This window comes from Winogradskyella sp., assembly GCF_028282165.1.
Classification (GTDB): Bacteria; Bacteroidota; Bacteroidia; order Flavobacteriales; family Flavobacteriaceae; genus Winogradskyella.
In genome coordinates this window covers 1-57,671 of the sequence record NZ_JANQIM010000018.1, presented here as the reverse complement: position 1 = coordinate 57,671, position 57,671 = coordinate 1, and the positions used below count along the sequence as shown (strand labels likewise).

The 57,671-nt window shown below is 35.4% G+C and carries 49 protein-coding genes and 1 other RNA gene (1 of these 50 running past the window's edge); 23 read left to right on the top strand and 27 right to left on the bottom strand.

What is annotated here, in order from left to right:
• The 4 genes in view from Q0972_RS07860 to Q0972_RS07845 are tightly spaced (at most 37 nt apart) and all read left to right on the top strand, a layout consistent with a single transcriptional unit that may run on beyond the window.
• Positions 1-886: the 3' portion of a hypothetical protein gene (locus Q0972_RS07860; RefSeq protein ID WP_299364549.1), read on the top strand. It extends 632 nt beyond the left edge of the window; the window shows 886 of its 1,518 coding nt (coding positions 633-1,518); the start codon falls outside the window, past its left edge; its stop codon occupies positions 884-886.
• Positions 887-923: 37 nt separating this feature from the next.
• Positions 924-1,880, top strand: a complete 957-nt coding sequence (locus tag Q0972_RS07855) for a glycosyltransferase family 2 protein (protein ID WP_299364546.1) — start codon at positions 924-926, stop codon at positions 1,878-1,880.
• A gap of 15 nt (positions 1,881-1,895) precedes the next feature.
• Positions 1,896-3,203 (top strand): hypothetical protein, encoded by a 1,308-nt coding sequence (locus tag Q0972_RS07850; RefSeq protein WP_299364543.1) that lies wholly within the window; start codon positions 1,896-1,898, stop codon positions 3,201-3,203.
• Positions 3,187-4,338: a glycosyltransferase family 2 protein gene (locus Q0972_RS07845; protein ID WP_299364540.1), complete on the top strand. Its 1,152-nt coding sequence runs from the start codon at positions 3,187-3,189 to the stop codon at positions 4,336-4,338. The genes Q0972_RS07850 and Q0972_RS07845 overlap by 17 nt, the downstream gene beginning before the upstream one ends.
• Positions 4,339-4,341: 3 nt before the next feature.
• Here the strand turns inward: Q0972_RS07845 and Q0972_RS07840 are convergent, their stop codons facing one another.
• Positions 4,342-4,896, bottom strand: coding sequence for a methyltransferase domain-containing protein (locus Q0972_RS07840; protein WP_299364537.1), 555 nt, complete (start codon positions 4,894-4,896; stop codon positions 4,342-4,344).
• Positions 4,897-4,974: 78 nt separating this feature from the next.
• Positions 4,975-6,774, bottom strand: coding sequence for a translational GTPase TypA (gene typA, locus Q0972_RS07835; RefSeq protein WP_299364534.1), 1,800 nt, complete (start codon positions 6,772-6,774; stop codon positions 4,975-4,977).
• A 191-nt stretch (positions 6,775-6,965) separates the two neighbouring features.
• Between typA and Q0972_RS07830 the strand changes: the two genes are divergently transcribed.
• On the top strand, positions 6,966-7,325 hold the full coding sequence (locus tag Q0972_RS07830) for a hypothetical protein (RefSeq protein WP_299364531.1): 360 nt from the start codon (positions 6,966-6,968) through the stop codon (positions 7,323-7,325).
• 41 nt (positions 7,326-7,366) lie between these two features.
• Entirely contained in the window at positions 7,367-8,188 is an 822-nt protein-coding gene (gene kdsA / locus Q0972_RS07825) for a 3-deoxy-8-phosphooctulonate synthase (protein ID WP_299364529.1), read from the top strand.
• Between the two features lie 6 nt (positions 8,189-8,194).
• Here the strand turns inward: kdsA and Q0972_RS07820 are convergent, their stop codons facing one another.
• The 3 genes from Q0972_RS07820 to Q0972_RS07810 all read right to left on the bottom strand — a co-directional run bounded on the left by Q0972_RS07820 (position 8,195) and on the right by Q0972_RS07810 (position 9,282).
• Positions 8,195-8,449, bottom strand: a complete 255-nt coding sequence (locus Q0972_RS07820; protein WP_299364526.1) for a hypothetical protein — start codon at positions 8,447-8,449, stop codon at positions 8,195-8,197.
• 86 nt (positions 8,450-8,535) lie between these two features.
• Positions 8,536-8,925 (bottom strand): DUF1801 domain-containing protein, encoded by a 390-nt coding sequence (locus Q0972_RS07815; protein ID WP_299364524.1) that lies wholly within the window; start codon positions 8,923-8,925, stop codon positions 8,536-8,538.
• A gap of 3 nt (positions 8,926-8,928) precedes the next feature.
• Positions 8,929-9,282 carry a hypothetical protein gene (locus Q0972_RS07810; protein WP_299364522.1) on the bottom strand — a complete coding sequence of 118 codons (354 nt, stop codon included), beginning with the start codon at positions 9,280-9,282 and terminating at the stop codon, positions 8,929-8,931.
• Between the two features lie 110 nt (positions 9,283-9,392).
• On the opposite strand from Q0972_RS07810, the gene Q0972_RS07805 reads away from it, so the two are divergent.
• From Q0972_RS07805 to Q0972_RS07770, 8 genes are all read left to right on the top strand, one after another.
• Positions 9,393-10,004 (top strand): hypothetical protein, encoded by a 612-nt coding sequence (locus Q0972_RS07805; RefSeq protein WP_299364521.1) that lies wholly within the window; start codon positions 9,393-9,395, stop codon positions 10,002-10,004.
• Positions 10,005-10,033: 29 nt separating this feature from the next.
• Positions 10,034-10,327, top strand: a complete 294-nt coding sequence (locus Q0972_RS07800) for a transcriptional regulator (protein WP_111684357.1) — start codon at positions 10,034-10,036, stop codon at positions 10,325-10,327.
• Between the two features lie 4 nt (positions 10,328-10,331).
• Entirely contained in the window at positions 10,332-11,090 is a 759-nt protein-coding gene (locus tag Q0972_RS07795; RefSeq protein WP_299364517.1) for an oxygenase MpaB family protein, read from the top strand.
• 93 nt (positions 11,091-11,183) lie between these two features.
• Positions 11,184-11,702, top strand: a complete 519-nt coding sequence (locus Q0972_RS07790) for a Coq4 family protein (protein ID WP_299364514.1) — start codon at positions 11,184-11,186, stop codon at positions 11,700-11,702.
• Positions 11,699-12,313, top strand: coding sequence for an ElyC/SanA/YdcF family protein (locus Q0972_RS07785; protein WP_299364511.1), 615 nt, complete (start codon positions 11,699-11,701; stop codon positions 12,311-12,313). The genes Q0972_RS07790 and Q0972_RS07785 overlap by 4 nt, the downstream gene beginning before the upstream one ends.
• On the top strand, positions 12,310-12,708 hold the full coding sequence (locus tag Q0972_RS07780) for a DUF2809 domain-containing protein (RefSeq protein WP_299364509.1): 399 nt from the start codon (positions 12,310-12,312) through the stop codon (positions 12,706-12,708). The genes Q0972_RS07785 and Q0972_RS07780 overlap by 4 nt, the downstream gene beginning before the upstream one ends.
• A complete protein-coding gene (locus Q0972_RS07775) occupies positions 12,671-13,348 on the top strand; it encodes a DUF1361 domain-containing protein (RefSeq protein ID WP_299364507.1) in 678 nt (225 codons plus the stop codon). Before Q0972_RS07780 ends, Q0972_RS07775 begins: the two co-directional genes overlap by 38 nt.
• Entirely contained in the window at positions 13,338-13,973 is a 636-nt protein-coding gene (locus Q0972_RS07770; RefSeq protein WP_299364505.1) for a hypothetical protein, read from the top strand. The genes Q0972_RS07775 and Q0972_RS07770 overlap by 11 nt, the downstream gene beginning before the upstream one ends.
• A gap of 27 nt (positions 13,974-14,000) precedes the next feature.
• Here Q0972_RS07770 and Q0972_RS07765 read toward each other — a convergent pair whose 3' ends face one another.
• The gene (locus Q0972_RS07765; protein ID WP_299364651.1) at positions 14,001-15,212 is read right to left on the bottom strand and encodes an NAD(P)-dependent oxidoreductase; all 1,212 of its coding nucleotides are present in this window, start codon (positions 15,210-15,212) and stop codon (positions 14,001-14,003) included.
• A gap of 163 nt (positions 15,213-15,375) precedes the next feature.
• Between Q0972_RS07765 and ssrA the strand changes: the two genes are divergently transcribed.
• Together ssrA and Q0972_RS07755 are read left to right on the top strand one after the other, a co-directional pair.
• Positions 15,376-15,771: a transfer-messenger RNA gene (gene ssrA, locus Q0972_RS07760) on the top strand.
• 164 nt (positions 15,772-15,935) lie between these two features.
• On the top strand, positions 15,936-16,181 hold the full coding sequence (locus Q0972_RS07755) for a GIY-YIG nuclease family protein (RefSeq protein WP_299364502.1): 246 nt from the start codon (positions 15,936-15,938) through the stop codon (positions 16,179-16,181).
• Between the two features lie 117 nt (positions 16,182-16,298).
• Here the strand turns inward: Q0972_RS07755 and Q0972_RS07750 are convergent, their stop codons facing one another.
• The 5 genes from Q0972_RS07750 to Q0972_RS07730 form a co-directional block, all read right to left on the bottom strand.
• Positions 16,299-17,135, bottom strand: coding sequence for an NAD(P)H-binding protein (locus Q0972_RS07750; RefSeq protein ID WP_299364499.1), 837 nt, complete (start codon positions 17,133-17,135; stop codon positions 16,299-16,301).
• An 11-nt stretch (positions 17,136-17,146) separates the two neighbouring features.
• Positions 17,147-17,644: a DUF1772 domain-containing protein gene (locus Q0972_RS07745; RefSeq protein WP_299364496.1), complete on the bottom strand. Its 498-nt coding sequence runs from the start codon at positions 17,642-17,644 to the stop codon at positions 17,147-17,149.
• Between the two features lie 4 nt (positions 17,645-17,648).
• Entirely contained in the window at positions 17,649-18,050 is a 402-nt protein-coding gene (locus Q0972_RS07740) for a DUF5367 family protein (protein WP_299364493.1), read from the bottom strand.
• 91 nt (positions 18,051-18,141) lie between these two features.
• Positions 18,142-18,996: an AraC family transcriptional regulator gene (locus tag Q0972_RS07735; protein WP_299364490.1), complete on the bottom strand. Its 855-nt coding sequence runs from the start codon at positions 18,994-18,996 to the stop codon at positions 18,142-18,144.
• Between the two features lie 14 nt (positions 18,997-19,010).
• Positions 19,011-20,387: a sugar porter family MFS transporter gene (locus Q0972_RS07730; protein ID WP_299364487.1), complete on the bottom strand. Its 1,377-nt coding sequence runs from the start codon at positions 20,385-20,387 to the stop codon at positions 19,011-19,013.
• Positions 20,388-20,649: 262 nt separating this feature from the next.
• Between Q0972_RS07730 and msrB the strand changes: the two genes are divergently transcribed.
• The 4 genes from msrB to Q0972_RS07710 all read left to right on the top strand — a co-directional run bounded on the left by msrB (position 20,650) and on the right by Q0972_RS07710 (position 22,901).
• On the top strand, positions 20,650-21,102 hold the full coding sequence (msrB, locus tag Q0972_RS07725) for a peptide-methionine (R)-S-oxide reductase MsrB (protein ID WP_299364484.1): 453 nt from the start codon (positions 20,650-20,652) through the stop codon (positions 21,100-21,102).
• Positions 21,102-21,647, top strand: coding sequence for a peptide-methionine (S)-S-oxide reductase MsrA (gene msrA, locus Q0972_RS07720; RefSeq protein WP_299364481.1), 546 nt, complete (start codon positions 21,102-21,104; stop codon positions 21,645-21,647). Before msrB ends, msrA begins: the two co-directional genes overlap by 1 nt.
• A gap of 64 nt (positions 21,648-21,711) precedes the next feature.
• Positions 21,712-21,969: a glutaredoxin domain-containing protein gene (locus tag Q0972_RS07715; protein ID WP_299364478.1), complete on the top strand. Its 258-nt coding sequence runs from the start codon at positions 21,712-21,714 to the stop codon at positions 21,967-21,969.
• The gene (locus Q0972_RS07710; protein WP_299364475.1) at positions 21,942-22,901 is read left to right on the top strand and encodes an aldo/keto reductase; all 960 of its coding nucleotides are present in this window, start codon (positions 21,942-21,944) and stop codon (positions 22,899-22,901) included. The genes Q0972_RS07715 and Q0972_RS07710 overlap by 28 nt, the downstream gene beginning before the upstream one ends.
• Here Q0972_RS07710 and Q0972_RS07705 read toward each other — a convergent pair.
• The 15 genes from Q0972_RS07705 to Q0972_RS07635 form a co-directional block, all read right to left on the bottom strand.
• Positions 22,898-24,319, bottom strand: coding sequence for a TolC family protein (locus tag Q0972_RS07705; protein ID WP_299364473.1), 1,422 nt, complete (start codon positions 24,317-24,319; stop codon positions 22,898-22,900). The genes Q0972_RS07710 and Q0972_RS07705 overlap by 4 nt on opposite strands.
• A gap of 10 nt (positions 24,320-24,329) precedes the next feature.
• Positions 24,330-25,007, bottom strand: coding sequence for an ABC transporter ATP-binding protein (locus tag Q0972_RS07700; protein WP_299364470.1), 678 nt, complete (start codon positions 25,005-25,007; stop codon positions 24,330-24,332).
• A gap of 17 nt (positions 25,008-25,024) precedes the next feature.
• Entirely contained in the window at positions 25,025-25,768 is a 744-nt protein-coding gene (locus Q0972_RS07695) for a head GIN domain-containing protein (protein ID WP_299364467.1), read from the bottom strand.
• Between the two features lie 27 nt (positions 25,769-25,795).
• Positions 25,796-28,243, bottom strand: a complete 2,448-nt coding sequence (locus Q0972_RS07690) for an ABC transporter permease (protein WP_299364464.1) — start codon at positions 28,241-28,243, stop codon at positions 25,796-25,798.
• A 165-nt stretch (positions 28,244-28,408) separates the two neighbouring features.
• A complete protein-coding gene (locus Q0972_RS07685) occupies positions 28,409-30,826 on the bottom strand; it encodes an ABC transporter permease (protein ID WP_299364461.1) in 2,418 nt (805 codons plus the stop codon).
• Positions 30,827-30,851: 25 nt separating this feature from the next.
• Positions 30,852-33,296: an ABC transporter permease gene (locus Q0972_RS07680; RefSeq protein WP_299364458.1), complete on the bottom strand. Its 2,445-nt coding sequence runs from the start codon at positions 33,294-33,296 to the stop codon at positions 30,852-30,854.
• A 22-nt stretch (positions 33,297-33,318) separates the two neighbouring features.
• Positions 33,319-35,724, bottom strand: a complete 2,406-nt coding sequence (locus Q0972_RS07675; protein WP_299364455.1) for an ABC transporter permease — start codon at positions 35,722-35,724, stop codon at positions 33,319-33,321.
• A 27-nt stretch (positions 35,725-35,751) separates the two neighbouring features.
• A complete protein-coding gene (locus Q0972_RS07670) occupies positions 35,752-38,151 on the bottom strand; it encodes an ABC transporter permease (RefSeq protein ID WP_299364452.1) in 2,400 nt (799 codons plus the stop codon).
• A 26-nt stretch (positions 38,152-38,177) separates the two neighbouring features.
• Complete coding sequence (locus Q0972_RS07665; protein ID WP_299364650.1) at positions 38,178-40,571, bottom strand: ABC transporter permease; 2,394 nt, start codon at positions 40,569-40,571, stop codon at positions 38,178-38,180.
• A 26-nt stretch (positions 40,572-40,597) separates the two neighbouring features.
• On the bottom strand, positions 40,598-42,991 hold the full coding sequence (locus tag Q0972_RS07660; protein WP_299364446.1) for an ABC transporter permease: 2,394 nt from the start codon (positions 42,989-42,991) through the stop codon (positions 40,598-40,600).
• Between the two features lie 41 nt (positions 42,992-43,032).
• The gene (locus Q0972_RS07655; protein ID WP_299364444.1) at positions 43,033-45,429 is read right to left on the bottom strand and encodes an ABC transporter permease; all 2,397 of its coding nucleotides are present in this window, start codon (positions 45,427-45,429) and stop codon (positions 43,033-43,035) included.
• Between the two features lie 23 nt (positions 45,430-45,452).
• On the bottom strand, positions 45,453-47,864 hold the full coding sequence (locus Q0972_RS07650; RefSeq protein ID WP_299364442.1) for an ABC transporter permease: 2,412 nt from the start codon (positions 47,862-47,864) through the stop codon (positions 45,453-45,455).
• 74 nt (positions 47,865-47,938) lie between these two features.
• On the bottom strand, positions 47,939-50,374 hold the full coding sequence (locus tag Q0972_RS07645; RefSeq protein WP_299364440.1) for an ABC transporter permease: 2,436 nt from the start codon (positions 50,372-50,374) through the stop codon (positions 47,939-47,941).
• A gap of 219 nt (positions 50,375-50,593) precedes the next feature.
• Positions 50,594-51,271 carry an ABC transporter ATP-binding protein gene (locus Q0972_RS07640; protein ID WP_299364438.1) on the bottom strand — a complete coding sequence of 226 codons (678 nt, stop codon included), beginning with the start codon at positions 51,269-51,271 and terminating at the stop codon, positions 50,594-50,596.
• A 27-nt stretch (positions 51,272-51,298) separates the two neighbouring features.
• Positions 51,299-52,549, bottom strand: coding sequence for an efflux RND transporter periplasmic adaptor subunit (locus tag Q0972_RS07635; protein WP_299364436.1), 1,251 nt, complete (start codon positions 52,547-52,549; stop codon positions 51,299-51,301).
• A gap of 205 nt (positions 52,550-52,754) precedes the next feature.
• On the opposite strand from Q0972_RS07635, the gene Q0972_RS07630 reads away from it, so the two are divergent.
• The gene (locus Q0972_RS07630) at positions 52,755-54,107 is read left to right on the top strand and encodes a sigma-54 dependent transcriptional regulator (RefSeq protein WP_299364433.1); all 1,353 of its coding nucleotides are present in this window, start codon (positions 52,755-52,757) and stop codon (positions 54,105-54,107) included.
• Positions 54,097-55,440, top strand: a complete 1,344-nt coding sequence (locus Q0972_RS07625; protein WP_299364431.1) for a HAMP domain-containing sensor histidine kinase — start codon at positions 54,097-54,099, stop codon at positions 55,438-55,440. The genes Q0972_RS07630 and Q0972_RS07625 overlap by 11 nt, the downstream gene beginning before the upstream one ends.
• On the opposite strand, the gene Q0972_RS07620 is transcribed toward Q0972_RS07625, so the two are convergent.
• Positions 55,424-56,443, bottom strand: coding sequence for a hypothetical protein (locus Q0972_RS07620; protein ID WP_299364428.1), 1,020 nt, complete (start codon positions 56,441-56,443; stop codon positions 55,424-55,426). The genes Q0972_RS07625 and Q0972_RS07620 overlap by 17 nt on opposite strands.
• An 89-nt stretch (positions 56,444-56,532) precedes the next feature.
• On the opposite strand from Q0972_RS07620, the gene Q0972_RS07615 reads away from it, so the two are divergent.
• Positions 56,533-57,261, top strand: a complete 729-nt coding sequence (locus Q0972_RS07615) for a nitroreductase family protein (RefSeq protein WP_299364427.1) — start codon at positions 56,533-56,535, stop codon at positions 57,259-57,261.
• Positions 57,262-57,671: the final 410 nt, after the last annotated feature.

Here is a 57,671-nt window from a genome sequence, read left to right as displayed (position 1 = left end):
GTCGAGTTTAATAAATACTGGTATTAGGTCTTATTACTTGGCCATCAAATTTAACATCCTATATATAGTTCTCGCAGGTATAGCCTTATGGTTGATAAAAAAATTTACAAAGTCACAAATAGCATTACTGCTTACAAATGTTCTTATTGTTTTGGTATTTATCTGGTTGTATTACAAAAACCAAAGTTTGTATCAGTATGCAAAATATGGCATCATACATATTTTATGGTTATTTGGCATATTTTTCTCGATAATTAATAGCATAAAGGACAAAGAATATACTATCCTTATCTTATTGTTTTCATTGTCTTGGTGTGCTTCTATAAGTAATGGCTACAATACTCCCATAGATTTCTCAACGCCAATGTTTTTAGTGGTGATGTTAGTCTGTTTGGGCAAGAACTTTCAATTAAGAAAATGGATTGCAATTGTTATTGTAAGTCTTTATTTTGGGACTTTCTATTATGGATATCAAAATCCATATAGAGAAGAGAAGAGAAATGTATTAAATCATCATTTAGGAGACATCTTTCCTCGCTTACAGACCATCTATACCAACCAAACGACATATTACAAGTTTGAAGAGCTCAAAGAACTGTCATCTAAATACGATAACTTTACAATACTACCTTCTATGACTCTAGGGCATTATATTACAAATACCGTAAATCCAATAGGTGTAGATTGGGTTTTTAATCACCATTTGGCTGATAAGTTGGAAACCTACAAGCAAACTATAAGTGATAAAAAACTAACTATTTTCATAGAAAACTTTGAAAACCACTACGATAACTATGAAGAAACTTCTTTACTTACTATGTATGTGGTTAAACATTGGAAACTTATAGAAAGAAACGAACACTTTAGAGTATACCAACAACCGTAATTTAAAAAATAATAGTTTTGTAATACTAGGTCAAATTATGAATTTACGAAATACTTTCCTCTCTATCGTGGTCCCGCTTTATAACGAGGAAGGAAATATCCCACAATTAATAAAAAACATCAACGAAGCCTTAGAAGGACTAGATTATGAAATTATCTTAGTCGATGATTTTTCTACTGATAAAACCGTAAGTATAATCAAGAAACTTAAGAATTCGAAAGTTAAACTTATAGAGCTGAGGAAAAACTACGGTCAAAGCTCGGCATTGGCTGCTGGTTTAGATAGTGCATTGGGAGACTTCATCGTTACAATGGATGGCGACTTACAAAATGACCCAAAAGATATAATCCCAATGCTTCAAAAACTTCATGACGAAGGGTGGGATGTAGTTGTTGGCATTAGAAATAAAAGACAGGATAGTTTCTTAAAAAAACTACCTTCAAAGATTGCTAACTTCTTAATCAGGAAAGCCACAAAACTCAATATCAAAGACCATGGCTGTGCCTTAAAGGTTTTTAAAAAAGAGATTGCCAAAGAACTCAACCTTTATGGTGAAATGCATCGCTTTATAGGATTACTCGCCTATCTTAATGGTGCTAGAGTCGGTGAAACTAATGTAAGGCACCATCATAGAATTCATGGTAAATCTAAATATGGCATGGGGAGAGTTTTTAAAGTTGTAAATGATATTCTTCTTATTTTATTTCAACGAAATTACCTCCACAAACCGTTATATTTATTGGGAAATTTAGGAATTCTATTTTTTCTAATCGGTGCAATCATCAATATCTACTTACTTGTAGAAAAAATTATGGGCAACGATATAGGAGATAGACCTTTATTAATTCTTGGAGTGTTATTATTACTTGTAGGAGTTCAATTGTTCACAACCGGAATTGCTATAGACTTACAGATGCGGACTTATTACGAGACACAAAATACTCGACCCTATAAAATAAAAGAAATTACAAACTTTGATAAATTAAAGACTTAGTCTTGTAAAGCATAAATGCGATTTAAATACAAAAAAAATACGTCTGAAAACTATTTGCTTTTTCTGAGTCTTGGTTTAGTTTTCTTCTTTTGTATCCTAACAGAGCCATTATATTCTCCTGACACATACAGCTATCTGGGGGCTATGCCATTTCGGCAAATGGGCTATGTCGTTTTCTTAAGGATCTTTACGACCATCTTCGGTTCGTATTTCGACTTTGTTGTCGTAGGATTTCATGCGTTATTTAGCCTTTGTGCCGTTTATTATTTCTTTACTAAAATCTCAAGGTTATATAAGCTCAACCCTTTACTTAAAATCCCTTTGCTTGTCATCTTATTGATTCCTTTTTTTCCGCCATTGAGTATTGCCAACAATCTTTGCTCCGAAGGCTTGGGATACGGACTGTACCTCTTATTCGTGGCCATAGGTATGGATATCCTTTTCAACAATAAACATGAAAGGTTCAAATATTACCTAATTGTTTATTTGGCTTTAATTTCCATAAGAAGTCAATTTATCTTTTCGACATTGATATTTGCCGGCACTTACTTTTTAATGTACAGAAAGCATATTTTTCATAGAAAACATATTAAAAATATACTTATTTTTTGCAGTGTGATGCTCATAGCAAGTCTCGTAGAACGAACGTATCACAAAATGAAAGATGGTTTTTTTAAACCTACGCCTCTAGGATATACAAGTGCCTCTACAGCACCAATCTATCTTTCTGATCGAGATGATTTTAAGCTTATTGAAGACAAAGATTACAGGGCTATTTTTAGAATGAGTTACGATAGCTTGGTAAAAAAAGATTTGTTAGTTAAGCCAGAATACACAACAAAGGAGGCCTACAAATTTTTTCATGATAATTTACCGAAAATATGTAATCAAACCATAAGGCATGTAGGCGTAAACTACTATTTAAGCAAACCTGCTCCAAAAGACTGGAGCGAAAATCAGGTTGCTTCCTATTTATACTTTGAAACAGAAGCCGCTTGTAAAACATTTACAAAAGTTCTGATTATAGACAATTTTAAAGCGTGGGCACGTCTCTACTATACTAACATCACTTATGGCTTTAGGTCTCAATTATTGCTGTGGTTTGTAGTAGTGATGTTCTTTTTCAGTCTTGTTAAGAACTTACTGAATTACCAAAAGCGATATGCTATTATTTTTCTGTTGTCTTCACTAATTCTATCTAATGCTATGTTTATAGCTTTTGCTTCTCATTCCATACAGCGCTATTTGTTTTATAACTATAGTTTGATTTTTTTATTGTTTCTTAGCACCTACAACCTTCTAAAACGTGAACGAAAATACTGAAATTTCAATTGTAATGCCGTGTCTCAATGAAGCAGAGACCTTGAAGACTTGTATAAAGAAAGCGCAATCCTTTTTAGACAAAAATAAGATCAGTGGTGAGATTATTATTTCGGACAATGGAAGTACCGATGGCTCCATTGCTATTGCCAAATCTCTTAATGCTAAAGTTTTACACACCAAACAAAAAGGCTATGGCAGTGCCCTTAAAACTGGTATTGAAGCTGCTACAGGAACTTATGTCATTATGGGAGATGCAGATGATAGCTATGACTTTAGCAATCTTATGCCATATCTTAATAAACTTAGAGAGGGTTTTGACTTGGTAATGGGCAACCGTTTTAAAGGTGGTATTGAAAAAGATGCCATGCCGTTTTTACACAAATACCTGGGTAATCCTGTGCTTTCTTTTATAGGGCGTTTGTTCTTTAAAATAAGTATAGGTGATTTTCATTGTGGATTAAGAGGGTTTTCAAAATCAGCATATAACAAAATGAATTTAAAAACTTCAGGGATGGAATTTGCTTCAGAAATGGTCGTTAAATCAAAACTTAATGGTCTAACCATAACCGAAGTGCCTACTCGACTAAAAAAAGACGGCCGAAGTAGAAAACCACACCTCAAAACCTGGAGCGATGGTTGGCGGCACTTGCGATTTTTAATGCTTTATGCGCCTAATTGGTTATTCCTTTATCCAGGGATTTTATTGGCCTTTATTGGATTAGTGCTCGGTATTCTTCTTATCGTAAAACCATTAGAACTTGAAAGTATAACCCTCGATGTACATACCTTATTATATGCTTCTGCTTTTTTATTAGTAGGGTTTCAGTTTATTATTTTTTACGGACTAACAAAGATTTTTGCTGTCGAAAATGAGTTGTTGCCTAAGTCTAGAAGATATCATAAACTCTTTGAATTTATAAATCTCGAAAGAGGTTTAATTATTGGTTTCATTCTATTATGCTTAGGCGTATTCTTAAGCTTCAAAGGATTACTCTTATGGCGCGAAACCAATTATAGCTCACTAGATGCAACTACCACACTACGAATAATTATTCCTGCCATCACTTCATTACAATTGGGAGTTCAAACCATATTGTTTAGCTTATTTTTTAGTGTTTTAGGGTTAAAAAAATAAACTTTAATCTTTTTTTTCAAAAACAAAAAGATTATTCAATCCTAACTGAAATGTCTTGTGTTTTATAAGCCTGAATTGTTTTGAGTGAAATAAACTCGGTGTATCTTTAGCTTCAAACCCATAATGCTCTTCTAAAGACATCCCATCGATTAATCTCAATTTAGATAATACCCATAAAATACGATCAACAAATGGGGAGGGGACTGTGATGATAACACGACCTTTAGCTTCCAAGTATTTGTAAAATTCATCATTGAGTTTTAGCTGTTCCTCTTTAGGAATATGCTCTAAAACGGCTAGCATGGTAATACAGTTAAACGTTATCCCTTTTGGAAGATCATTTGAAAATTTACCTGGAACCAACTCATAATTTTCGCCATGAATAGTTTCTTCTAGCAATGGATCTATACCAAGACTCTTACCTATGGGTTTATTGGATAGTTTTAAAAACATGCTATCATCAAAACAACCAATATCCAGAATTTTATCGTTAGGTCTTACATATGGCTTTATGACCTTTATGCGCCAATCTCTTAAAAATCTATCTAAAAATGTCATTTTTTTGACTAATCTTCGATAACCTATAAAAAGAAAATACTTTTCAGTGATTTTCTTTTCAATTTGCCAACCGGATGATTATATGTCCTTATTACGCTTGCGATCTACTTCCTTCAACAAGATTTTACGCAATCTTAAGTAATTTGGGGTTACTTCTACATATTCATCCTTTTGAATATATTCTAGAGCTTCTTCTAACGAAAACTTTATTGCAGGTACAATTTTAGCCTTATCATCAGCACCTGCAGAACGTACATTACTCAATTTTTTGGTTTTGGTAACATTAACCACCATATCATCTCCTCGAGAGTTTTCCCCAATAACCTGACCTTCGTAAATGTCTTCACCTGGATTAATAAAAAACTTTCCCCGTTCTTGTAATTTATCGATCGAATAAGGAATTGCCGTCCCATTTTCCATAGAAACCAATGATCCGTTTTGGCGCTCTGGTATACCACCTTTTAACGGCTGGTATTCCTTAAAACGGTGTGCCATAATAGCCTCACCTGCTGTAGCAGTTAATAGCTGATTACGCAAACCTATAATACCGCGAGATGGTACAATAAACTCGCATACCATTCGGTCTCCTTTGGCTTCCATACTAAGCATCTCGCCTTTACGCATGGTTACCATTTCTATAGCTTTTCCAGAAACTTCTTCGGGCAAATCAATAGTCATTTCTTCAAAGGGCTCACACTTTACGCCATCAATCTCTTTTATGATAACTTGTGGTTGACCTATTTGAAGTTCGTAACCCTCTCTTCGCATGGTTTCGATTAAAACCGACAGATGTAGTACACCACGACCAAATACCATAAACTTATCAGCGCTATCAGTCTCTTCGACCCTAAGCGCCAAATTCTTCTCTAACTCCTTTAATAAACGTTCTTTGATATGGCGCGAAGTTACATACTTTCCATCTTTACCAAAGAAAGGTGAATCATTTATAGTAAATAACATACTCATGGTTGGCTCATCTATGGCTATGGTTTTTAATCCTTCTGGATGCTCTAAATCAGCTACAGTGTCTCCTATTTCAAAACCTTCTAAACCAACGATAGCGCAAATATCACCTGCTTGTACTTCATCAACTTTTTTACGTCCTAAGCCTTCAAACGTGTGTAATTCCTTAATTTTACTCTTTACTATTGATCCATCACGTTTTACCAACGAAATCTGTTGATTGGCTTTTAATAGTCCTCTAGTTAATCTACCGATGGCAATTCTTCCTGTGAAGGATGAGAAATCCAAAGACGTAATTAGCATTTGTGTCGTCCCTTCTTCTATTTTAGGTTCTGGGACATGCTCAATCACCATATCTAATAATGGCTCAATATTTTCCGTAGGGCTTTTCCAGTCTTCACTCATCCAGTTTTGTTTTGCAGACCCATAAACTGTCGGAAAATCTAATTGCCACTCTTCTGCACCAAGTTCAAACATAAGATCAAACACCTTTTCATGAACCTCATCTGGAGTACAGTTTTCCTTGTCAACTTTATTGACAACAACGCAAGGTTTTAAGCCCAAATTGATTGCTTTTTGAAGCACAAATCGTGTCTGTGGCATAGGCCCCTCAAAAGCATCGACAAGCAATAAAACACCATCAGCCATATTCAACACACGCTCTACTTCCCCTCCAAAATCAGCATGGCCAGGTGTATCGATAATATTAATTTTGGTGTCTTTATAAATTACTGACACATTCTTTGAGGTAATAGTGATACCACGTTCGCGTTCTAAATCGTTATTATCTAGAATTAAATCTCCAGTATTCTCATTGTCACGAAATAGTTGACAATGGTACATAATTTTATCTACTAAAGTGGTTTTCCCATGATCGACGTGAGCAATAATTGCTATATTTTTAATCTTGGTCATATATGATGCTGATTTTAAGCCTGCAAAGGTACGCCTTATTATCCTCAATTCGTTAATTATATGTTATATTTTAAAAATGGGACAATTTCAATTTGTATCTTGTCGTTGTAAGAATTGATTAATAGTAATAGCCTCTTTCTTATAAATCGCTAATTTGGCTGTTTAAGTCTAAGCCCAGAAAACGAATGCAGATGAATATAATTAGCAAATACGCAAAGTATATACCTTATCTTTATTTTTTGTCTGTAATTGTGTATTGGTTTACAGATATTAATAAAAGTGTTGGCCTTTCTGCTTACCCGATTTTGTTGTTTGGCATTCCCTTTTTATGGCAGCTAGTAAAACCAAATCGTGAGCTAAATTTCTCGCTAGGCATTGTATTTGTCTGTCTTTCATCTTTTTTAATTTTAGCTTATCTGTTTAACTTACTTAACATTATAAATTGGTCAGAATCTGCTAAGCGCTTTTTGTTTTATGGTGGCGCTTTAGTAATAGGTAATTTTGTTATGTCTCTTTGGATTGTAAGGAATAGTATTAAAAAGCTTTTTTAAAGTATTATCTTTGCAACTGAATTTTTAACGCTTTTGCTAAGATGACTATTCCTAAAATAAAACATGCCGATTCAGATAATTTCTTTTTGCTTTGTGGTCCTTGTGCTATTGAAGGAGAAGATATGGCTTTACGTATCGCTGAACAGGTCGTTTCCATTACAGATAAACTACAAATTCCATATGTATTTAAAGGAAGTTTTAAAAAAGCTAATCGTAGTAGAATTGACAGTTTTACAGGTATAGGCAATGAAAAGGCCCTCAAGATTCTCGAAAAAGTATCAAAGACTTTCGATATTCCTACTATTACAGATATCCATGAAGCTTCTGATGCCGAAATGGCCGCAGAATATGTCGACGTACTACAAATTCCTGCATTCTTAGTGAGACAAACGGATTTGGTGGTAGCCGCAGCCAAAACAGGAAAAGTTGTTAATTTGAAAAAAGGCCAGTTTATGAGTCCTGAAGCTATGAAACATGCTGTGCAAAAGGTTAAAGATGCTAGTCCCGAGGGCTATCGGGATAACGCTTGGATTACCGATAGAGGCACTATGTTTGGTTACCAGGATATGATCGTAGATTTTAGAGGTATTCCTACTATGCGACAATTTGCGCCAACGGTGTTAGACGTTACGCATTCACTACAACAGCCCAATCAAAGTGCTGGAGTTACAGGTGGTCGACCAGATATGATTGAGACTATTGCAAGAGCTGGTGTAGTTAACCATGTAGATGGATTGTTTATAGAAACACATTTTGATCCTGCAAATGCAAAAAGTGATGGCGCCAATATGTTGCATTTAGATAAGCTCGAAGGTTTATTGGAACGCTTAGTGGCTATCCGAAAAGTGGTGAACTCGTTTTAAACAGGTTTATTCTGCACTAAACAGATGCCATATATTTTTTAGATTTGAATAAAAAGGTTCAGCGGTGTCTTTTGAGAGTTCGATTTTTTCAGCATCCACAAAATAATCGAAAATATAGCATCCAAAGTCTTCACAACAATCAAATCCAGGGTTGTTCATTAAAAAACGTGTCATTTTTTGCCGAAAATCAAATTCAATTTGAATACACTTATCTAATTCATCACTAGACAATTGAGCTTCTGAATGCCAATTAATTTTCACAGTTCATTAGGTATAGGGAATATAACGCAATATATTCATTAATATTAAATTAATAAATACCTAACTTTAATTTTACAAACTGCTAGTCAACCCTTTTTCTTATTCTTGGAGCCTAAAACCATTTTAAAAGGATTAATATTAATAGCCAATTGCTGTTCTATGACATACACAACAACTTCGTCTTGAATTTCCTCGACACTTCTGTAGCGAAGCGAGGTCACCACTTTTCTATTAGTCGTTACAAAATGATCTCTGTATTGATCTAACTTATCGCCATGCCAAAAGGCCAAGTCTACATAATCCTTGGATTGGTTGAGATAACATAGAGGAAAACCATTGTAGTAGTAAAACGGAATGCGGTATTTATACAATAATTCGGCATTAGGCACTACAGCTTCAATAATAGTCTGAAGCTGCATCAATATGGATTTATAGGGTTCTACCTGTTTTAATATATACGCTTCAGCTGGATTCAAAATCTAGAACAACCCTAAAATACCAATAACAATAAGCGCTATACCTATAATGGCCTTAAAAGGCATTAGTGAAGCAGATAATTTCCGTAAACTAGTTTCTAAAGCTGGTACTTTCCCAAATACATGAGTAAGAAGTAAAATTCCCCCTAAGATACTGACTATACTAAAAAGAACACTTACTCTAAACTTAATAAGTGATAATACGATTAAAGCAACCCCAATAACTGTTTGAAAAGGTGCCAAAATACCAGCAATTTTATTAAAAAAATTACTCTCCCCATCCCATTTGTCTAAAGTGGCCAGTCCAAGTAAGATACCACCAGAAATGTTGGCTATTGTTAAAAGTAGTCCAATCATAAAGTTGAAAGATTTAATAGTTAGATTATAAATTTAGTTAATATCCTCTAAAATTGTTTTGTGTTATATAAATAATTTCTTTTACTTTGTATTTCAAAGTACTTTTAATTATGAGTAACGAAGATTATCTAAAAGACATCAGCGAGATTAAACATTTAATGAATAAATCCTCGCGTTTTATTTCCTTAAGCGGTTTATCGGGCATCTTAGCTGGTATCTATGCCCTAATTGGTGCAGCAGTTGCCTATTGGTTGGTTATTTCATATAGCGATGGCATTTTGTATATTTTCCATGGTTGGGTATTCTGGACCTGCATATCTATACTACTTATGGTGGCATTTCTTAGTGCAGTTACAGGCATCATACTTACTACAAGAAAAGCAAAGAAAAATGGTGAAAAAATTTGGGATAATTCTTCTAAACGATTACTCTTTAACTTTTTAGTACCACTTGTTGTAGGAGGGATTTATTGTTTAATAATTTTAAGCCAAGGCAGGTATGGACAAACAGGAGGATTAATGCTTATTTTCTATGGCTTAGCTTTGGTCAGTGCCTCAAAATATAGCATAGGTGATATTAAATATTTAGGCTATATTGAAATTGTTCTAGGACTCATTGCGAGCTATTATCCTGGTTATGGGTTCTGGCTTTGGGTTATCGGTTTTGGAATTATGCATATCATATATGGTACTTGGATGCATTTTAAATACGATAAAAAATGAAGTCGAAACCTAATACTGAATACTGAAATTTGAGCATCATCACCAACATAAATAAACTCTTTGATCACAGAATACGACTGGGTATTATGTCTATTCTTATGGTGAATGAATATGCCGATTTTAACACCTTAAAGGAATTGTTAGGTGCTACTGATGGTAACTTGGCTAGCCACACCAAGGCTTTGGAAAAAGCAGAATATATTTTGGTAGAAAAACAATTTATAGGACGCAAGCCAAATACTCGATATAGTGCTACCAAGCTCGGCAGAAAAGAGTTTAAAAAACATATCGAAGCCCTCGAAAAATTAATAAAAAAAACCTAAAAACATGGCTGCTTTTGTAGAAGACACATCAATAGTAAAACAAATATGGGGCAAGAGCGACACCATATTACTTGTATTTGCAGGTGCCTCGGCCGAATTTGCCCTTAACAAAGCTGTAGATTGGTTGTATTTTACGGGTAAACTCCCCAAAGATCCTTTAGGGCGTTTGTTCTCGACTGTTTACTATGCAAAAAAAATTGTCTTCTCAGAAAAAAATACAGCGCTCAAAGCGATTGACCAAATTACTACCATACATGCTACTGTAGAAGAAAGACGAGGACAAAAGATTCCCGAGTGGGCCTACAAAGATGTATTGTTTATGCTTATAGATTATTCCATAAGATCATATGAACTTTTGCAAAGACCGCTCAGTTTGGAAGAGAAACAAGAGATCCTCGATGTTTTTGTAAGTGTAGGAAGACGAATGGGATTAAAACAGTTACCACTCACCTACTCTAAATTTAAAGGTATTAGACACCAACATTTACAACAAAACCTTCTCAATGGAAAACTATCTAAAGACCTTTACAAACAATACAGAAAGCATTTAGGTTTTGTTAGATACAATTTATTGTTAGAAGCACAAATCCTTTTAGTACCGGCAAGAGTCAGACAACTTTTGAACTTAAGAAGTCTATCGCTATTGAAACCGTTTATTACCGTTTACAAAGTTTTTAGAAGCTTACGTATGGATTGGCTATTGAAAGAGCTGTTATTACCACCAGCGTATAAAGAAGATATTAAACGTATGAACATTACATAAACTATTTTTTTAATCTTTTACTTTGAAATACAAAGTACTTTAAATATTATAAAATAAAAAAATTGCCGTTGAACCAAATCAAACCCATCTACCATGAACAGCCTATTTAAATCCTTTAGATCTTTTAGGAAACAACTTATCGTTTGGTTGTTTGAGCATTCGCAACGTATCTATACATCGATGTTCAAAAATCATGAAGGTTGGAATATTACCAAAGCAGATTTGCTCAATCTTCCAAAACCCACATTTGGAAGACATCTTGGAGAGTTTTTGGATAAGAATAATTTTGAATTGATCCCAAAAGTAGAGCGTCACGATTGTTACCATGTGCTTTGCGGTTACAGCACCAAAGTTGAAGATGAAATCGCCTTACAATGCCTATGTTATGGAAATGGCAAACGCAGTCCATACCTATACGGAGCCATTATTTTAGGAGTCGCCATACTTCCAGATTACTACGACTATTATTATAAATCCTTTAAGACTGGAAAACGTGCCAACCCCTTTCATCATTTCGATTACAGAAAACTTTTAAACGTATCTATTGAGGACTTTAGATTGGCCATTTTTTCTAAATCAGCATTACATCATCTTAACCTAAAAACATCATGAAAAAAATAAAAATCATTTTCTTAATTATTGTATTTATTGGCCTGGGCGTATTTATCACCTACCATTGGATAAGTTTTAAAACGCGACATCTTGTGTTCGACAAGGTCAATTTAATTCCAAAAAACAAAGTAGGTTTGGTTTTAGGAACAGGGAAGTACGCAGCAAACGGAAATATCAATCTATTCTATAAATACAGAATTGATGCAGCAGTTAACTTGTATGAAGCCGGCAAAATAGAATTTATTTTAGTCAGTGGAGATAATAGCAGAAAGAATTATGATGAGCCGTCTGACTTTAAAAATGACTTAATTGCCGAAGGAATTCCAAAAGAAAAAATCTTTTTGGACTATGCTGGCTTTAGAACTTTAGACTCTGTAATAAGAGCTAAAGAAATTTTTGGGCAAACGTCCATCACTTTTATTTCCCAAAAGTTTCACAATCAAAGGGCCATCTATATTGCAGATCATTTTAATATTAAAGCTGTTGGCTTTAATGCCAAAGATGTACACAATTCTCATCTTAGGGAATACTTTGCGCGCTCTAAAGCTAGCTTAGACTTAGTTTTTAATGTACAACCCAAATTTTTAGGAGAAAAAATCACCATACAATGAAGCTACAGTTCAATAAATACTATTTAACCCTGGCACATTCCATTTTCTTAATGGAATTGGCCATCGCTTTCATTATAAAAACAGGATTCATCCGCTACACCTTTGGTGATTATCTGGTGGTTATTTTACTATATGCAATATTTAGAGGATGCACTAATTTGAGTGTGAGGGCCTCAGCTTTAGTCGTCCTCTTTATTGCTTATAGCATAGAGTTGCTTCAGCTTACACCATTTTTAACCTACTTTAATTTACATGATAGCCTTACAGCTAAGTTGATATTTGGAAGTACATTTCAGGTTGGTGACCTTGTTGCATACACACTCGGAATTTTAACAGTACTTATAACAGAACATTACTATGGAAACCATAAAAACACTCATACAGTCAAAGTTTAAGGATTTACTTTTAGTAACAGTAGCACTAGGCTTCAGTATTTTTGCTTTAATGTTAAGGATAAAACTAAGCAAGTCGTTCTTCTATCTCTTTTTGGTCTGGAATGTATTCTTAGCGATTATACCCTATACCATCACCATGTATCTTAGCTCGAAAGAAACCCTTAGTAAATTAAAATTAGGATTTTGGTTTTTGGTTTGGTTAGCATTTTTACCTAATGCGCCTTATATCATTACCGATCTCATTCATTTGAGATTAGGTAATCATCCATTGATATGGTTAGACGTATTGGTCGTTTTATCTTTTGCCTTAACTGGTTTGCTCCTCTTCTACCTTTCTTTAATGACTATGCAAAAGCTAATCACTGCAACATTTACTGATGCTACAACGAGAAGAATGACCCTTGGTATTCTTTTTCTCTGTGGATTTGGTGTTTATCTTGGTCGATTTTTACGCTATAATTCTTGGGAAATTATTAGTAATCCTAAAATCTTAATGTTAGATATAATTCATATCATCATTTCTCCTTTTCAACATTCTGAAGCTTGGTTATTCACCATATGTTTTGGTGGGTTTTTGGTGATCGGATACTGGATATTCAAACAATTATTTGACAAAAAATATGGAACAAATGAATTATAGATCAATATTATGTGCTGTGCTTATCTCAGTTTTAGCATCGGGTTGTTCACATTCAAAACGAAAAGCTGATTTAATAGAAAACTATGAAAAGCACGAAAGACAAATCCACGAAGCAATACGTTTTTTTGAAGACATTATACCTAAAAAATTTATAGTAAGAATACGGTATAATTCTTTCGATAGAATAGACTTAGTCGTTTATGAAAAAGAAAACAATTCTGAGGAAAATGAACTACTATTTCATAAATGGGATCTAGATATTGACAACTACATTGAAGAACCCCAAACTACATATGAAAGAAAGTATAATGGAAAAACCAACTCATTTGAGCTAGTAAAAAGAAAACTAAACTGGACCAACGACACATTCAGAAACTTATACGCAAAATTAGAATCTGCTAACTGTATAGGTATATCTAACTGGAAACCGATAGAAGTAGAATATGGCTTTAATGGTTTAGGTGTTTATTCCTATAAAATATTTAAAAATAAGCTAAGTGAAGATGAATTGAAAAGACATAATGATGGCTGTAACAACATATACTACAAAGACAAAGTGGTTTTATCTTACATTGGTGGTGCCATAGGAATGCAATGCTTTGAGGATTTTTATCAACAAAACTAGTATTATTCAATTAGGAAATACTACCTATTATGATACTTTACCATCCACATAATCCTGAAGATAACTAAAGCGTTTTGTAAGTTCACCCTTTGAGTTAGTAATTTGTGAACGCTCTAAAATACCTTTTTCATCATCATTGAAAAATGCGGGTATTACATGCTCTACAAAAGTTTCTCCAAACCCTTCACTCGCATCTTTTGGCAATTCACAAGGCAAGTTATCAACAGCCATAACCGTAATGGCCTCTTTGGCATCAAAAGCAACTTCCGATTCGGTTTGCGGATGGTAACCATAGAAGGGTTCTGCAATGGTCGAAGGACGAATAGTACTAGCAACAGGCCCATCGATATCACAAGAGATATCTGCCACTAGATTAATTCTAAAATCAGGATGTTTGGCATCTTCCCTTGTAAAGAAGTAAGGTGCATTATTACCATAAAAATGACCTGCAATAAAATAATCTGTGTGTTTGGCATAGGCCATAAAATTACTCTCATAACCTGTTGGGTCTTTAAAAAACTCAGACTGACTACCAACTTTACCGTCTATACGCTTGGCGTATTCCATAACATCTGCCATAACGTAGACGGGCTCAGTGAATTCTGAGGTTAAATACAAAGCATCGCTGATTTCCTTAATACCCAAATGATCTAAAATCTCTTTAGCTCCACGAGCTACTTTACCTGATCCGGTTAGGAGTATTTTTATATTCGGAATAGTGATCTTATCCAATTCAGCTTTCATCTCATTTAAGTCCGAAAGGGTTTCCGCTTTTGGCAAATTGAATAAACCATCTCTTAATCCTAATGCTCTAAAACCATTATAGGCGCCTACTAAACCAGCATAACGTCCAAAACCAATGAGTCTAAATCCTGCTTCATTAACGATGGTTTCATGATCGTACATCTCTATGTTTTTTTCGAGCATGGCTACCAATAGCTTTCGATTGTAGGGTTGCTTTTTTATAGTGTGCGAAAAGTAAAAGTACTTTTTATTTGGAATGAGGTTTTCGATCGGGACTTCTTTTACACCTATCATCACATCAGCATCAGAAATATCGTCAGTAACTTCGAAACCTAATTCGGCATAAGCTTCATCAGGAAACACTCTAATATCTGAAGACTCAACTACAAATTCAGCTTTTGGAAATCGTTTTCTTGCTTCTGCTAAGGTTTCGGGTGAAAAGACAACACGTCTATCTGGTGGGTTTTTGCGTTCTTTGATGATAGCGAATTTTATACTCATATTGATTCGTTTGATCTTTTATGGCTTTTTGAGTGACTGAAAACTGACACTGTAAACCGTATATTGAAAATGGAATAATTTTTGCACGAAAATAACTGGATTTAAGAGGTTGCACAACTTTTTTTGTAACTTCGCCATCCTTTTCATTTAAAAGATTGGGGTCGACTGGTTTTGACAGCGAGATTAATGAAATGGTAAGCACGTCGTGTAATGGTTTTGAAACACGTAAAAGGCTAGACCAAATTTTAAACGGCGAGAATAACTACGCTTTAGCTGCTTAATAACTGAATTATAGTAAGTTCTAGCCTCGGCGCACAAGGTGCGCAAGCTAAATGTCTCCAAAAAGCCTTGGTTAGTGGCGTTTTATAAAGAGGCATCGTAAAAATTAACCAAGAATGGGTAGTGCTTCAATGCCCTTTCGAGATTTAGAAGCTAAGCTGTAAATGGGTCGTTTTTAATCAGTTTACAGTCTAAAATTAAATAAAAACTAAGCGTGTAGAAAGCCCTTTGGTTACTTGTTTGGACGAGGGTTCGAGTCCCTCCGACTCCACCTACGCTCTCTGAAGCCTTGTGCGAAAGAGAGCTTTTTTTGTTTTAAACATAATTATTTTTTTAATAAACTCTATCTTGAGAGTTTGTGCCTCCGCTAAAGCTTCAGCGACACGCAGACGGTGGGCTCGTCCACAAAATTCCTTATTTTTAAACAAATCCCGAACTATGAAATTACCCTACGCTGTCTACATTTTAAAGTGTTCTGATAACACCTATTATACCGGCTTCACAACAGATATTGAAAAACGGTTAATAGCACATGATAACAGAGAAGTTCACTATACCAAAAGTAGATTGCCTTTAAAACTAGTTAACCTTTTTCAATTTGAAAGCAAGCAAAACGCTTATGATTTTGAGCGTTATCTAAAATCTGGATCTGGGATTGCTTTTAGGAATAAAAGGTTCATTTGAGAACTGAGCACTGTATTCTGGCAAGATGGGCCCAACGACGTTAGTCCCTGCGACTACACTAAAAAACCCTTGCAAAATTTACAAGGGTCTTCTTTTGATTGATGAACGTTAGCTTGATTAAGCTTCTACTTTATCCCAAAGGCCAGTTTTGGCTACTTCTTCTGCAAAGTTCCTAAATGTTCTTGGTGCTCTTCCTAAGACCTTTTCAATATCGTGAGTTACAATGGAATTATTAGGATTGCCCAATACCACTTCGAATAAGTAATCGATTAACCAAACAAAGTCTTCTGGTAATTGCATGGCTCTCATGGCATTACTGTATTCCTCTAAACTTACTGGCACAAATGTAATATCGCGCTTTGCTGCTTTAGCAATAGTGTCAATAGCGTCTTTAAAAGTGAATAACTGTGATCCTGTAAGCTCATAGATTTCGCCATTGTGCTGGTCATTTAAAAGCACCTCAACCGCAACATCTGCAATATCATCGGCATCTACAAATGGGATTTTTACGTGGGCTTGTGGTAAGGCCACCACGCCTTCTAAAATTGGCTCTAACAAGAAATTCTCACTAAAATTCTGGTTAAACCAACTGGCTCTAACAATGGTATAGTCAATTCCAGAGCTGATAACGATCTCCTCACAAAGCTCTGCTTCACGCTCACCTTTTCCAGATAATAACACTAATTTTCTAACATTAGCGTTCTTGGCTTGCTTTACTAATTCTGTAATGGCTTCTTTGGCTCCTGGTACTGCCAAATCTGGTTGATAGGTGATATATACCTTGTCGATACCTTCTAAAACATCGCTCCAATTGTTGGGTTGATTCCAATCAAATGCTGGTTGTGCTGATCTAGATCCTACACGGACCTTTTGTCCTAATTGTCGTAAACGATCTACTAGTCGCCGACCTGTTTTTCCTGTTCCTCCTGTGATTAAAAAATGTTCTGTTGTCATGATTTTAAAATTTATTTTGTGATTTGTATTGTGATTATAATTAAGTTTATGAATGATCCTATTGAGGTGATAATTCTAACCAGATGAAACTGATTCCATTTCGCTTCAAAGGCAGTTCGCAATTCCTTTAGTTCTACTTTACTTAAAGCTTCCAAGTTCTGCTTGTCAATCATGTCGTTTAGCGGCACATTTCCAAAAACAGTAACTAAGACTACTCCAGCGAAATAGGTCAATACAGCGACTAAGAGCATCCACCAAATGTTCGACGATGCATTTTTGAATAGAAATAAATTGATGATACCCAAAAAGAATGGCCCTAAAAACACTATAAAAAAAGTTGGGTTTAGAATTACCCGATTCATTTGCTGAAATGACATTAAGAATCCGAAATCATCGAGTCGCCCAATACCTGGTGCTACGGCATTTCCCCAAGTAAAGCATAAGCCTGCACTAAGGCCTGTACATACGACTAACAGTAAGTAAACGATGTGTTGTAATGAGAATTCCATAGCTCTATTGATTTAATCTTATTGTTTTAGAATACACCTTGATGTAATGGTATAATGCCGCAATGCAGATAAACTCTAGGGCTACTAACCAAAAACCGAATGATGTAAAAAAGGTGAAATGGTCAATGCCATTAGGTATCATAAAAAATGGGACTGTGATAAGCGCATCTAAAGCTGCGCTAATCAGTAATAAGATTAGGCCCACTTTATAACCAGAGGTAGTTTTATCAGTTTTATAGTATAAAGCACTACCAAACCAAACTAGTGGTATGACGCAAAAAAACAATACCAGGTTGGCTTGCATTTCTGCATCTTTCATTAAAGAAACGCTGAATGAAAAGGTGTAAAACGATACGCCTAAAATCCAGATGGCTATACCGATTAAAATGACTCTAATTGTTTTCATGTCTTAATAATTTTTAATTACTAGACAAAAGTATTTCTACCTTAGAGCATAGACTTATTTGAAAAGAATTTTGATTTGTTCGAAAAGACGACTACTTTATTTGGCTCGGTCTGTAGCCAAATTTATTGGCAAATGCATTCGAAAATGAGCTAAGACTATCGTAACCGACATGCCATGCCGCTTCCTGAACAGTGGCACTTTTATTAATGATCATATCGTGTGCCGTGGTAAGTCGTTCATTTTGTAAATATTTGAATACTGGCACGCCAAAGACTTCTTTAAACTCCTTTTTAAGTTTAGTGGCGTTTAATCCAATTATTTTTGAAAGCTCAGACAAGGATGGTGGGTTATCGAGATTATTGGCTAAAACTTGTTTCACTTCCTCAAGTCGAGATCGATCATGGGTTTTAAAATGCTTCGTTTTATGCAAGGCTAGCTGACCAAAAAAATGGGACAATAAAGCTGTAATCTGACTTCTGAAGAACATCATTCTGGCTTTGCCCTCATATTTCATATTGAAAATACCATTAACAATTTTAAGCATCTCAGGTGTCATATAAAAGCTTGGTCCTTCAACATAATGATCTTTTGGATTAACCAGTTGTTCTAAAAGCTCTGAAAACAACTCCCCTTCTTGATTGGGTAGTTTGTGTAGGTTTCTAGTCGCTGTGGCTATAACAATACATTCAAGTGGACAATCTTTTGAAACGGTATGTTTGCATAATACCTTCTCATCAGAGTAAAATGATAGTGCCAAACCTTTGGTATAGTTGTAAAACTTTGACATTGTCGGATATTCGAACTCCAAATCCACATTCCCAGAACCATAAAATGCTACAGCAATAACAGGTTCATCAAAAAAACAGGAATCCTGAATAGTTTTATCCGAATTTGCAGTCTCCACCAAAATGGTAAAATCATTAATTTCTATGATATCTCTAGTCATAATTAATCATATAATTACTCCCAAAACGCTTCGATCTCTTCGAGCGATTTTCCTTTGGTTTCTGGAATAAACTTGTAGGTTATTAAAATAATCATGAGTATAAATGCAATAAAGATAAAGTAAGGCATAGAGTCGTTCCATGGTGCACTGTTATTAGCTTCACTCTCCATAACCATCGGAAAGGTTTGAGTTACCAAATAGTTTGCCGCCCATTGTGCCGCAACAGCTAAAGCCATACCAACACTTCGTATTTTGTTAGGGAACATCTCAGATAAAATGACCCAAACCACTGGACCCATCGATAAGGCAAAAGAACCTGTAAAAACGAGTACTCCAATTAAGGAAACTAGGCCAACAGCATTTTGTTGAAGCGAAACACCCAACAATAAAAATCCAATAATCATTCCTATAGAACCTATATATAACAAGGGTTTCCTACCATATTTATCAACAGTAAACATAGCGACAAAAGTAAACACCAAATTAACAAAGGCTAACAAGACTTGCTGTGCCAATACATCTTCTTTGCCAAAACCTAAGGCTTTTTCAAATATGTCTGCACCATAATACAAAACGGCATTGATACCTGTGAATTGTTGCAAAGCAGAAAGTGCTGCTCCAATAAATATTATAAACAAAACCGCCTTTGAAAAATAATTAACTTTAATCTTTGATGCGCTTGTTTCTAAAGAGGCTTTAATTTCTTGTATTTCGTTTTGCGCTTCTTCCTCTCCATGAACCTTACTCAATACCTTAAGCGCTGCTTCGTCGTTACCTTTTAAGGCCAACCAACGTGGACTCTTAGGCACTAGAAATAGAAGTGTGAGAAACAAAAAACTGGGCACCAACTCGGACCAAAACATATGTCGCCAGCCAAATTGAATATTTTCGGCTTCCGTTAAATTATTCCCAATAAAATAAGTTGCCAAAAACACGACAAAAAAACCAATCACAATAGCCAACTGATAGTAAGTAACCATCTTCCCCCTAATATTGCTTGGAGCTATTTCGGCAATATACATTGGTGCATTCATGGATGCAATACCAATACCCAAACCACCAATAATTCTAAAAACAACCAGCATACTAACAGTTTCTGGGAAAATCTCAGGTAAACCAGAGCCCCAAGCTGAAAGTGTAAACAAAATGGCCGAGATAATCAATGAATTCTTTCTACCTATTATAATACTCAAAACTCCTGCTATTAGCGCTCCAACTAAGCATCCTATAAGTGCACTACCAACCACCCAACCTTTCATGGTAGGATCGAGTTCAAAATATTGGCTCAAATAATATTGTGCACCATTGATAACACCTGTATCGTAGCCAAATAACAAGCCTCCCAAAGCTGATATAGCCGTAATTAGCAATAAGAATGTTCCTTTTTTCATATAATAGTCGTTAGGTTCTGCTCATAAATATACTCTAAAGATACTAATCCTTTACAATTAAAAAATTAAGAACACTTTAACCTCATCCGTGCAAGGAAAATCGACCAATAACGACTAACTTTACATTTGCAAAAAGCATATATTAATTAGAAAAGAAACCGAATAACTTTAGTTAAAATTCATCTTTTTGATTTCAATAATGAGGTTGTTTCTGACCTAATTAATAAAATATTAACTTACAGAAAGAAAGGAACCAAAACGTATGCTAACCTGGAAAGATGTCATCAATTTTTCAGTTAATGGAAACCCAACACCAGATCGACGCGTTGAAAAAACAGAAGCCGAATGGCGAGCGCAATTAACGCCAGAACAATTTAGAATTACTAGACAAAAAGGTACTGAGCGACCACATAGTGGTGCACTTTGTAGCATTTATGATACTGGCAAATACAACTGTATATGTTGTGGTACACCTTTGTTCGATTCTACCATTAAATTCAGTTCTGGTACTGGTTGGCCAAGCTTTACACAACCGATCAAGGAAAACGCCATTAAATACGAAAGAGATACCTCATACGGTATGGTACGCGTCGAAGTGATGTGTAATACTTGCGATGCCCATTTAGGACATGTATTCCCGGATGGACCAGAACCTAGTGGTTTGCGCTATTGCATAAATTCTGAATCCATGACTTTAGAAAAGGAGATCGCCTAATGACAACTAAAAAATTACAAGTTGCCACAGTAGGTGGTGGATGCTTTTGGTGTACAGAAGCAGTTTTTCAAGAAATAAAAGGTGTAGAAAAGGTAGTATCTGGATATTCTGGCGGTAATGTCCCAGGAAAACCAACCTACAGGGAAGTATGTTCTGGTTTAACTGGCCATGCCGAAGTGGTACAAGTTACTTTTGATGCTAATGTGATAAGTTACGAAGACATCCTCGTCATTTTTATGACAACGCACGATCCTACAACCTTAAACAGACAAGGTGCCGATCGTGGTACCCAATATCGTTCGGTTATTTATTATCACGATGACACCCAAAAGAAAACTGCTAATACCGTGATTAATGAACTTAGCAAGTATTATGAAGACCCTATAGTTACAGAAGTTTCTGAAGTACAGACCTTTTATGAAGCCGAGCAAGAGCATCAGGATTATTATAGGAATAATCAGCAACAAGGTTATTGCAGTTTTGTTATTACACCAAAACTTGTGAAACTTCGTAAGCTTCATGCCGATAAATTAAAAAGTGCATAATCATATTACCCAAAGCAGCTTTTGAAGTTGCTTTGGGTTTACATAAAATGAAAGGTCATCAAAAATGGCTCATCCTGTTATAAAACTTTATGGCGCTGAGCGCTGCCACAAGACCAAACACTATCAAACATTTTTTGACAAGCAAAACTTAGAATATTTATTTTTGGATGTTGAAGCAGACAACGAATTTGCTGAAGAACTGCGTAATCTTTATGAAAACAGAAAGCTCAATTTCCCGACCATTACTATTGGGGAAAAGAAACTTAGGAATCCTTCTGATAAAGAACTATTGAAATGGCTCAAAAAACTAGAATCGGTTTAGGCTTGGCTGCTTTGGGCAGACCAGATTACATTAATATTAGATCTCATACCGACATTGATAAATCTGTGGATGCCTTTAAAACAAATACACTTAAGATATTAGATGAAGCTCATAAATTAGGCCTAAGGGATTTTGATGTCGCGCCTTCCTATGGCTTAGGAGAGCAATTTTTGTTAGAATGGAACAAGACAAGAGACCATAAAGATATTCGTCTCTCAACAAAATTTGGATACACTTATGTTGCCAATTGGGAAATAGGATTTAAGGGCAAGCATGAAATTAAAGAACATTCTTTAGCCAAACTGAATGAACAATGGGAAGTTTCCAGAGCATTCCTTCCTAGGCTTAACATCTACCAAATCCATTCTGCCACTTTAGATAGTGGTGTTTTGACAAACACAGCAGTCCTTTCCAGACTACATGAGTTAAAAGAAAAACACAACGTAAAAATAGGCATTACGTCTAGTGGAACGGCACAGGAAAAAATCATTCAAGAAGCTCAAAAAATTGCTTTTGATGGTGTTGGTTTGTTCGATAGCTACCAAGTGACCTTTAACATTTTTGAACAGTCTACCTCGACTATCTTAAAGGAATTAATAGCTAAAGAGAAAACTGTGATTATCAAAGAAGCTCTAGCCAACGGTCGTGTCTTAAGTAATACTAATTTTAAAAATTACGAGGTAGCGTATGACTATTTAGAAGCACTTTCAAAGAAATATGATGTTGGTATCGATGCCATTGCTATCCGTTTTATTATGGATGATTTAGAACCAACAATCGTTCTAAGTGGTGCTTCCCATATTGATCATTTAAAGCAAAACTTAAAAGCTTTGGATTTTGGGTTGAATGGAGATGAAATAGTTCAATTAAAATCGTTCGCTATTTCAGCTCAAGATTATTGGAATGAAAGAAGTACCTTAAAATGGTATTAATTAACTACTCCTCTATAATAATCCAATACTTTAACACGTAATAAGTACTCGTATTTAGCATTTGCCAAGTTGACTTTTGCGTTGTCCAAATTATTTTTACTCGTCACATAATTTAGAAAATTAGAGACACCATTATTGAACCTAATTTCATTGATGCGGTAAGACTCATCATAAGCTTCGACTTGCTTTAATAAACTCTCATAACGATTATAAGCGGCTTCCATATCAAAATGTACTTGGGCAATGGTGTTCTTAATATCTAAGTGCGTGCGCTCTAGTTCTAGAATAGATTCTTCGACTTGTATCTTTTGTAAAGCAACATTATTTTTCGCCCTAAATCCATTAAAAAGAGGTACGTTTACTGCAATTCCGACAACCGTATTTAAGTTATTGTCAAGTTGGTCTTCATAACTTATACTATTTGCCTCAAAATTGGTGCGCTCTGTTAATACAGGCAAGTCCTGTCCGTCAACAGTAACAAAATCACCTGTTTCCACAATTTCAGTATTTGTCATCGCAAACAATTGTGCTGCACTAGAATAATTGGTGTTGATACCTCCAAAAACAGATATTTCTGGTGTAAATTGGGATTTCGCGACACTAACTCCTTTTTTAGCTGCTTCAATACGTGTTTCATTAGCTTTAAACGTCATCAAATTCTGTAAAGCTTCAGTATAGACTTCATCTGCTGTAAGATCGTATACTTCAACATCTAACATTAAATTTTGTGTATCGATAGTAACGTTTCCAGGTAAATTCAATAATCTAATAAGCGTTTGCTTGGAATTATTAAGATTAGATTCTGACACTAAAATACTCGTTTCATCATTTGCGATCTGACCGAGTAAATCCGCATAATCTGCGGGATTTCCAGATTCGTTTTTATAAAAATCCTCTTGAATCTTAAGTTGCTTCTTTGTGGCTTCGTAACGTTGTTTGGTTAAATCCAAAACCGCTTTATTGTTGAGTACTTGAAGATAGGTTAAGGTCACATTCAACACCAAATCTTGCTTGGCTGCTTCAACCTCTAAGTCAGCTGCTTTTCGATTTAAGCGGTTTTGTTTAGCGGTATTTAAAAGTCGAAATCCATTAAAAATGGTCATGTCTAAATTAAGACCCATGTTCGAGAACGTTAGTTCTTGAGTTATAAAGTCATTGGTGAATGGGTCTATACTCCTACCGTCATTGACTCCTATATTAAAATTCCCGTTGATACTTGGTAATAAATTCCCCTTGGATTGCTGATGGTTTACTTTTGCAGAATTTGCTCTTAAATCTGCTGACTTTAAATCGAGATTATTCTCTAGTGCAATAGCAATGCATTCGTCTAAGGAATAACTCTCCTGAGCTTGATTTTGAGCGTAGCCCATCCAACCCATCAAAAGAATGATGGCAAATATGATTTGATGATGTTTCATGATTTTGTTGTTATTCGTCGACTATTTTCCCATCCAAAAGATTGATAATCCTCGAACCATATGAGGCATTCTTTTCCGAATGTGTAGCTTGTATAATCGTGACTCCTTCTTTATTCAATTGGGAGAACAATTCCATAATCTCCGTACTTTGTTTTGAGTTAAGATTCCCTGTTGGTTCATCTGCCAATATAAGCCTAGGCTTGCCGATAAGTGCTCTAGCAACACCTACCAATTGTTGCTGTCCGCCACTTAATTGAATTGGAAAGAGATCCTTTTTGCCAACAATATTAAATCGGTCTAGCATATCTGCGACCAAAGCCTTACGTTCTGATGACTTTATGTTTTTATACAATAAAGGGGTTTCGATGTTTTCCCAAACGGTCAGCTCATCAATAAGGTGATAAGCCTGAAACACAAATCCAATATATTCCTTGTACAGCTTAGATCTATTCTTCTCTTTCATGCTATGGACAGGTTCGCCCAAAAATGTATAGCCTCCTCCAGTAAAACTATCGAGCATTCCTATACAATTTAATAACGTAGATTTACCAGAACCCGAAGGCCCCATAAGAGAGATAAATTCGCCTTCTTTAACCTGTAGATTAATATCATCGAGTATAGTTACTTTATTACTTCCAGAATTTACGGTTCTGCTCGCTTCATTTAGACTTAATAGTATATTGGTCATTTTAATAATTATTTTGCTTAATTTATATGTTTGATTTCTGAATCTCCAAAACTTAACCCTTGGTTCACCTCTGCTGTTCCTCTATAATGTAATTCGGCTTCACCATAAGCAGTGAACTTAATGTGGTCGGAAACGTTAACCTTAAATTCGGCTTCACCATAAGCCTTTAACTTAGACGTTTTATTGTTAATATCAAGGAGATTAACTTCACTTGCGCCGTAGGATGTGATATGCTGATGCCCAGTTTTACCCCCCTTAATTACCAAAAGACCTTCACCAAAAATATCAACATCAAATTTCCGAAAATTCACTTTGTTAAAGGTTACCTCAGAATCGCCATACATTTTTAGCTTAAAATGCTCTACATCAATACTACTTTCGCAAACCGTAGTTTCTTCTCCCCGTAACGATAAATTGTCAATATCTTTATAGGTTACTTTTATGGCTAACACCTTCCCTTTATAGATAGGTACTTTCATTTTTACGCCATTCTTAATTACTTTTTTATGCTTTGTAGTGATTTTGGCATCATCCAAATAGACTCGTAAAGTGCCACTACTAACCTCAATGTTTACTTTGTCTTCCGATAAGGTATTCTCCAATATGGTTACCGACTCTTCATCACCTTGCACAAATATGGTTTCTATGTGTGGACTAATAATCACTTTGTTGAATGAGTCTACTATTTTTTTTGTCTGTGTAAAGGTCATTTGGCTTACCAAAATGATTCCTAAAATAGCAGTGTTTCTAAAATTTTTCATGCTTGTTATTTTTGATTAATTGTAGTTTTATTCTGATCGCAATGAGTTTATTGGATTAACGCTAGCAGCCTTTAATGTCTTAATACTAATTACCATAAGTGCAAAAACTACCATTGCTATTCCGCTGACCAAGAATACCCAAAAACTAACATTAGTTTTATACGCAAAATCCTGAAGCCAATCATTAATCCCATACCATGCAATAGGTGCTGCAATAACAAAGGCAATCGCAACCAGTATTAAAAACTCTTTACAAAGAAGTGTATTAATTTGTAGTATTGAAGCGCCTAAAACCTTTCGCACACCTATTTCCTTAACGCGTCTATTAGTTGTATAAATAACTAAGCCTAATAAACCCAAGCAGCTTATTAAAATCGATAGGCCCGTAGCCCAGTTGAGTAATTTTGAAATTTTCTTTTCGCGGCTGTAAAACCTAGCTATAGTTTGATCCATAAACTCAATACGATAGTCATCTACTTCTGTATAAACAGATTTATAAGCAGTTTCTATTTTTGATAAAGTCGATTTTAAATCATCTGTATTTGAATTTTGAAACGCAATATGTACAGCTTGAAATCGGCTAAAATCCGGCCTATACCAATCACCGACTAAAGCCATCGGTTTAATATCAGATTTTAAAGAGCGCTGATGGAAATCTGCCATCACACCAACAATCGGTACTTTTCTGTCGCCAAAATCTACTAATCCACCTACTGCTTCTTGAGGCGTCTTAAAACCGTATACTTTGCGTGCAGCCTCATTAATGACTATTTCCTGTATAGTATCATTTCTAAATACTCGTCCAGCTAACAGCTGTAGTTCAAATAGATCTAAGTACTTAGTGTCCCCAAATATAAACTGAAGATTGGTCTGTATTTCGGAAGTTCCATTGTTTAAAGTAGTTGTAGAAGTCTTTGTAGATTGGGATGCAGGAGGCATACCACCTAGGCTTAAACCTTTAATTTGCGGAATAGATTTAAGCTTTTGAGCATATAATTCTTTTTTTGAAAGTTCTCTTTCTCCTCGAGGACTAAATACAGATACCACTGCGTCAGTCTTAAAGCCCATATCTTTACTCAACAAATAGTTAATTTGTTTACCCACTAGCAACGTACCTATGATAAATATCTGGGCTATAGTGAACTGAAAAATCGTAAGGAATTTTCTCAGTCCTACTTTTTTATCTCCTACACCTAAATGGTTTTTTAACACAGATACTGTATTGAATTTTGAAAGCACTAAAGCTGGGTAAAAGCCCGAGAGAAAAGTCACCAACCCTAAAAGCAGAACAGCAAAAAACACGATAATAGGTGTTCCTAGAAGTTGAAACTCTAAACCCTCAGGTACAAAATCCGCAAAGATTTCAATAAGCCACTTTGTAAGCACTATTGAAAGTATAGCTGATAACAAAACCAACATAAAAGTCTCACCCATGAATTGCGAAATAAGCTGTTTGCGCGAACCACCTAAAGTTTTTCTAATTCCTATTTCCTTTGCACGCTGCGTGGCTTGCGCCGTATTAAGATTAATAAAATTAATACAGCCAAGAATTAAAAGAAATATTGCGACTAAAGCCAAATTTCTTAGTAGGGCTTTGCTGGCCATTCCTCGCTGCCAATCATAAATACCATAACTCTCGTTAAAATGGATATCTTCTAAAGGCTGAAGCGTGAATTGTCTCGATTGGCCATATCGTTTACTCTCTTCATCGGTATTTGCTTTTGCAAGGGCATCAAAATCCTTTTGAATTTGATCCAAATCGGCATTTGGTTTAACTTTTACATACAATTGAGAATCAGAATTCGTGCTATTCCAATTGTTCTCTAACATAAAGTCTCGCATTCTCGTTTGCATTATCGTCGGATGCGATATGAATTCTTCAAAAACAATATCTGTTCTTTGATTAAAATTTTCTACGACACCTGTGACCTTAACATTTAAAGAGTCATTATAGACTAATGTTCTTCCAACGATTTCTGAAGGCTTTAGGTTGGGAAAATAGTCTTTTGCCCGAGCTTTGGTAAGTACAACTTGATTAGGATTTGTTAGAGTTTCATCGACATTACCAGCCAAAAACTTATACTTAAACATTTGGAAGTAATCCTGATTAGCAAAAATGACAAAATTAGGCCATTTAAACTCAGTCTTATTGTCTCTATTTTCTACCTTAAATGGGCGTTCTATATAAAATCCGCTGACAATTTCAAAGTTTGAATTGTTTTTAATAGCATTTTCTAATGCCGTAGTGACACCAGAATTATGAAATTGCCCTTCTGGACTGTAAAAATCCGTAACTACTCTGTAAATTCGATCACCATCTTTATGGAATTTATCAAATGTATAATCGTAATAGATCATCAATCCAATCACGAAAGAAGCACTGAACCCAATGGTTAGACCTATTACATTGATGAAGGAGAAAACCTTATGCTTCATTATATTTCTCCATGCGATTTTAAAATAATTTCTAATCATGATACTTTTACTTTGATGGGTAATCTAATATCCATATTCAATAAGTATTCAATATAATGCCAAAAACACAAAACACTTATTATCAGTGTTTTGTGTTTTTACAAATAAATAAAAGTGTCCGATTTTGGTACATATCTTGTCCAAAATCGGACACTTAAATTACATTTACTCTGAACGTAAAGACTTAACTGGGTTGGCTATGGCTGCACTAATAGTTTTTCCTGCGATAGTTACAATGGCAATAAGCAATGCTATCCCTCCAGCCAAAATGAAAAGTAGAATATTGAGGTCAATACTATAAGCATAGTTTTGCAACCATTTGCTCATTAACCACCAGGAAATTGGTGTAGCAATCAAAAAAGCAATACTCACCAACTTCAAAAAATCTTTGGTTAAAAGTACAGTAATTGCCATGACACTTGCACCTACGATCTTACGAACGCCAATTTCCTTACGACGTTGAGCTACAATGAGTAATGACATTGCAAACAAACCTATACAACTCAAGGTAATAGCTAAAATAGACCCACTGCCTATCATAGTCATCATATTACGTTCATTTCGCAATGTTCTCTCTATGTTTTCATCTAAAAATGAGCCTTCAAATTCTGCATTTGGTTCTACAGATGCCCATGCTTCCTTAACAGTTATATAAGATTCTTCTAAATTATGAGGTGCCACTTTTACATACACATTTCTTAAATTCCAATTCGGCAATGCAAAAAGTGTCAATGGGGCAATATTTCTATCAAGATCCTGAAAGTTGAAGTCTTTAACCACACCTACTACAGAAAACTGTTTACTGTCATCAAGATTCAATTTTGCACTTAATATTTCTTCTTCGTTAAGCTGTTTTGCCATCGATTCATTAATGATAACCGATAAGCTATCGCTGGCCAAATTTTTCTTAAATGAACGTCCTTTAACCAAATTCAGATCCAACGTTTCAGTAAAGTCAGCATCAACGACTAACATATGTGTCTCTATACCTCTATTCTTATAATCAAATCCAAGTACACTAGTGCTACGACTTCCGTCTTTACCAAGCCCCAAAATATTATTTGAGGCAGAAACACTTAATATATTCGGCTTACTCTTAAGAGCATCCCTCAACAGTCGCAACGCTTGTTGGTCATTACGTTTCCCATTAAGTGGAAAGGCTATAACCTGATCTTTGTTAAAACCCAAATCTTTTGTCCGCATAAACTCAATCTGATTCTGAAGCACTAATGTTGCCCCTATAAGTAAAATAGCTATTCCAAATTGAAGTATCATTAGTCCATTGCGCAAGTAGTTTTTACCATTACTATCGAGCTTACCCTTTAGGCTTTGTAGTGTCTTAAGTCGGCTCATTAAAACAGCAGGATAGCCACCTGCCACTAACGTAATAACAATTATGCCTGATATGAGTAGCAATATTAAAGATGGATTTAAAAAAATCTCAAATGTGGCCTTTGTTCTAAACAATAGCTGAAAATGCGGCAACAAGAACAAAGCCAATAAAACGCCAAGACCTATTGAGGTAACAAAAACTAAAATACTTTCTCCCCAAAACTGAAAAAATAATTGTCGTTTATTAGCACCTAAGGTCTTACGCATTCCTATCTCTCGCAATCTCCGATCGCTCTTAGCAATACTCATGTTTATAAAATTAACGCTCGCTATAAATAAAATCAAGATTGCTATCCCCAACACTAAATAAGGCATTGTACGATTAACATTAACTGGCCCCTGACTAAAGTTGGCAAACCTTATATCGGAAAATGACAGTAATTTTATTTGTCTATAAACTCCATTATGTGGCTGCACACCATCGCGCTTAGCGTCTTGTATCTCTTGTTTATAATGTAATTCTGTAAAATCTTTCGTGCTTTTTTCAAATTGAGCTGGAGTCATTGCATCGGCCAATTCCATATATATTTCATGGTTTTCGATATCCCAGCGACCTATTGTCCGTTCATAAGCATGATATCCTTGGCTTTTAAAATTTAATATAATATCAAAACCCAAAGAGCTTGTTTCAGGAAAATCCTCTATAATTGCCGAAACTTTAAAAGGAACTTCTTTTTCATCCAATAATAAGGTAACTGTTTTTCCGACGGCGTTTTCATCTCCAAAAATTCGCTTTGAAGCAAATTCTGTAATGGCAATATCAGATTCTGAAGTAATAGGATTTTCCCTATCTCCTTCGATTATTGGAAAACTGAACATATCAAAAAAATCGGGATCAACATAAGCGCTACTCATCTGAAGTTGCTTATCACCATATGTCAATAAATCACCTGAGCCTCTGTAACGTGTAATTTTTTTTACACCTGTCAACTCATCGCGTAATGCAGCTGCAAAAGGTTCTGATTTTGTTATATTGGCTTCTATACCGTTAGGCGTACTATCCTCAGAATATACCATATATAAATTATCACCATGCTCATGAAAACGGTCATAAGAAAGTTCATAGGCCGCATACATTGCCAATAATATGGCTACTCCGAAAGCGGCTGTAAGACCTATGATGTTAAGCGACGTAAAAATCTTGTTTTTCCGGAGATTTCTGTATGCTATTTTAAAATAATTTTTAAGCATTGATTGCCTGTTTTTTGATTGATGATTATTCTGTTCTTAATGATTTTACTGGATTGGATTTAGCTGCTTGAAGTGTACGGGCACTCACAACGAGAAGAGCTAGTATTAACATAGCCGCCCCACTTAACAAAAAGATCCACCAACTGATACCAGTGTTAAAAGCAAAACCTTGTAACCATTTATATGCGCCGTAATATGCAATTGGTGTTGCAACTAAAAATGCAAGCCCTACAAGTTTTATAAAATCTTTACAAATAAGTGAATTAATCTGAATTACTGTAGCCCCTAATACCTTACGGATACCTATTTCCTTTACCCTTCTGTTAGTCGTATACATAACCAGCCCAAATAACCCCAAACAACTAATCAATATTGAAAGACCTGTTGCCCATTTTAAAAGTTTAGAAGTCCTTTGCTCTCTCTTATAAAAACTCTCAACAGTTTCATCCATAAATTGTAAACGCATTTCAGTGCCTGGATAAACTTCATTGTAGGCTTTTTCAATTTTTGTAATTGCATTTGATAGGCCAGTATTTTCATCCGGGAAAATTGACATACTTACCAACTTAAAATTTTGAAGCATTGAACGAGTCCAATCGCCAATAAGGGCCATAGGAGGAATTCCAACCCTCAACGAAGATTGATGAAAGTCCTGCATTACGCCCACAATTGGAATTGGTTCACCATTGTAATCCAACATTTCTCCTATAGCATCCTGTGGGCTTTTAAAACCAAATTCCTTAACTGCAGTCTCGTTAAGCACCAATTCTTGTATGGTATTGTTTTTTCTTCTAGTACCAGCGAGTATGTTAATATCAAATACGTTAGTATAGCTGGCATCCCCATGTAAAACATATATATCCTTATGGGTTTCCATACTATCAACCATCCTCGTTATATTGGCAATATTGGAGCTGAAAGATGCAGGTGGGCTACTGGCAACAGTAACTTCATCGATATCTGAAATAGATTTTAATTTATTGGCAAAAAGTTCTAATTTTGAAAACTGTCTTGCTGAAATAGGGGCATAAACTGAAACAACAGCATCCGTTTTAAAGCCCATTTCCTTTGTCAACAAATAATTAATTTGTTTCCCAATAACTAAGGTTGCAATGATAAAAATCTGTGCAATTGTAAATTGAAATACAATAAGCGTCTTCCTAAAATTTGTTTTCTTATCTCCAAAATTTAAGTTGTTTTTTAATACGATAATTGGCTTATATTTCGATAAAACTAAAGCTGGATAAAACCCGGATAAAAACGTAACGGCAATTAATAAGAAAACCATTCCGATTATCACCCAGGGTGATGCCACCATCTCAAATTCTAATCCTTGAGGCACAAAATCCGAGAAAACTTCTAATAACCACTTGATTAATGCAAAAGAAAGTACAGCTGAAATAAGAACTAACAAGAAGGTTTCTCCTAAAAATTGAGCAACCAACTGTTTCTTAGAAGAACCAAATGTCTTTCTAACCCCAATTTCTTTAGCGCGTTCCGTAGCCTGCGCAGTATTCAAATTAATAAAGTTGACGCAGCCTAAAAGCAGCAAAAACAAAGCAACAAAACCTAAACTCCAAAGGAGAGATTTATTAACCTGTCTCGCAGCTAGGTTATAACCTCCATATTTCCTATTTAAATGTATGTCATTTAAGGGTTGAAGTTTAAAACGACGTGTATATCCATACTTAATAGACTCTGGGTCTTGATTTTCCTTTTCTAATTGATCAAGCTGTTTTTGTATATTATCTAGATTTACGTTAGGAATTACTTTAACAAATAATTGAGATGCAGAACTAGTATTACCCCAATTTTTCTGCTTTATTTTCTCTGCTATAGATGTTTGTAAAAGGGTTGGCCAAGAAATAAACTCCTCAAAAATAAAGTCTGTTCTTCCAGGTAATTTTTCTACAATCCCTGTAACTTTAGTATTAATAGAATCATTGTAGACCAATGTTTTACCAATAATTTCAGACATACTTTCATTTGGAAAATATTGTTTTGCACGATTCTCAGATAGTACTACAGAATTTGGCTGAACAATTGGGTTTTCTGAATTTCTTGCAAGAAATGTGTACTGAAATAGTTCAAAATATGCTTGATCAGCAAATACTACATGACTAGGTAAACTAAACTCGGTATTTTTTTCAGGATTTTCAACTTTAATAGGTTGGTGAATAAAGAAATTGGCTAAAACCTCGAAGTTTGGATTCTCCTTTATAGCATCCTTTAATGCCAAAGTTACACCAGAGCTAGAGAATCCTCCCTTAGGATGGGTTAAATCACTAACAACTCTATAAATCTTTTCCTTATCTGGATGAAAATTATCAAAGGTCGCATCGTAATAAATGATCAATCCAATAACAAATGAGGCACTTAAACCAATTGTGAGTCCAGTAACATTGATAAGAAAAAACATCTTGTTTTTGGTAATGTTCCTCCAAGCGATTTTTAGATAGTTCTTAAACATTGATAGTCTTTTTAATTGATGATTATTCTGTTCTTAAGGATTTTACAGGATTTGATATGGCTGCCTTTACAGATTGAAAGCTTACTGTAACTAAAGCGATGAGTAAAGCGCTTATACCTGCTATAGCAAAGACAATCCAGGAAATTTCGGTACGGTAAATAAAATTCTGAAGCCATTGATTCATCAAGTAATATGCAATTGGACACCCAATCACTAGTGAAATCAATACTAACTTTAGAAAATCTTTAGAGAGCAAAGTCCAGACTTGACCCACAGTGGCTCCTAAAACTTTTCTAATTCCAATTTCTTTAGTCCGTTGCTCGGCCACAAAAGAAGCCAAACCAAATAATCCCAAGCAACTGATAAAAATTGCTAATAATGAAAACACTTTGGTAAGACTTGCTATTCGTTCTTCTAATATGAACTTTTTATCGTACTCCTCATCTACAAATTGATATTCAAATGGAATATTAGGAAAGTTCCCTTTAAATGCATCTTCTATTAGACTAAGGTTTTTAGCAATAGCATTGTTAGGATTCAAGCGAAGTGTATAAAAATTTTCATCTCCAGATCTATTAAAGCCATATATGGTTTGTTTTACAGGGCTATATGGCGATTCCATAATGATATCGTCTATTACTCCAATGATTTTCATAGGAGGAAGTTGACTCGCTCTCTCGGGATCCGTAAATCTCAAATATTTCCCTACCGGATTCTCTATTCCCATGTATTCAACAGCGGTTTTATTTAAGATGATAGCTGTGGAATCTGAAGCAAAATTACGAGAGAAACTTCTTCCCTCTAAAATCTCAAGATCTAGCGTTTCTGCAAATTCATGGGAGACTGATACATATCCAAAGCTTTCCTGAAACTGTGGCGGCTTTCCTTCCCAGGTAAAACCTCTCCTTGTACTAAAAATTGCAGTCATGGGACTAAATGAAGCCATCATTTCTACAGCCCCACCTGAGGCCATAAACTCATTACGCATAAGATCGGCTTTACCATCAAATTCATCGCTCCAAACTGGAATTTGAATCAAGCCTTCTTTTTGATATCCTATGGGTCTATTCTTTGCATGATTAATTTGGTTCATGACAATCATAGTACCTATAATCAGCATTACGGAAACCGAAAATTGAAGAACAACCAACACTTTTCTTGGCATTACAGAAGAACGCCCAGTTTTTAAGTTTCCCTTTAAAGCAGAAACAGGCTTAAATGATGATAAATACAAAGCTGGATAACTTCCGGCCAAAAAAGCAGTTATTAATATAAATGCTAGTGATAAGAGCCAAAAAATAATATTTGACCATGGAAATTCAATAGATTTACTTGCTAGGTTGTTAAATCCATTGAGAAACAATAAGACTAAACCAATCGATACAATAAACGCCAGTAAAACAACTATAAACGATTCACTTAAAAATTGTAATACCAACGCTCCTCTTCTTGATCCAACAGATTTTCTAACCCCTACTTCAACAGCCCTTTTTTCGGATCTTGCTGTACTAAGATTCACAAAATTGATACAAGCCAGTAGCAAAACAAAACAACCAATGATTCCAAACAGCCATATATTGTCAATCCTTCCGCCTGACTGTACTCCGTTTTCAAAATTTGAACGAAGGTACATGTCTTCAATTGACAACAGGAATATTTCTGGGTTAAATTGAGCCAAATTTGGAGCATGTTTTTTTTTAACATCAATTATTTTTGAAGTCACTGCTTCCATGGTTGTATTTTTGTTGACCTGCACATACAACCCAAAAGAACTATTGCCCCAACTTGACTCTGCTTGTTGTACCCAATTTTCTATACTTAGATAAAACTCCCAAGTCGCCAAAAATTTCATGTCTTTCAGAAATGTTGATTCTGGCAAATCTTTGTATACGGCCGTAACCATTAAGTCATATTGATTTTCTACTCTTAGTACCTTTCCAATGGGATCTTCATTTTTAAATATCGATTTAGCTACAGATTCAGAAAGCATAATGGAGTTAACTTCCTCAAGTCCGTTTCTTTTCCCTTTGATAATTTCTAAATTAAAGAGTTCAGGAGCATCTTGTTGCATAAAATATCCGTCAACGCTAAGGATCGCATCACCATATTCCATTTTTTTGGTATACGTCCAAGAACTCATTACTATATGCTTAAAGTCCTCAGCAAACTCTTCTCTAAGAGCAAACTCTAAAGGTCTAGGAACAGTAGGTATGGTACGAACAGAACCATTAACAGTTCTATTTTCAAATAATCTTGCAATGTCTTCTTTTTCCTTGAAGTATTCATTGTAACTAAACTCATCATGAACCCAAAGGCCAATCATAATAGTTGTAGCTATTCCAATAGCCAGACCAAAAATATTGATAAATGAATATACCTTATTTTTAAGGAGGTTTCTAAACGCTATTTTGAAATAATTTTTGAGCATAACATTAACAGTTTTGATTGATGAAACTTATTCTGTTCGTAATGATTTTACTGGATTTGTCGTTGCTGCTTTAATTGCCTGAAAACTCACTGTGATTAGTGTAATTATTAAGGCGCCAGAACAAGCTATCACAAACACATCCCAACTTACCATAGTTCTATAGGGAAACTTCTGCAGCCACCCTCCCATAATGTAATACGCAATAGGCGAAGCTATTACCAAAGCTATTATTACTAAAGTGATAAAGTCCTTGGATAATAAAAGCCACAATTGACTGATAGACGCACCCAATACCTTGCGTACACCAATTTCCTTGGTACGCTGTTCTGCCACAAATGATGCCAAGCCAAACAGCCCAAGACAACTAATCAAAATAGCTAGAAGTGTAAATACTCGCGCCAAGCTGGCAATACGCTCTTCAGCAGCGAATTTTTTAGCGAATTCTTCGTCGATAAATTCATAGGTAAACGGTAAATTGGGGAAGTACGTTTTAAAAATGCTTTCGATACGAGACAAGTTTTCTGACACTGAGTTCTTGGGATTTAACCGTAAATTGTAAAAACTGATGTTACCATAGCGGTCAAATACGTACAATTGCTGTTTTGACGGTGTGTAAGGAGATCCAATGACCACATCATCGACCACACCAATAATTTTCATTGGTGGCTCGGGGCTTACTATACTTTCATCATATATAAGCTTACCTATCGGATCAGTAAGACCCATATATTCCATAGCAGTTTTATTTATGATTACTGCAGTAGAATCCGTTCCAAAATCTCTCGAAAAATCACGCCCCATAATGATATTCATACCAAGCGTTTTCACAAACTCGTACGAGACTTCGGTCCATGCGAAATCTTCCTGAAAGTCTTCGGGCTTACCTTCCCATTTAAAGCCGCTACGATTAGACCAAGTATCAGTGGCGGGGCTCATAGACGTTGCCATTTCTACCGCACCACCAGAAACAATAAATTGATCTCGCATTAAATCAGCCTTGCCATCAAAGGCCTGACTTCGTATAGGTATTTGTATTAAACCTTCTTTGGTATAGCCAACAGGACGGTCTTTAGCATATTGAATTTGATTCATTACCACCAGTGTACCTATAATCAGTGCTACGGAAACAGTAAATTGTGTGACCACTAGAATCTTTCGTGGTAACGCAGAAAAACGCCCTCCCTTAAAAGTACCTTTTAATACACGAACTGGTTTGAAAGAAGAAAGATACAGTGCAGGGTAGCTTCCGGAAAGTAAGGCAACAAATAAAATGAATAGGAATGAATACAACCAAAATTCCACATTGCTCCAAGGAAATGATATTTCTTTACTGGCCAAATTATTAAATCCAGGAAGCGAAAGCAGCACAATGCCTACGGTAATAACAAAGGCCAAGGAAACTACCACAAATGATTCTGACAAGAATTGATTAATTAATTGTTTTCTGCTAGAGCCTATGGCTTTGCGAACACCCACTTCCTTTGCACGCTTTTCAGAGCGGGCAGTACTAAGATTCATAAAGTTAATACTGGCCAAAAGCAATACAAATGTGCCAATAATACCAAATAACCACACATTTTCTATACGGCCACCGACCTGAACTCCATCTTCAAAATTACTTCGCAAGTGCCAATCTTTCATTGGAAGCAAAAAGATTACGGGATTAAACTCAGCAGTATCTTCATTGGCATCTTTTTTTGAATTCTTTATACGCTCTGAGACGCCTTGCATGGTAACGTTATCGCCAATTTTCACAAACAATTGAAAAGAGTTATTACCCCAATTATCTAAACTGTTCTTTACCCACTCTCGTGAAGCCACAAAGTGTTTCCAAGGAATAAGCCATGTTACATCATTGAACCTACTATTTACGGGAAAGTCCTCAAAAATCGCAGTAACTAGCATATCGTCCCTATTGTTTACTTTAATGATTTTACCTAGCGGCTCTTCATTTCCAAACATTGCTTCTGCTGTCGATTTAGATAGCATAATGGATTTAATCTCTTTCAAAGGATTTTCTTCTCCCTTAACTATTTTAGGAGTAAAGATTTCCAAACCTTGTGGCTCAATGTAGTTCCCAGAGCGCTCAATGGTTTTGTCACCATACTCAAGGTAATGCGTTTGTGTCCATGATGACAAACTGAGGTACTCAAAATTATCACCAAAATCTTCACGAAGCCTTGGTTCTAATGGTAATGGTATGGCTGGTCCAGATCCTGTTCTACCATTAAATGTCTGACTTTGAAACACTTGAGCGATTTTATCATGGTTCTTAAAATCTTTGTTATAGTTCAGCTCATCATAAATCCATAGCCCTATGAGCATTGTGGCTGCCATGCCAATGGCAAGACCAGAAATGTTGATGAAGGAATAAATCCTATTCTTTTTTAAGCTTCTAACTGCTATTTTAAAATAATTCTTAATCATGACTATTCGATTTTGAATGATGATATTTATTCGGTTCTCAACGATTTTACAGGATTTACTGTCGCTGATTTAATGGCTTGAAAACTAACCGTGATTAGGGTAATGACTAAAGCACCAATGCACGCTATCATAAAAACATCCCATCCCAATGTGGTTCGATAAGGAAATTTTTGCAACCAGCCGCTCATTAAATAATACGCTAGAGGAGATGCAATAACTAAAGCTATAACTACTAGAGTTATAAAATCTTTGGACAGTAATAACCATAGCTGACTAATGGACGCACCTAAAACTTTACGTACACCTATTTCTTTAGTGCGTTGCTCTGCAACATATGATGCTAACCCAAATAACCCCAAGCAGCTGATAAAAATGGCCAATGCAGTAAACACTCTTGCTAAACTTGCAATACGTTCTTCTGAACGGAACTTTTTCCCGTACTCCTCATCGACAAAATGGTACTGAAAAGGTACATTAGGAAAGTTTGCTTTGAACGTATTTTCAATAAGTCCTAAATTTTTGCTTACACTATTATTAGGATTGAGCCTTAGGTTGTAATAAGAAATGTTTCCCAATTTTTCAAATTCGTACATCGCTTGTTTTACGGGCGAATATGGCGACTGCACAATCATATCGTCAATAACACCGATAATTTTCATTGGTGGTGCATCAAAGTCTTCGTGCCTAATGAGTTTCCCGATAGGGTCTTGAATCTGCATATATTTCACTGCAGTTTTATTCAGTATGACCGCATTGGAATCTGTGGCAAATTCTCTTGAAAACCCACGACCTTCAATAAGCTTTAGTCCTAATGTTTCCACAAAATCATATCCCACCGAGGTATAAGCAAAATCTTCTTGAAATCCTGCTGGCTTACTATCCCAACTAAAACCGTTTCGATGAGACCAGACCTGAGTTGTTGGACTGCTTATCGTTGTCATGTGCGTAGCACCTCCAGAATTTATAAATTGTTCGCGCATAAAATCGTGTTTTCCAACAAATTCCGAGCTCATTACCGGAATTTGAACCAATCCATGCTTGTCATATCCTGTTGGACGATCTTTACTGAACTGAATTTGATCCATAACGACTAAAGTCCCAATAATTAGAGCCACAGAAATGGTAAATTGTGCAACCACAAGTATTTTTCTTGGCAAGGAAGAATGACGACCTGCCTTAAACGTACCTTTAAGTACAGAAACCGGATTAAAAGATGATAAATACAACGCTGGATAGCTTCCGGCTAAAATTGCGGTTAGTACAATAAAGATTACCGACACCAACCAAAATCCTAGATTTGACCAAGGGAACACAATAGTCTTACTCGCTAAGTTGTTAAATCCATTGAGGGATAACAAGACTATACTTGCAGCGAATACAAATGCCAGTAAAACGATGAGAAAAGACTCTGCTAAAAACTGAAATATAAGTTGACTGCGTTGCGAACCAATAGATTTACGTATCCCTACTTCTGTAGCTCGTTTTTCGGATCGGGCTGTGCTTAAGTTTATAAAGTTAATACAGGCCAATAAGAGAATAAAAACGCCTATAATACCAAACAACCAAACGTTTTCAATTCTTCCACCAGTTTGCATTCCATTTTCCCAATCGCCTCTTAAGTACCAATCTTTCATAGGAAATAGAAAGATTTGAGGATTGAATTCTGCTTCTTCGGGTGAATTTCTTTTTTTGATGTCGAGGATTTTGGCAGTAATAGCCTCCATATTAGTGTTATCATTGATCTGAGCAAACATCTGAAATGAATTATCGCTCCAGTTATCTCTCTCACTTCTTGCCCATTCTTCTGTTGCTACATAGAACTTCCAAGGCATTAAATACTTTAAGCCATTAAAAGAATTATTCTCTGGCAAATCCTCAAAAATAGCAGTTACTTTTGCTGCATTGGTATTATTGACTTTGACTGTTTTCCCAATGGGGTCTTCTGATCCAAATAAAGTCTTAGCTGTTTCTTCTGATAGCAAAATAGAGTTGGTACCTTTAAGACTTTCCCTATCGCCTTGGAGAATATTCAACTCTAACATTTCCACGGCGCCTTCTTGCATATAAAATCCTGGAATATTGATGTTTTTATTGCCGTAACTAACATACCTCGTAAAATTCCAAGAAGACATGATAAGGTGCTCAAAGTTATCGCCAAATTCCTCGCGCATTGCAAACTCTAAAGGTCTAGGTATTGCAGGCCCTGTAACTGTTATGTTGTTAGCAGATGCATGCTGATAGACTCGAGCTATGGTGTCTTTTTCTTTAAAGTAGTCATTGTAGCTTAACTCATCAAAAATCCATAGTCCTATAAGCATGGTTGCTGCCATTCCGATAGCTAAGCCTGAAATATTGATAACTGAATACACCTTGTTTTTAAGAAGGTTTCTAAACGCTATTTTAAAATAATTTTTGAACATCATATACGCAATTTGATTGATGAAACTTATTCGGTACGTAATGATTCAACAGGATTTGCTGTCGCTGCTTTAATGGCTTGAAAACTAACCGTGATTAGGGTAATGACTAAAGCACCAATGCAAGCCAGCATAAAAACATCCCAACCCACAGAAGTACGATATGGAAATTTTTGCAACCAATCACTCATTATGTAATATGCCAAAGGTGATGCAATGACCAAAGCTATAACCACCAATGTGATAAAATCTTTTGAAAGTAATAACCATAACTGACTAATTGAGGCACCTAAAACTTTACGTACACCTATTTCTTTGGTACGTTGCTCGGCCACAAATGAGGCCAAACCAAACAATCCAAGGCAGCTTATAAAAATGGCCAATAAGGTGAATACTTTCGCCAAGCTCGCAATACGTTCCTCTGCACGAAATTTTTTACCATATTCCTCATCCACAAATTGATAGTCAAATGGGGTGTTTGGAAAATTGGCTTTAAATGTATTTTCAATAAGCTCTAAATTTTTACTTACGCTATTGTTAGGATTCAGTCGTAGATTGTAGAAAGAAATATTGCCATACCTTTCGAAAACATACATGGCTTGCTTTACAGGAGTATAAGGCGATCTCACCACCATATCATCCACAACCCCAATAATTTTTAATGGTTCTGCATCAGGATTATTAAATCTAATCAGTTTACCCACAGGGTCTTGAATTTGCATATATCTTACAGCAGTTTTATTAAGAATAACTCCGCTGGAATCGCTTGCAAATTCGCGTGAAAATCCTCGTCCTGCAATTAAATTAAGACCTAAGGTTTCAACAAAATCATAATTGACGCTTGTATGGGCAAACTCTTCTTGAAAGTCTTCAGATTTACCTTCCCAATTATAACCACTGCGATTAGACCATATATTAGTTGTAGGACTGCTAGTTGTGGTCATATGTGTAGCACCTCCAGATTTTATAAATTGCTCGCGCATAACATCGTGTTTGCCAACAAACTCTGAACTCATAACAGGAATTTGAACTAAACCTTCTTTATCATAACCTATAGGCCTGTCTTTGCTATATTGAATCTGATCCATAACAACCAAAGTGCCAATAATGAGTGCAGCAGATATGGTAAATTGTGTTACCACCAAAATTTTTCGAGGTAATGAGGAATAACGACCAGCCCTAAACGTACCCTTAAGCACAGTAACCGGATTAAAGGACGATAGGTACAATGCCGGATAACTGCCTGCCAATAATGACGTAAATAAAATAAAGACTAAGGCAATGGTCCAAAATATGCTATTTGCCCAAGGAAACACTATGGTTTTACTTGCCAAAGTATTAAAGCCATCTAAGCTTAGTAATACGATACCCAAAGCCAAAACAAATGCAAAGCATACAATCAAAAATGATTCAGTTAAAAATTGAAATATCAATTGCTCTCTTTTAGAACCTATTGATTTGCGTATACCAACCTCTAGAGCGCGTTTCTCGGAGCGTGCTGTGCTAAGGTTGATAAAATTAATACAAGCCAATAAAAGAATGAATGCTCCGATGATTCCAAAAAGCCAAACATTCTCGATACGGCCACCTGATTGTAGACCATTTTCAAAATCGTTACGCAAGTACCAATCTTTCATTGGAAACAAAAACATCTGTGGATTAAATTGTGCTTCATTTTCAGCCGCATCTTTCTTTACATTCAATATCTTAGCGGTGACCGCTTCCATTGAAGTGTTATCATTTATTTGAGCAAATAGTTGAAACGAATTATTTCCCCAGCTATCCTTTGCATTTTTCACCCATTCTTCAGTAGCAATTAAAAACTCCCATGTCAACAGATACTCTAAACCACTAAACGAACAGTTCTCAGGTAAATCTTTATAAACTGCAGTTACTTTTACAGGATATTGATTATTGACCTTTATAATTTTGCCAATAGGATTCTCATCATTAAATAGTTTTTTGGCAGTAGAAGCATCAAGCATGATAGAATTAGTATCCTTTAATCCATTTTTGTCTCCTTTTAGAATATCGAGTTCGAGCATTTCAATCGCTCCTTCTTGCATATGATATCCTGGCACGTTGATGTTCTTATCTCCATAACCTAAATACTTTGAAAAATTCCAAGAACTCATAACCAAATGCTTAAAATTATCACCATATTGCTCCCTTAAAGCGAACTCTAGCGGTCTTGGGATAGAATTTTCAGTTTCAGTGACTCCATTGAGGGTTTGGTTTTGTAATATCTGGGCAATCGTAGCCTTCTCTTTAAAATGTGTATCGAAATTGAATTCGTCATAAATCCAAAGTCCAATAAGCATAGTTGCAGCCATACCAATGGCCAAACCTGAAATATTGATAATGGAATACACCTTGTTCTTAAGAAGGTTTCTAAACGCTATTTTGAAATAGTTTCTAAGCATGGCTTTTTTGATTTAAGATTCTTGATTGATTCTTTACAACTTTATTCAGTTCTTAGTGATTTTACTGGGTTAGACATGGCTGATTTAAAGGCATGAAAGCCAATCGTAGCTATGGCTATAATTATGGCAATACTGCCCGAAAGAGCAAAAATCCACCATTGTATATCTATTTTATACGCATAGGAATTAAGCCATTGATTCATGGCATACCAAGAAAATGGTGTGGCAATAAAAATGGCGATTACTACTAATTTTATAAAATCCTTTGACAGCAAGGTCACAATGTGCGTGGCTTTTGCTCCAAGAACTTTTCGAATACCAATTTCTTTAGTTCGCTGCATGGCACTGTAAGTGGCTAACCCTAACAATCCTAAACATGCGATACCAATAGCCAAAAAAGAAAACAAAATAAATAGTTTTCTAAATTTAATATCCGCTTGGTATTGCTCATTAAAAGCGGTATCCAAAAATTTATACATAAAAGGTCGATGCGGAGCCATTTGGTTCCATATTTCACGAATTTCAGTTATGGTACGTTGTAAGTTGTTCGATTGCATTTTGAGGGAAAAATATCGGCCAACTGGCAAGTAACGTAACGTCAACGGGGCAACCTTACTATGGAGTGAGATATAATTAAAATCATCCACGACACCTATAATACTGCCTTCTCGGCCCCATTGCTGAAATTTTTTGCCTACAATATCACTTGGATTGGCATATCCGAAACTTTTTGCCGCAGCTGCATTGACTACCAGTGCAGAAATTGTGTCCGAAGCAAAATCTTTTGAATAGGTTCTTCCCGCTATTGTTTTAATGTTATAGTGAGGCACAAATGCTTCATCAACCTCAAAGACAAAAGGTGAGAAATGTTTCATTTCGCCGTTTGGGGTCTCTACTGTGGTACCAGCCGCAGGAAAATGGGTGCTCGGCACTGTTCTAGATACAGAAACCGAGGCAATGTCTGGATGTCTCTTAAATTCGTTTTTGAATGCTTCCAAATTATTCAACACTTCATTATCCCAATTAAAATCTAAAATCAATTGGTGTTCTTGGTCAAAGCCCAAATCTTTATCCATCATAAATTGAAGTTGATTATAGACCAGAACCGTACTGGCAATAAGTGCAATGGATAGACTAAACTGAAATACCACGAGCCCCTTTCTCACTCGTGTACCAGAAGGTGAACTTTTAAAGGTCCCCTTTAAAACGCCGATAGGTTTAAAACCCGACAATATAAGAGCTGGATAGCTTCCTGATAAAAATCCCGTCAATAATACCATACCCACATACAAAATAAGGGTTGGAACGTTTAAGATATCTTCAATATAAAATTCCTTACCCGTAAAGTTGGTCATCCATGAAAGTGATAAGAAAGCTAATACCAGACCCAAAAATGAAGCTAGCAACACTAGTATAAACGATTCTCCAAGAAATTGATACATTAATCCCTTTCGACTTGCCCCAACTACTTTCCGCACTCCCACTTCTTTAGCTCGCTCCAAAGACCTAGCGGTGGACAGATTCATAAAATTGATACTGGCAATTGCGAGAAGAAACAGACCAATACATCCAAAAATATAAAGATTAGAAAGGTTCCCGGTTGTTCCTGGTTGGCGGACAGCTTTAGAATGAAGATAGCTATCTTGCAAGGATTCCAGATAAAAATCGTAATAGTCCTCTGCATCACGCGTACCTAGATATTTATCTAAAAAATTGGAGGCCTTGGATTGGAAACCTTTTAGATCAAAATTGTCGGAGACTAAAAGGTAGGTGTAAAAATCCACATAGCCCCACCATTCAAAAATCTCTGGTCTAGATTGATAGAAACTGCCCATGGACATTAAGACATCAAAACTAAAATGTGAATTCGAAGGGACATCTGCCATTACACCAGTTACTGTGTAAGTACCATCATCTGCACGACCGCCAATCCCATCGAGCGTCTTGCCTACAGGATTTTGATTTCCGAAGTATTTTTTTGCCGTTGTTTGCGTTAGAACAATAGAATAGGGTGTTTCTAAAGCTGTCTTTGGGTTACCATAAATCAAAGGCCAACTAAATACATCAAAAACAGTCGCATCTACATAAAAACATTCGCTTTCCTGAAAAGAATTTTCTTCGTAAGTGAGCAGAATATCCGAACGACCCGAAAATTGCACTTTTTCTATGATTTCAGGAAAGTCGGACTTTAAAGCAGGGCCAATAGGAGCATTACCCCATACCCATGGGTCTGACTTTTCTACATTTCCTTGATGTATAACACGATAAATATTGTCCGCCTTTTCATGATAGTGATCATACGAAAGTTCGTTTTGTATAAATAGCGCTATCAATAAAAAACAAGCCATACCAATAGCCAATCCGCCAATATTTATTGCGGAGTACGCTTTATTCTTCAACAAGTTTCTAAACGCTATTTTGAAATAATTTTTGAGCATGATAATTGATTTTGATTGTCTTACTATTCTGTTCTTAGGTTTGTTGTAGGGTTAGATAGCGCCGCACCTATCGAATGATAACAAATGGTTAAAAAAGCTATTACAAGTGCTGAAATCCCTGCTAATGTAAAGACCCACCATTTTAGATCAATTCTAAATGCAAAATCTTGGAGCCATTTATCCATTCCAAACCAAGCGATGGGTACAGCAATAAGTATTGCTATAATAACTAGTTTTAGAAAAGCTTTTGAAAGTAAAAAAACAATATTTGTAACACTAGCTCCCAAAACCTTTCGGATGCCGATTTCTTTTATTCTCTTTCTGGCTGTATAAATACTTAGACCTAACAATCCAAGACAAGCAATTAAAATTGAAAGGAATGTTGCTAGCTTAAAAAAGGAAGATAGTTTTTGTTCTCTCTCATATTGTCTTTGAAGTATTTCATCCATAAAACTATACTCCAGCGGATAGTCTTTATAGATATCGTTCCAAGTTGCCGTAATTAATCCAATTACTTCTTTTGCACTTAAGCTTTTATATTTTATTGCAAATACTCTAATAAAATCTGCCCGACCTAAAACAAGAGGGTTTATTTCATTTTGCAAACCGTGCTGATGATAATCTTTTAAAACGCCAATAACTTTTCCCTCTTTTCCAGATGTTGCCAATGCCTTTCCGATAGCGCTTTCGTTATTATCCCAACCAAATGATTTTACAGCCGCTTCATTAATGATTAAGGCATCTTCGGCATCTGCCTCACTACCTTTGATAAAATTTCTACCTTCAACAAAGTCAATCCCTAGAGTTTCTATGTACTCAAAATCAACAGGAATATATTCTACAATGAGACCTTCTTGCTTCGTTCTTCCCTCTGGATATGCAAATTGACTTGGCCATCCTGTAAGACCTGGTATGGCCGCGGAGGCTGAAACATTTGTAATTCCTATATTTGATTTCAAAGTATTTTTGAATACCTCAGCACTGCTGTGCCTTAACCCCCAGGGAACTTTATCAACATCGAGCACAATAATCTTTTCCTTTTCGAATCCCAAGTTTTTACTTTGCATAAAGTCCATTTGCTGATTTATTATCATTGTGCTCATGATAAAAGCTATAGAGACAACAAATTGAAAAACCACTAGTCCTTTCCTCAATGAATTTCCTGAAACGGAATGGGAAAAGTGTCCTTTTAAAACTTTAATCGGTTTAAAAGAAGCTAAGATCCAAGCAGGATAAAATCCTGCCAAGGGTATTAATACTATTAGAATTCCTATTAGAATACATACCCTTTCAATTGTAAAAACATCATTGATTTCAAAGTTTTTTCCTGTCAAATGATTGAAGAATGGTAGTGTCAATATTATTACAACTAAACTACCCAATACAGCAGTAATACAGAGGAACCCTGTTTCAACAAGGAATTGAACGATAAGGCTTTTTCTATTACTGCCAAATACTTTTTTGACACCTATCTCTTTAGCTCTTTCTATTGAAGATGCTGTGGTGAGATTAATAAAATTAAGACAAGCCAGTAGAAGAATAAAAACACCTATACCAAGAAATAGCCGAATAGAGCTAATAGTTCCTACTGGACCAATACCGGTTGATAATCCTGACTTTAAATAAATATCTTTTAATGGCCGTGCTACTATTTCGGTTTGAAATCCATATCTTTCTACAGCTTCCCAACCATAAACCTGAACGATATCCTTGACTTTATCTGCAAATGCTATACCGTTAGCAGATGGCTTAATTTTTAGGTAGTTATAAACATTGACATTAAACCAACCAGAACTAAATTGATTGGCACAAAACTCTGGGTTATTTGAACAGATTGTAGAAAAAGAGCCTAACATGTTAAATTGAAGGTGAGAAGGTACTGTCATCTCTTTTAATACTCCAGTTATTTGATAAGGTATGGTATCAGATAATAGAAGCGTCTTCCCAACAGCATTTTTATCACCAAAATATTTCTCTTTCAAAGAAGAGGTCAGTACAATACTTCTTGGATTCTTAAGTGCATCGTCGATATTGCCTTCTTCCAATTGATAGTTAAAAACCTCAAAAAAGTTTTCATCAACCATTAATGCCTCTTCAAAATACTTGTTATTCCCTACTGTTACAATGGGTGACCAGTCACGCATATAGGTTAAGGCTTCAACTTCTGGATAGTTCTCAACAATAGATTTCCCTACGGGCCAGCCAACGGTTTGTAAAGCATCATCTGTTCCGTCTTGCAACGTCAAATGAGATTCCAAGCGATATATGCTATCAGATTGAGCAAAACCACTATCATAACTCAGTTCATCTTGAACCCATATACTGATGACAAAAAATAGAGATATCCCTAAAATCAAGCTAAGCAAACTTATGAAGCTTAAACTTTTATTCTTTAAAGCTTTTCTCCATGCTATTTTTAAATAATTCTTAATCATGATTTCTAGATATTATTTATCTACAGAAGCTATAGCGTAAGTAGACTTATTCGTTTTTTGATTGATATAATGATTCATTCTGATCTCAAAACTTTCGCAGGGTTTATTAAAGCTGATTTCATGGCGTGATAACTTATAGTTAATAGCGCAATAACCATAACTATGATTCCCGCAAAAGCAAATACAGTCCAAGACATTTCAACTTTATATTCGTAATCTTGTAGCCAATTGTACATTAAATAATAAGCTATTGGAATTGCAATAACCAAAGCCACTAAGATCAAGGCTAAAAAATTCTTTGTTAATAGTCTAAAAATGGTTTGTATTGAAGCCCCCAAAACTTTTCTAATACTCATTTCTTTGTTGCGTTGCTCCACCATATAGGCAGAAAGTGCCAACAAGCCTAAACAAGCTACCAATATTGCCAAGATGGCAAAGGCAGTAAATATGAGTTTCATTCTACTTACATTGTCATACATTTTTGCAAAAGATGTATCCATAAACTCATAACGGAAAACCATATTTGGAACAAATGCTTTCCAAGTGTTCTCCAAAGATGATAACACGGTATAAACATCTTGAGATTTCATTTTAATTGATACGATACTGGGACTAATACCTCTAAAGAAACAGAGTGGTCTTACCGATGTCTTCATCGTATCAAAATTGAAATCTTCAACCACGCCTATAATTTCCCAAAGCTCACCAAACCTTGAAACTCGTTTACCAACAGGGTCATCTAATCGTAACGCTTTTGCCATGGCTTGGTTTATAATCACAGCTTGTTCATCTGATGCTCGCCCAACAATAAAATTACGCCCATCGACAAGGTTCATTCCCATAGTCCCGATATAATCTTCGTCTATGACCCAAGCTTGTCCCGGTATGGTTTCATCAATACCATCCCTTCCTTCATTTACAAAGGAATTTCCGTTTCGCTTTGTGCCTTCAATAGGTAAGTAATCACTAATGGTTACATTGCTAACTCCAGGTAATTTCTTAAGTTCTTCCTTGAATGTTTCAATACGGTCATTTAATACATTAGTACTGTAAAGTTGTACCACCTGATCTTTCTCAAATCCTACTTTAGAATTTAGGATAAAACTCATTTGTTTGTTCACAATCAATGTTCCAACTATTAAAACAACTGAAACCGTAAACTGAAATACTACTAAACTACTTCTTAAGCCTTTAGATTTGCTACCACTACTCAGTTTCCCTTTAAGTACATTTATAGGCCTAAAGTTTGACAAATAAAAAGAAGGGTACAATCCGGCAAGTATTCCTACTATGAGTGAAGAAGCCAAAATAGTTAGAAAAAATCTAAAACTTGTCCATGGAAGTTCTAATGCAACACCAGACATCGTTCTAAAAACTGGCATTATCAACGCTGCCAAAGCCAATCCTACACAGAAAGCGATTAAAGAGATAACCATTGACTCCACCAAGAACTGTTTTATAAGCTGGCTTCTTGAGGAACCTACAACTTTTCTTAGGCCAACTTCTTTAGCTCTGTTCGCGGATTTAGCCGTTGATAGATTTACAAAATTTATACTGGCAATAATGAGAATAAATAAAGCTATGATGCCAAAAATCCAAATAACCTTTATATCATTTCTTGAGCTTGATTCAAAATCAACATGGGTAGAATAAAGATTTATATCTGTTAATGGCTGTAAGTACATTTTCTCTCTTTCATGTGCCTGTTCCCATCCTGCAAATCCTGCCAACTTATATGATGGCTTTATATACTTTTCCATTAGGGTTCTGTCCATCTTGTTTTCAAAAGCCTTAACGTCAATACCTGATCTTAACACCACATAAGTGAAATAGTTGTTTTGAAACCATCTGGTTTGCTCGCCTTCTCCAAACTCTACATCCTTTAAGGTTATAAAGAAATCAAAATCCAAGTGAGAATTACTCTTAAAATTCTCCATTACGCCAGTAATTTTAAATGGGATTTCATTATTTCCATTTAAAAACATACTACGACCTATTGGATTTTGATTTTTGAAATACTTATCGGCAATAGTCTTAGAAATGACAATAGTACTTGGTTTTGAAAGTGCTGTTTTGGCTTCCCCATAAACCATCTTAATATCCATGATATCAATTATAGACTGGTCTGCATAAGCAAAACCTTCTTCATAATGTTGGGTGTCTTCACCATCAAAACGTATTTCATTGCTACCAGCTCCCCAAAATAATCCGTTAGACATTAGTCTTCCAGAATTCTCTACTTCTTCAAAATCAATTAGGAGTGTAGGTGCCGTATTTGCTGAAAAATGTATACCAGCATCAACACGTTCACCATCAATATAGTCACGATTTAACCTATAGACATCTTCTGAATTAGCAATGTGCTTATCATAACTACTTTCGTGAAGAATATAAATTGAAATTAATATACATGCAGCGACACCAATACTCAATCCAAAAATATTAATGAACGAGAAACCCTTATTCTTTAAAAGGCTTCTAAATGCTATTTTAAAATAATTTTTGAGCATGATTTCTAAAGATTACTTATCTACTGTAGCCTTAGCATAGGTAGACTGTTCGTTTTTTGATTTACTCACCTAAGCTTCAGCGAAGATGAGTTGATGAGGTTTAAACACTTCAGCATGGTTGATTGATTGGTCGGTTTGTATACTGAAGTGTTCTCCATTTGGTTGATTAGATTACTTTTGATACTGAAACAAGTTCAGCACAGATTGATGAATTGTTGTTTATGCTAAAACATTTTCTGTTACTTTCTGGCCATCAAGCATTCTTATAATGCGATGGCTATACTTGGCATCGTGTTCACTGTGGGTTACCATTACTATTGTGGTGCCCGATTCATTAAGGTCTGTTAGTAAATCCATAACTTCGTTACCATTGGTACTATCTAAGTTTCCTGTGGGCTCATCGGCTAAGATTAGTTTTGGCTTATTTACTACGGCTCTGGCTACTGCCACACGTTGTTGTTGCCCTCCTGACAACTGCTGTGGAAAATGATTTCTACGATGCATAATTTGCATTTTCTCCAAGACTTCTTCTACTCGTTTTTTGCGTTCGGCTGGCTTTACACCTGTATATATTAATGGCAATTCTACATTTTCAAAAACTGTAAGTTCATCGATGAGATTAAAGCTCTGAAATACAAAACCGATATTGTGCTTACGCAGATCCGAACGTTTACGTTCGTTATAACCAGAAACCTCCTCTCCATTAAACTTGAAACTTCCACCATCAGGATCGTCCAGTAAGCCTATGATATTCAACAATGTAGATTTTCCACATCCTGAAGGTCCCATAATGGCAACAAACTCTCCTTCCTTCACACCAAAGGACAATTTATTTAAAGCGATAGTCTGAACTTCTTCAGTTCTGTAAAATTTCTCTAAATCCTTAATTTGTATCATTATATTCATTATTTAATTGATTGTATCTTATTTTAAAATCAGTTCTTCTACATCTCCAAAAGAGTCATAACTCGAAGTCACTACCTTATCACCAATATTAAGGCCTTCGAGAACTTCAAAATATTCGGTATTTTGACTCCCTAACCTTACATCTACCTTATAGGCCGAAGTTCCATCCTCACTTACTTTAAATATCCAGTTACCCCCAGTTTTTTGAAAAAATCCACCCTTTGCGACCAATAAGGCTTCCTTCTCTGCGCTTAGTGCTAGACGTATCTGTAGATTCTGCCCTCTTCTAATACCCTCTGGTGTTTCACCCTCAAACTTCATATCTACCTGAAAACGCCCATTGGTAACCTGAGTAAATACTTTTTTAATGACTAAGGTGTAAGCTTTATTATTGAGTGTAAATGTTCCTGTCTGCCCTGTATAGATTCTAGAAATATAGTGTTCGTCGATATCGACCCTAACCTTGTAACCGCTGGTGACATCGACCTGACCTAATCGCGTTCCCTTATTAATGGACTGGCCAATTTCGGCGTCTAAAGACGTTAACTGACCATCTATTGGAGCTCTTACAACTAAATCACCTACTTTTTTGCGCATCAGTTCTAAAGCGCTTTGTGTTCTGGCATAAGAGTCTTTGACCTGCTTGATTTCTAGCTTTGATGAAATAGAGTCTTCGGACAATACCTGTTCTGCCAACTTCATACGCTCCTTTTGATATTCAAAATCGTTTTTCGAAGACTCAAAATCCTGTCTACCAATAGCACCTTTATCGTACAGACGTTTATTCAAATTATAAACACGCTCTGCCTCGATAAGCCCATTTTCAACATCAGTAAATTGATTCTGTCTATTTATTGTGTTTTGGCGTGCTTGATTCTGAGAAATCTGCATTTGGGTCAATAAATTATAAACTGAAGTTTCCTGATTAATAAGACTCAATTCTAAATCTGTATTGGACAATCTTAAGATCGGCTCTCCTTTCTTTAACATGGCACCATCTTCAACAAATTTTTCTTCAACACGTCCTCCTTCTAAAGCGTCTAAATAAATAGTGGTAATTGGAAGTATAATACCACTTACAGGAATGTTTTCCTGAAATACCTCTCTTGAAACTGTATGAATTGAAATTCGTTCCTTTTGCACATTCAATTTAGAACCACCTGATGTTTGGATGATAACATAAACTATTAGGGCTATAATTGCTAGAACACCTCCTATAAGACCTAGTTTTTGTTTCGAAAATTTCTTCTTTTGAATTGGTATGTCCATTTTTGTTTATTTTGACATATAATTATATAGTGAAGATGATGCCAAAAAAATAAACAACTAAAAATCAGCTATTTATTTATTTTTACAAGAATAAAAGTGTTCGATTTTGATACACTTTGTGTCCGAAAGTGTACACTTTATAGCGGTCATTTTTTTTGAATTCATAATCTTTTTAAGCTGAATATAAAATCGTAATATTGTAAGGATGGTTTTAAAAAATGCAAGCATATTAGTTGTCGATGATGATGTAGACGTTCTTAATGCATTACGCCTACTTCTCAAGCCCCTCGTAAAGGATGTGGTTATAGAAAAAAACCCAAATAATATCAATTCCCACATTGAGCGCACCAACTTTGACATCGTCATTTTGGATATGAATTTCAGCGGATTGGTTAATACAGGCAACGAAGGTATTTTTTGGCTCAATAAAATTAGGAAGTTAAACCCTGAAATATCTGTTATTTTAATGACCGCCTATGCAGATATTGATTTGGCCATTAAAGGACTAAAGGAGGGCGCAGCAGATTTTTTAATGAAACCATGGAAGAATGAAAAGATTATTGAGACCATCACTACCATATTGGGCAATAAGAAATCCCGAACCCAACAAAAACAAAGTATAAAAACAAGCAGTACAGAGATAATTGGCAGTAGTGATGCCATGAATGATGTTTTTGTAAAGCTTAAAAAAGTAGCTCCTACTGATGCTAATGTTCTTATACTAGGGGAAAATGGTACTGGTAAGGATTTAATTGCAAGAGCCATTCACGATAATTCCAACAGAAAGCATAAACCATTTATAAAAGTAGATTTAGGCGCACTGACCTCTTCCCTCTTTGAAAGTGAATTATTTGGCTATAAGAAAGGGGCTTTTACAGATGCAAGAGAAGATCGCCAAGGACGCTTTGAAGCAGCAAATGGAGGCACTTTATTTTTAGATGAAATTGGTAATATTACCTTGGGCCAACAAGTTAGGCTATTAACAGTGCTACAGAACAGACAGGTAAATCCATTAGGGTCCAATGAATCCATTCCAATAGATATTAGATTAATTTGTGCTACTAATGTGGCCCCAAAAACATTAGCGGACGAAAAGAAATTTAGAAAAGATTTAATTTATAGAATTAATACGGTAGATATTATTGTCCCCCCACTGAGAGAACGTAGTACAGATATCACCGAATTGTCACGTTATTTTGTATCCCTTTATGCAGAAAAGTATAATAAACCTGCTTTTTCATTAGATTCTGGCTTTATCTCAAAATTAAAAAGTCATGATTTTCCCGGCAACGTAAGGGAATTACAGTATGTGCTAGAGCGCGCAGTGATTATGACCGATGGTAATGTTTTAAAATCAGAGGATTTAGTCTTCTCTTCCATAGAACGTTCTGCCTCTACAAAAAGCATAGAGACCACCAGTTTAAATCTAGATGATATAGAGAAAAATGCTATAATCACGGTTCTCGAAAAGCACAAAGGAAACGTATCAAAATCCGCAAAGGAACTAGGAATTACAAGGGCTGCACTTTACAGGCGATTAGATAAATATGAACTTTAGAGGCTACATTGTTAGGTTATTTTTTAGAATTTTCCTCTTTGTTGGTCTAATTCTAGGGATACTCTATTTTATAGACAAAAACCAAATAACATACTTGGTAATCACAAGCGTAGCAATTCTTTATTTACTAGTTAATACATACAACTTTGTAAAACGTCGTTTTGTTGCTATGGACGATTTTTTTGAAGCTGTGAAATATCGTGACTTTTCAAGGTGGTTTCCAGAAGATATGGGACCAAAAGACATTAGGTTCTTGTACACAGGTTTTAATGAAATTAACCGTACCATAAAGGAGATAAACTCACAAAACCAAGCACAATATGTTTATCTGCAGAAAATACTAGAAATGGTAGACATAGGTATTATTGCTTATAATTTAGAGAATGGCGACGTGCTTTGGAGTAATGATTCGTTTGGAGATATTTTAGATATGCCTTCCTTTAGGAACATTAGATTTGTAGAAAACAGAAAACCAGAATTGTTTAATACTATTTTTGAAACCTATCATAGAGAACCCGATTCCATTGCTATTGCACTTCAGAATGAAAGCATAAAAATATTGATTTCTGATACGGTTTTTCAGGTTGATGAAGATGCCTTTAAACTAATAGTTATCCAGAATATTGATGATACCCTAAATAAAAACGAGTCGGAATCATGGAAAAAATTACTAAGTGTAATGACACATGAGATTATGAACTCAATCACACCTATTTCATCATTAGCGGACACGCTTCAATCTAATTTGGAGCGAACTATGAAAAATCCCGATAAGCATCGACTTGAGCTAGAAGACCTCAATTCGGGAATTAAGACCATTAAAAACCGAAGTGACGGTTTACTGAAATTTGCCAAAACCTATCGCAGTTTAAGCAAGGTTACCAGCTTAAACTTACAAAGAGTAAGAGTCTCAGAACTATTTAACAATATACAGTTATTAATGGCGCCTTCCATTGAAGCCAAAAACATAGCTATAGAATTTAAAGTTTCGGGAACCAGACTAGAACTGGACATTGACACACATCTTATAGAACAAGTAATGATTAATCTTTTACTTAATGCCGTTGATGCCTGTAAGCACAAAGAAGACGCTCAAATTAAAGTATTAGCTTCCCAAAACCCAAATAGGGATATCGTTATAAAAGTTTACGATAATGGATCGGGAATTCCGCAAGATATATTAGAAAACATTTTTGTACCCTTTTTTACCAGTAAAGCAACAGGAAGTGGTATTGGTCTGAGTCTGTGCAAGCAAATTATGCTACTTCATAAAGGACGAATATTGGTAAAAAGTATTGAAGGCGAAGGTACAGTATTTAGTTTGGTTTTCTAATTCCAGTAACACCTGCTATTTTTTTAAATCCAACATGGGCTATCTCTCTTATAGTTGTAGCATTTAAAGGAAACTCCAAGACCACATGCAATAAACTCATAAAAAACAAGACAGTTAACCCAGTTATATAGTCATATAAATAAATACCAACTGAAGCCAACCAGACTACTATAATATATCTAGTGCGTTTATGGGTTAAACTTGATTTCCACCCTATAATGGAAGTTTTAGAAAACCAATTGAGATAATGGTAAGTGTACGCAAAAGCCATAAAGACTTGAACCTTCAAGATTGTCGGTGACATTATATCTATATTGCTTGGATTTAAATCAGTAAAAAAATCTGCCACAATAGTATTTATTGATAAAAATCCACTACCCAAAAAAGTCTGTTCAGCAAACTCCGATACTTCATAGGAATTTGGAACGACATCCATAAATAAAAGTATTACTGGCGCACTTATTAGTAATAGTATAGAAATGAATCCTGCATTAGTACGTTGCTTTAATTGCCCATAAATCATAAAAAGCAGAGTAAAAATATAAACATGGATTAATGTCGGTAAAAAAATACCCAATGCTAAAATGACCTTTGGTACAAAGAGAAAGCACAATAAAGAAAATAGTATACTCGATACAAACACAATAATGAGATGCTTGAATTTTGAAAAAAGGATCAAGCCTACAGAAAATAGAAATCCTGAAACCAAAATGATATGCTTCTGGGAACTCATAAAATTGAGAAACGCATTATCAAAATTTAGATATTTTATCAGTGGAAATACGGCTATGACCGAAGCTAAAACAACAAAGATCTTGTAAATGTTTTGTTTTGATTTTATGAAGTACTTTTTATTATCCAACCAATTGATCTCAGTTAGATAATGTAAGGGGCCTAAAAAAGCATATGAGAATAAAAAAAGCTCAAAGGGCAAAAGTAAGGCTACTATAAAAGCCGTAATAAGTAACCCGATATTAATAATGTCTATGGTTTCAGTTTTCATATTAATACTTCAATATAAGCTTTATATTAAAATTGAATCGAATTATACATTATTCATTTATCTTGTAACATAATCTTAACCATAAAACTATGGAAAAAACAGTTTCAGAAGCCATTGCATATAGACGTTCTACAAGAGTTTATAAAGACATTTCTATTGATGCAGAAAAGGTAAAACAATGTTTGGTGAATGCCTCGCTAGCTCCAACTAGCAGCAATCTACAACTCTGGGAATTTTACCATGTTACCGATAAAGAGAGTCTTAAACTTTTAGCAAAGGCTTGTTTCAATCAAAGTGCAGCTAAGACAGCACAGCAATTGGTAGTAGTAGTGGTTCGTAAAGATCTATGGAGGCAACGTGCAAAAGCCAATATTGAATTTTTAGATAAGGTATATAATAAAGATGGTTTGAGTGAACGTGACTTAAAAAGAAAAAAAATGGCAACGAACTATTATAAAAAGCTCATCCCTACGATATATGTAGATGCCTTAGGTGTATTAGGTTATATTAAGTATATCATTTTTCAAGTTATGGGAATTTTTAAACCTATTTATCGCCAAGTGCGCGCAAGCGATATGCGTATTGTAGCTCATAAAAGTGCTGGTTTAGCAGCACAAAACTTTATGATTAGTATGGCAGCTATTGGCTATGATACATGCCCAATGGAAGGCAGCGATACCTTGAGAGTAAAGCGCATTTTAAAGTTACCTAGAGGTGCAGAAATTAACATGGTTATAGGTTGTGGTATAAGAGATGACAAAGGCATTTATGGCCCACGTTTTAGAATACCTTTTGAGGAAATCTATAGACTAGCTTGAATAACATTTATATCATTTTAAGCTATTATATCTGAGTCATCATAGAAAACCTTGCTTGTACTTAAGGTAAGCTTCTTATGCCTAGAAAGAATCAGATGATTGTCTTGTTTATTTTGTTTTAAAAGTTGTTGGATTGAGAATTCAAACTAGATAATATCTAAAATTTTTAACAAGACTTGAATTAGCCGCAAAGGGTTATATAAAAATCATTTATTTAAAAAAACATTGTTCTAAAAGTTTTGCAAAATGAATAACCGAAGTCGAACTCAGAAGTTTTAAGGTGATATCCATCTCAATCGCTCCGAAGAGGTTTTATTTTGAAATGTTATTGCTCTTCGTAAAGTTATCCAAACCTGCTTCTAACCACTCTAAATAAATTTCCGCATTGGGCTCGTAAGCGTTTGTAACAT

Bases quoted from the DNA above. Each gene is read 5' to 3' on its own strand.
- kdsA (WP_299364529.1), top strand. From the start codon at position 7,367: ATGACTATTCCTAAAATAAAACATGCCGATTCAGATAATTTCTTTTTG.
- Q0972_RS07745 (WP_299364496.1), bottom strand. From the start codon at position 17,644: ATGGAATTCTCATTACAACACATCGTTTACTTACTGTTAGTCGTATGT.
- Q0972_RS07750 (WP_299364499.1), bottom strand. From the start codon at position 17,135: ATGACAACAGAACATTTTTTAATCACAGGAGGAACAGGAAAAACAGGT.
- Q0972_RS07810 (WP_299364522.1), bottom strand. From the start codon at position 9,282: ATGATTGGACTACTTTTAACAATAGCCAACATTTCTGGTGGTATCTTA.
- Q0972_RS07645 (WP_299364440.1), bottom strand. From the start codon at position 50,374: ATGCTCAAAAATTATTTTAAAATAGCATTTAGAAGCCTTTTAAAGAAT.
- Q0972_RS07740 (WP_299364493.1), bottom strand. From the start codon at position 18,050: ATGAAAACAATTAGAGTCATTTTAATCGGTATAGCCATCTGGATTTTA.
- Q0972_RS07780 (WP_299364509.1), top strand. From the start codon at position 12,310: ATGAAGCTACAGTTCAATAAATACTATTTAACCCTGGCACATTCCATT.
- Q0972_RS07710 (WP_299364475.1), top strand. From the start codon at position 21,942: ATGGCTCAAAAAACTAGAATCGGTTTAGGCTTGGCTGCTTTGGGCAGA.
- Q0972_RS07795 (WP_299364517.1), top strand. From the start codon at position 10,332: ATGGCTGCTTTTGTAGAAGACACATCAATAGTAAAACAAATATGGGGC.
- Q0972_RS07850 (WP_299364543.1), top strand. From the start codon at position 1,896: ATGCGATTTAAATACAAAAAAAATACGTCTGAAAACTATTTGCTTTTT.
- Q0972_RS07620 (WP_299364428.1), bottom strand. From the start codon at position 56,443: ATGAAAACTGAAACCATAGACATTATTAATATCGGGTTACTTATTACG.
- Q0972_RS07695 (WP_299364467.1), bottom strand. From the start codon at position 25,768: ATGAAAAATTTTAGAAACACTGCTATTTTAGGAATCATTTTGGTAAGC.
- Q0972_RS07755 (WP_299364502.1), top strand. From the start codon at position 15,936: ATGAAATTACCCTACGCTGTCTACATTTTAAAGTGTTCTGATAACACC.
- Q0972_RS07690 (WP_299364464.1), bottom strand. From the start codon at position 28,243: ATGATTAGAAATTATTTTAAAATCGCATGGAGAAATATAATGAAGCAT.
- Q0972_RS07625 (WP_299364431.1), top strand. From the start codon at position 54,097: ATGAACTTTAGAGGCTACATTGTTAGGTTATTTTTTAGAATTTTCCTC.
- Q0972_RS07655 (WP_299364444.1), bottom strand. From the start codon at position 45,429: ATGCTCAAAAATTATTTCAAAATAGCGTTTAGAAACTTGTTGAAGAAT.
- Q0972_RS07685 (WP_299364461.1), bottom strand. From the start codon at position 30,826: ATGCTTAAAAATTATTTTAAAATAGCATACAGAAATCTCCGGAAAAAC.
- Q0972_RS07630 (WP_299364433.1), top strand. From the start codon at position 52,755: ATGGTTTTAAAAAATGCAAGCATATTAGTTGTCGATGATGATGTAGAC.
- Q0972_RS07615 (WP_299364427.1), top strand. From the start codon at position 56,533: ATGGAAAAAACAGTTTCAGAAGCCATTGCATATAGACGTTCTACAAGA.
- Q0972_RS07730 (WP_299364487.1), bottom strand. From the start codon at position 20,387: ATGAAAAAAGGAACATTCTTATTGCTAATTACGGCTATATCAGCTTTG.
- Q0972_RS07840 (WP_299364537.1), bottom strand. From the start codon at position 4,896: ATGACATTTTTAGATAGATTTTTAAGAGATTGGCGCATAAAGGTCATA.
- Q0972_RS07785 (WP_299364511.1), top strand. From the start codon at position 11,699: ATGAAAAAAATAAAAATCATTTTCTTAATTATTGTATTTATTGGCCTG.
- Q0972_RS07770 (WP_299364505.1), top strand. From the start codon at position 13,338: ATGAATTATAGATCAATATTATGTGCTGTGCTTATCTCAGTTTTAGCA.
- Q0972_RS07855 (WP_299364546.1), top strand. From the start codon at position 924: ATGAATTTACGAAATACTTTCCTCTCTATCGTGGTCCCGCTTTATAAC.
- msrB (WP_299364484.1), top strand. From the start codon at position 20,650: ATGCTAACCTGGAAAGATGTCATCAATTTTTCAGTTAATGGAAACCCA.
- Q0972_RS07640 (WP_299364438.1), bottom strand. From the start codon at position 51,271: ATGATACAAATTAAGGATTTAGAGAAATTTTACAGAACTGAAGAAGTT.
- Q0972_RS07660 (WP_299364446.1), bottom strand. From the start codon at position 42,991: ATGCTTAGAAACTATTTCAAAATAGCGTTTAGAAACCTTCTTAAGAAC.
- Q0972_RS07735 (WP_299364490.1), bottom strand. From the start codon at position 18,996: ATGACTAGAGATATCATAGAAATTAATGATTTTACCATTTTGGTGGAG.
- Q0972_RS07705 (WP_299364473.1), bottom strand. From the start codon at position 24,319: ATGAAACATCATCAAATCATATTTGCCATCATTCTTTTGATGGGTTGG.
- Q0972_RS07775 (WP_299364507.1), top strand. From the start codon at position 12,671: ATGGAAACCATAAAAACACTCATACAGTCAAAGTTTAAGGATTTACTT.
- Q0972_RS07805 (WP_299364521.1), top strand. From the start codon at position 9,393: ATGAGTAACGAAGATTATCTAAAAGACATCAGCGAGATTAAACATTTA.
- Q0972_RS07680 (WP_299364458.1), bottom strand. From the start codon at position 33,296: ATGTTTAAGAACTATCTAAAAATCGCTTGGAGGAACATTACCAAAAAC.
- typA (WP_299364534.1), bottom strand. From the start codon at position 6,774: ATGACCAAGATTAAAAATATAGCAATTATTGCTCACGTCGATCATGGG.
- Q0972_RS07665 (WP_299364650.1), bottom strand. From the start codon at position 40,571: ATGTTCAAAAATTATTTTAAAATAGCGTTTAGAAACCTTCTTAAAAAC.
- Q0972_RS07635 (WP_299364436.1), bottom strand. From the start codon at position 52,549: ATGGACATACCAATTCAAAAGAAGAAATTTTCGAAACAAAAACTAGGT.
- Q0972_RS07715 (WP_299364478.1), top strand. From the start codon at position 21,712: ATGGCTCATCCTGTTATAAAACTTTATGGCGCTGAGCGCTGCCACAAG.
- Q0972_RS07830 (WP_299364531.1), top strand. From the start codon at position 6,966: ATGAATATAATTAGCAAATACGCAAAGTATATACCTTATCTTTATTTT.
- Q0972_RS07670 (WP_299364452.1), bottom strand. From the start codon at position 38,151: ATGATTAAGAATTATTTTAAAATAGCAGTTAGAAGCTTAAAAAAGAAT.
- Q0972_RS07650 (WP_299364442.1), bottom strand. From the start codon at position 47,864: ATGATTAAGAATTATTTAAAAATAGCATGGAGAAAAGCTTTAAAGAAT.
- Q0972_RS07790 (WP_299364514.1), top strand. From the start codon at position 11,184: ATGAACAGCCTATTTAAATCCTTTAGATCTTTTAGGAAACAACTTATC.
- Q0972_RS07675 (WP_299364455.1), bottom strand. From the start codon at position 35,724: ATGCTCAAAAATTATTTCAAAATAGCGTTTAGAAACCTCCTTAAAAAT.
- msrA (WP_299364481.1), top strand. From the start codon at position 21,102: ATGACAACTAAAAAATTACAAGTTGCCACAGTAGGTGGTGGATGCTTT.
- Q0972_RS07700 (WP_299364470.1), bottom strand. From the start codon at position 25,007: ATGACCAATATACTATTAAGTCTAAATGAAGCGAGCAGAACCGTAAAT.